Source organism: Micromonospora sp. C28SCA-DRY-2 (genome assembly GCF_030519475.1).
Taxonomy (GTDB): Bacteria; Actinomycetota; Actinomycetes; order Mycobacteriales; family Micromonosporaceae; genus Micromonospora.
The window spans coordinates 111,282-166,761 of record NZ_JAUMKD010000009.1 but is presented as its reverse complement, the minus strand read 5'-3'; the positions used below and the strand labels follow the sequence as shown (position 1 = coordinate 166,761).

The following is a 55,480-nucleotide window of genomic DNA, read 5'->3' as shown; positions in this document are numbered from 1 at the left end:
CCAGGCCACCTCGGTGGTGGCCCCGATCGGTGCTGCCCGGCGGGACCCTCGGCGTGCGGGGCGCGACCGGCGGACAGCAAGCACCCATCACCCTAGCAGAGGGCGACAGAGCAGCCGCTCCAGCCTACGCAGGGGGGCAATGACCGTCAAATACCCCCACCAGGGCGGACACCGGACCCGGCCGGCGACCGAAGCGGCGGTTTTCGCTGATGTTGACAAGGCCGGCCGCGCGTCGCCGGTTGATGGCGCGTGGACAACGCTGTTACCGTGCCCGATTGCGGTCAGCGTCGGGGGTCCCGGTGTCGCCGGCAGGCAAGACCGGACCCGGTAGTGAATCGTTCGGCACGGTGAACCCGCTTCAGCGCCCGTTCAGGCAGGGGGCAGGTCAGACCCGCGTCCGGCGGGCGGCCACAATCGGTCGGTACACAGGCTGTGGATAACTTGTGGACGACGACCGGTCGGCCGTCCGGGTGGGTGAAGGTCCACCAGCTCGAGGGCGGCGGGCCCGGAAGACCGGCCGGGGCGACGGCGGCGTCCGGGGGCAGAGGCGAGGGGGTGGCACGACGGTGACCGGTACGACCGACCTCGCCGCTGTCTGGATGGCGACGACCGACGAGCTCGCCGACGAGATCATCTCAGCCCAGCAGCGGGCGTACCTGCGGCTGACCTGGCTGCGCGCGATCGTCGAGGACACCGCGCTGCTCTCCGTCCCGGACGCGTTCACCCGGGACGTGATCGAGTCGCGGCTGCGGCCGGCGATCACCGAGGCGCTCACCCGCCGGCTCGGCCGCCCGATCCAGGTGGCGGTCACCGTACGGGTGGCCGAGGACGGCGCGGGCCGGCCGGCCGGCACCGTCTACCGCTCCGGTCCGGAGCCCGCGCCGGTCGACCACGAGGGCGGCCCGGCGGGATTCGACGGCACCGGCCCCGAGCCACGGGACGACGACCCGCTCGCCCGGCAGCAGCCCCCGCTCATCCCCGAGCAGCCGCACCCGGAGCGCCGGACCGACGCGCCGCCGCCCGGGCAGCCCACCGAGGACCGGCCGGGTCCGGCCGGCCCCGGCGGCCAGGAGGCGCTGTTCAGCACGGCCTTCGCCGAGCCGCCCCGGCCGGACCGCCCGGCCCGGCGTACGCCCACCGCGCGCGGCTTCGACGAGCAGGCCGCCCGGCTCGACCCGCCCGGCCCGGACGCCCGCCCCTACGAGCCGCGCTACCCGCAGGACGCGGTCTCCCCCCGCGACCAGCACGTGATCCGCGCGCTGCCCCGCGACGGCGGCCCGGACAGCGGCCCCGGACGGGCGGACCACCGACCCGGCGGCCGGGACGAGCGGCGGCTGCCCGCCGACGCCGGCGGCAACCGGCTCAACCCGAAGTACATGTTCGAGACGTTCGTCATCGGCTCGTCCAACCGGTTCGCGCACGCCGCGGCGGTCGCCGTGGCCGAGTCACCGGCGAAGGCGTACAACCCGCTGTTCATCTACGGCAGCTCCGGGCTCGGCAAGACGCACCTGCTGCACGCCATCGGGCACTACGCCACCACGCTCGGCAACGCCCGGTCGGTGCGGTACGTCTCGACCGAGGAGTTCACCAACGACTTCATCAACTCGCTCCGGGACGACAAGACCAGCGCGTTCCAGCGGCGCTACCGCGACGTCGACATCCTGCTGATCGACGACATCCAGTTCCTGGAGAACCGCGAGCGCACCCAGGAGGAGTTCTTCCACACCTTCAACACCCTGCACAACGCCAACAAGCAGATCGTGATCACCTCCGACCGCTCGCCGAAGCAGCTGGCGACGCTGGAGGACCGGCTGCGGACCCGGTTCGAGTGGGGCCTGCTCGCCGACATCCAGCCGCCGGACCTGGAGACCCGGATCGCGATCCTGCAGAAGAAGGCAGCGCAGGAGCGCCTGTACGCCCCGCCGGACGTGCTGGAGTTCATCGCCTCCCGGGTGTCGAACTCGATCCGCGAGCTGGAGGGCGCGCTGATCCGGGTCACCGCGTTCGCCAGCCTGACCCGCTCGACGGTCGAGCTGTCGCTGGCCGAGGAGGTGCTGCGGGACTTCATCCCGGACGGCGCCGGGCCGGAGATCACCGCGGACCAGATCATGGTCTCCACCGCTGACTACTTCGGGGTGAGCCTGGAGGACCTGCGCGGCCACTCCCGGTCCCGGGTGCTGGTCAACGCCCGTCAGGTGGCCATGTACCTCTGCCGCGAGCTGACCGACCTCTCGCTGCCCCGGATCGGGCAGGCCTTCGGCGGCCGGGACCACACCACGGTGATGCACGCCGACCGCAAGATTCGCCAGCAGATGGCCGAGCGCCGGTCGCTCTACAACCAGATCGCCGAGCTGACCAACCGGATCAAGCAGAACACCTGAGCGACGGCTTCGGGTCGCAGCGCGGCGTCGGACGCGCCGAGCTGAAGCCGTCGTCGCGTACGCCCGAGACGTGACCGCGCCCGGCCAGGCTGCTGGCCGGGCGTTTCCGTGCCCGGCCGACCACGGCGCCCGCCGCCGGAGCGTGCCGACGGTGCCGGGCGACGCACGCATCCCGCCCGACGCACGTGCCCAGCGACGCACACGCCCGGCCACTCCGGCGTTCGCACCGCGTCATCCACCGAGTCCGGGCGGTCCACGCGGGCGCGGGACTTGACCCTCGACGAGGTCGAGACCACAGCATCGAAGCCGTGACCATCCACCGCACCGCCTCGTTGTCCACAGCTCGTTGTCCACCGCCGGTGGAAAACCACGCTCCGTCCGGACCCGGTTACCCACAGCCTGTGGAGAAACCCTGGGGACGACGCTGTGGACGCCTGGGGACAACCGCTCCGTTGTCCACCGCGGACGGTCGGCCTGTGGGCGGGCTGTTGAAGGTTCTGGGGATGACGCCGGTCGAGCCGTCGTCGCCGGTCCACAGGGCTGGGGAGGAAGTCGGTGGATTACCGGTGGACAACCGGTGGACAACCGTGGACAACCCGGTGGACCGGGCGGCCTGTGGACCAGAACACGGGTTGTACCCCTGGTTCTCCACAGCGAAACCACCGGTGGATAACCTGTCTGACCTGCGCGGACGCCGGTTCTCCACAGTTTGCACAGGTGCGATGAAGACGATGAGTTATCTCTTCTGAAAGAACAAAAACCAATCATCACCGTTGGACTTTCTGTGGATCGGGCCGGAGACCGCCGAGGGCGGCCGGGCCGGCACCGGGATCCACGGGGTCGGGCGCACAGCCGATGCCCACGCGCCCTAAGGTGCGATGGGTACCCGCACCGTCAGGCGGGTCGGCAGGCAGCGGTCGGCATGAGAGAGTTGTCGCTGACGTCGACGCGGAGGCATTGATGAAGTTCCGAGTGGAGCGCGACGCGCTCGCCGAGGCCGTGGCCTGGACCGCGAAGAGCCTGCCCAACCGGCCGTCCGTACCGGTGCTGGCCGGCGTGATGCTCCGGGTGACCGACGGCAACCTGCAGGTCTCCGGGTTCGACTACGAGGTCTCCAGCCAGGTCACCGTCGAGGTGCAGGGGGACGCCGACGGGGCCGCGCTGGTCTCCGGCCGGCTGCTCGCCGAGATCACCAAGGCGCTGCCGGCCAAGCCGGTGGACATCGCCGCCGTCGGCGCGCACCTCGAACTGGTCTGCGGCAGCGCCCGGTTCACCCTGCCCACCATGCCGGTGGAGGACTACCCGTCGCTGCCCGAGATGCCGGAGAGCGCCGGCACCGTCGACGCGGCCGCGTTCGCCGCCGCCGTCGCCCAGGTGGCCGTGGCCGCCGGCCGGGACGAGACGCTGCCGATGATGACCGGTGTCCGGATCGAGCTCTCCGGCAGCACGCTGGCCATGCTCGCCACCGACCGCTACCGCCTCGCCCTGCGCGAGATGCAGTGGAACCCGGACGACCCGGAGATCAGCATCAACGCGCTGGTGCCGGCGCGGACGCTGCACGACACCGCCAAGGCGCTCGGCCCGCTCGGCGGCGAGGTGACCATGGCGCTGTCCCAGGGCGGTGCCGGCGAGGGCATGATCGGCTTCGCCGGCGGCACCCGGCGCACCACCAGTCGGCTGCTCGACGGCGCCAACTACCCGCCGGTGCGCTCGCTCTTCCCGGCCAGCCACAACGCCGAGGCCCGGGTGCCGGTCAGCGCCCTGGTCGAGGTGGTCAAGCGGGTCGCGCTGGTCGCCGAGCGGACCACCCCGGTGCTGCTCAGCTTCAGCGCCGACGGGCTGGTGGTCGAGGCCGGCGGCACCGAGGAGGCGCGGGCCAGCGAGGCCATGGAGGCCACCTTCACCGGCGAGCCGCTGACCATCGGCTTCAACCCGCAGTACCTGATCGACGGCCTCGCCAACCTCGGGGCCCAGTACGCCGTGCTCTCGTTCGTCGACGCGTTCAAGCCCGCGGTGATTTCGCCGGCGGGCGAGGATGGCGAGGTCATCCCTGGGTACCGGTACCTCATCATGCCGATCCGGGTTTCCCGCTGATCGCGCCCCGGAGAACACCCCAGAGAACGCACGACGGAGGTAGGAGCAGATGCAGCTCGGCCTGGTAGGACTCGGCCGGATGGGCGGCAACATGCGCGAGCGGTTGCGCGCCGCCGGCCACGAGGTGGTCGGTTTCGACCACAACGCGGAGCTGAGCGACGTCGCTTCCCTGGCGGAACTGGCGGAGAAGCTGGAGTCGCCGCGCGCGGTCTGGGTGATGGTCCCGGCCGGGGTCACCGACACCACCATCGACCAGCTCGCCGACGTGCTCGGCGAGGGCGACATCATCATCGACGGCGGCAACTCGCGGTTCAGCGACGACGCGCCCCGGGCCGAGCGGCTCAACGACCGCGGCATCGGCTACCTCGACGTCGGCGTCTCCGGTGGTGTGTGGGGCCGGCAGAACGGCTACGCGCTGATGGTCGGCGGCGCCCAGGAGCACGTCGAGCGACTCATGCCGATCTTCGAGGCGCTCAAGCCGGCGGGCGAGTTCGGCTTCGTGCACGCCGGGCCGGTCGGCGCCGGGCACTACGCCAAGATGGTGCACAACGGCATCGAGTACGGCCTGATGCACGCCTACGCCGAGGGCTACGAGCTGCTGGCCGCGTCCGAGCTGGTGACCAACGTGCCCGGGGTGTTCAAGTCCTGGCGCGAGGGCACCGTGGTCCGCTCCTGGCTGCTCGACCTGCTCGACCGGGCCCTCGACGAGGACCCGGAGCTGGCCGAGCTGAGCGGTTACACCGAGGACACCGGCGAGGGCCGCTGGACGGTGGACGAGGCGGTCCGGCTCGCCGTGCCGCTGAACGTCATCACCGCCTCGCTCTTCGCCCGGTTCGCGTCCCGGCAGGACGACTCGCCGGCCATGAAGGCGGTCGCCGCGCTGCGCCAGCAGTTCGGCGGGCACGCCGTCCGCAAGCGCTGAGCGGTATCCACAGCCTGTGTACGTCCGCCGGCTCGAACTGGTCGACTTCCGCTCGTACGAGCGGGTCGGCGTCGACCTCGAACCGGGGGCGAACGTCCTGGTCGGGCCGAACGGCGTCGGCAAGACCAACCTGGTCGAGGCGCTCGGCTACGTGGCGACCCTGGATTCGCACCGGGTCGCCACGGACGCCCCGCTGGTGCGGATGGGCGCCGGTTCGGCGGTGATCCGGTGCGCCGTGGTGCACGAGGGACGCGAGCTGCTGGTCGAGCTGGAGATCGTGCCGGGCAAGGCGAACCGGGCCCGGCTCGGCCGGTCACCGGCCCGCCGGGCCCGGGACGTGCTCGGCGCGCTGCGGCTGGTGCTCTTCGCCCCGGAGGACCTGGAACTCGTCCGGGGCGACCCGGCCGAGCGCCGCCGCTACCTGGACGACCTGCTGGTCAGCCGGCAGCCCCGGTACGCCGGGGTGCGCGCCGACTACGACCGGGTGGTCAAGCAGCGCAACGCCCTGCTGCGGACGGCCTACCTGGCCCGCAAGACGGGCGGCTCGCGGGGCGGGGACCTGTCCACCCTGGCGGTCTGGGACACCCACCTCGCCCGGCACGGCGCGGAGCTGCTCGCCGGCCGGCTGGAGCTGGTCGCCGCGCTGGCCCCGCACGTGACCAAGGCGTACGACGCGGTGGCCGCCGGCCGGGGCGCGGCCGGCATCGCGTACCGGCCGTCGGTGGAGCTGCCCGAGCCGACCAGCGACCGGGCGGTGCTGGCGGAGGCGCTGACCGCGGCGCTCGCCGAGTCCCGGTCGGCGGAGATCGAGCGGGGCACCACGCTGGTCGGCCCGCACCGCGACGACCTCACCCTGACCCTCGGCCCGCTGCCCGCCCGCGGCTACGCCAGCCACGGCGAGTCCTGGTCGTACGCGCTGGCCCTGCGGCTGGCCGGCTACGACCTGCTCCGCTCGGACGGGATCGAGCCGGTGCTGGTGCTCGACGACGTCTTCGCCGAGCTGGACGCCGGCCGGCGGGAACGGCTGGCGGAGCTGGTCGGCGGGGCCAGCCAGCTACTGGTCACCTGCGCGGTGGACGACGACGTGCCGGCGACCCTGCGCGGCACCCGCTACGAGGTGGGCGAGGGGACGGTGCGCCGTGTCGGATGAGGCGGAGCCGCCGCGCGGGACGGCCGGCACACCGGCGGCGGCCGAGGGCGGCGGGCCGGGGGCCGGGGCGGTCGAGGGCGGCGCGTCGGGGCCGGAGCTGGCCCGGGCGGTGCTCGACGCGGCCCGCGCCCGCCGGGAGGCGGCGGCGCGAACCCGCCGGCGTACCCCCGGTGGCAGCGGCGACGGCGCCGGCGGGCAGCAGCGGCGGCTGCGCGGCTACTCGGGCCCGGGCCCGGACCCGCGCGACCCGCAGCCGCTCGGCGCGGTGCTCGACCGGCTGGTGAAGGCGCGCGGCTGGCAGCAGCCGGCCGCCGAGGCGACGGTCTTCGGGGCCTGGGAGCGGGTGGTCGGGCCGGAGGTCGCCCAGCACAGCCGCCCGGTCAAGCTGGAGGACGGCGAGCTGACCGTGGAGGCGCGCTCGACCGCCTGGGCCACCCAGTTGCGCCTGCTCGCCGGTTCGCTGTTGCAGCAGATCGGCCGCGAGGTGGGCCACAACGTGGTACGCAAGCTGCACATCCACGGCCCGGCGGCGCCGTCCTGGTCGCGCGGGCCGCGCCGGGTCCGCGGCCGCGGGCCGCGGGACACCTACGGCTGACGCTCAGCCCCCGGCGCGCCGGGCCGCCCGCTCGGCGCGCTTGCGTTCCCGCTGCTCGCGACTCCACTGCTTGCGGCGCTCCAGGTCCCGCTTCCACGCCTCGCGGGCCTGGTCCGAGCCGCCCTGCACCGCGCCCTGAACCTCGGGCGGGCCGGCCAGGTGCCGGAAGGCGAAGGCCATCAGGCGGCCACCCTCGCCCGGGGCCTTGGGGTTCGGCTTCTCCGCGCTCATCGCCTCGCCTCTCCGCGGCAGTTGCTGTGCAAATAATTGGTACACCAATCGTTGGTACCATCGCAACGACGACGAGGAGGTTCACCGGTGCCCGACCAGCTCGACGGGGATCCCCTGGCGCTGGAGGAGCAGGTGTGCTTCGCCCTCTCCGTCGCGGCGCGGGGCGTGGTGGCGGTCTACCGCCCGCTGCTGGAGCCGATGGGGCTGACCCACCCGCAATACCTGGTCATGCTGGCCCTGTGGCAGTACGCGCCACTGTCGGTCCGGGAGCTGAGCCGCCTGCTCCAGCTCGACCCCGGCACGCTGTCCCCGCTGCTCAAGCGCCTGGAGGCGGCCGGCTACGTACGGCGGGAACGGGACGCGTCGGACGAACGCAGCCTGGCCGTCACGCTCACCGCCAGCGGCCAGGCCCTCCGGGCGCGCGCCGAGCAGATCCCGCCGGCGGTCGTGGCGCGGCTCGGGCTGCCGCTGGCGGACCTGCGACACCTGCACGCCGTGCTCACCGAGGTGATCGCCGCGGCGAACCGGGCCGCGACGGCCGGCGACGACCGGCCGGGTCAGGCGTCGGCGTAGACGGCGAAGCCGCGGTCGGCGCAGCGCCGGTAGAAGGCGGCCAGCACGCTCAGCTCGGCGCAGGTGAAGGTCCACTGCGGCGGCGCGCCACTCTCGTCGCGCAGCGCGTCGAGCCGGCTGTCCAGCCAGCGCAGCTGCTGCTCGGCCAGGCGGCCGTCGGCGAGCAGCGAGCGCAGCACCCGGCTGACCGAGTCGAAGGTCACCTCCTCGCCGAGCTCGCGGTGCCCGGCGACGAACCGCTCGATGCCGCCGGCGATCCAGGCGCACCCGTCCGGGTCGATCACCGGGTCCTCGTCCTCGGCGGCGGCGTCCGTGGCGTAGAGCACACCCTCCAGGCCGAGCAGCAGATCCACCAGCTCGGTGTACGCGGTCGCCCGGACCGTGCCGGTCTTGGCGATCAGCTCCGCCAGCGCGGCGGTCGGCGCGGAGATCCGCGGCATGTCGACGATCTCGCCGAAGTCCACGAACTCGGCCGGCGCGACCGGGTCGTAGAAGCGGCCGGTCCGCGGCCAGTGCACCGCGACGTTGTCCAGCCCCATCTGGCGTCACCTCTTAGCAGCACGAGTCGGGTCGATCGGGTCGATCGTCCGGTTCCGGCCGGGAAAGATCAAGGCCGGCGCCGGCGGCGCCGTCAACCTACGACACGGCGGCCCGCTCCGCGAGATCGGTCCACCGCGGCCGTCGGGCGGCGCCGCCGAAGATCCGGGGCAGGCGTGTAGGGGGAGTCGCAGACAGCGCGATTCGGCCGGCTACGGCATTCTCAGCCGCCCTGCGGGGGTGCCGAGTGGTGGTTTAGTCGGCCGCGCACAGTAAGATTGAGGCTGAGACGAAGACCCGGTGCGGAGCGACGAGACACGGGCCCGACACGGCCCGCGATCATCGTCCACGTCGGGTCGAGCCGATCGCGATCCGCGGGCAACCGCGGCGACCGGCGCGTTCGACCCGTACCCCGGAATTATGCCCGGTGCCGGTCCGCGTGCCGACGTCGCGTCCTGTCCGCCGAACCCGCGCCCGACGCGCCCCCAGGTGCGGACGGCGCGAGAAAGTGGCCGAGGGTGGCAGCGCAGGACAAGCAGGAGTACGGCGCAGAGTCGATCACCGTTCTCGAGGGTCTGGAGGCGGTCCGCAAGCGGCCCGGTATGTACATCGGGTCGACCGGCGAGCGTGGTCTGCACCACCTCGTGTGGGAGGTCGTCGACAACGCGGTGGACGAGGCGCTGGCCGGGCACTGCGACACCATCGACGTGGTGCTGCTCGCCGACGGCGGGGTCCGGGTCACCGACAACGGCCGGGGCTTCCCGGTCGACCTGCACCCGAAGCTGAAGAAGCCGGGTGTCGAGGTGGCGCTGACCGTGCTGCACGCGGGCGGCAAGTTCGACGGCAAGGCGTACGCGGTCTCCGGCGGTCTGCACGGCGTCGGCGTCTCGGTGGTGAACGCCCTCTCCACCCGGATGGCGGTGGAGATCCACAAGTCCGGTTTCGTCTGGCGGCAGCAGTACACCAACTCCAAGCCGACCCCGCTGGAGAAGGGTGAGACGACCAACCGCACCGGCTCGGCGGTGGCCTTCTGGCCCGACCCGACCGTCTTTGAGACTGTCGACTTCGACTTCCAGACGATCTACCGCCGGCTCCAGGAGATGGCCTTCCTCAACCGCGGCCTCACCATCCACCTGCTCGACGAGCGCTCGGAGGACGAGGAGGGCAAGCCGCGCGAGGTGACCTTCCTCTACAAGGGCGGTATCGCCGACTTCGTCCGGCACCTGAACGCCTCGAAGAACCCGATCCACAAGACGGTGGTCGAGTTCGGCGCCGAGGAGGAGGGCATGTCGGTCGAGATCGCCATGCAGTGGAACGAGTCGTACGGCGAGTCGGTCTACACCTTCGCCAACACGATCAACACCCACGAGGGCGGCACCCACGAGGAGGGCTTCCGGGCCGCGCTGACCAGCGTGGTGAACCGCTACGGCGCCGAGCGCAAGCTGCTCAAGGGCGACGAGAAGCTCTCCGGCGAGGACATCCGTGAGGGCCTGGCCGCGATCATCTCGGTCAAGCTGGCCAACCCGCAGTTCGAGGGCCAGACGAAGACCAAGCTCGGCAACACGCCGGTGAAGAGCTTCGTGCAGCGGGTCTGCAACGAGTGGCTGGTCGACTGGTTCGACCGGAACCCCGCCGAGGCGAAGATCATCATCCAGAAGGCGTCCCAGGCCGCCCGGGCCCGGATCGCCGCGCAGCAGGCGCGCAAGCTGGCCCGGCGCAAGTCGCTGCTGGAGTCCGGCTCGATGCCGGGCAAGCTGGCCGACTGCCAGTCCACCGACCCGCGCGAGTCCGAGGTGTTCATCGTCGAGGGTGACTCGGCCGGCGGCTCGGCCAAGCAGGGGCGCGACCCGCGGACCCAGGCGATCCTGCCGATCCGCGGCAAGATCCTCAACGTGGAGAAGGCCCGGATCGACCGGGTGCTGAAGAACAACGAGGTCCAGGCGCTGATCACCGCGCTGGGCACCGGCATCCACGACGACTTCGACATCGAGAAGCTGCGCTACCACAAGATCGTGCTGATGGCCGACGCCGACGTCGACGGCCAGCACATCCAGACGCTGCTGCTCACCCTGCTCTTCCGCTTCATGCGACCGCTGGTGGAGCTGGGGCACGTCTACCTGGCCGCCCCGCCGCTCTACAAGATCAAGTGGAACAAGAAGGGCGATGACGCGCAGTACGCGTACTCCGACCGGGAGCGCGACGGGCTGATCGCGCTGCGCCAGCAGAAGAAGCCGAACGCCAAGCCGGACGACATCCAGCGGTTCAAGGGTCTGGGCGAGATGAACTACCCGGAGCTGTGGGAGACCACGATGAACCCGGCGACCCGTACGCTTCGTCAGGTCACGCTCGACGACGCGGCAACCGCAGACGAGTTGTTCAGCGTGTTGATGGGCGAGGACGTCGAGGCGCGTCGCTCGTTCATCCAGCGCAACGCCAAGGACGTCCGGTTCCTGGACATCTGACGGGCATCGGCATCGGCGGGCCGGCCGGACATCCACCGGTCGACCCGCCGATCCACAGAGTTATCCACAGCTTGGCCGGTATCCACAGCGGTTATCCACAGCACGAAAACGACTCTGAGTCTGATAAGGGTAAACAGTGACCGATTCCCCCGAGTCCACACCGAACGAGCCCGAGGTCCCCGAGACCCTCGCGGCCGTCGTCGCGCACGACCGGATCGAACCGGTCGGGCTCGAGGTGGAGATGCAGCGCTCCTACCTCGACTACGCGATGAGCGTCATCGTCGGGCGGGCGCTGCCGGACGTCCGGGACGGGCTCAAGCCGGTCCACCGCAAGATCCTCTACGCCATGTTCGACTCCGGCTACCGGCCGGACCGCGGCTACGTGAAGTGCTCCCGGGTCGTCGGCGACGTGATGGGCCAGTTCCACCCGCACGGCGACTCGGCGATCTACGACGCGCTGGTCCGGATGGCGCAGCCCTGGTCGCTGCGGTACCCGCTGGTCGACGGCAACGGCAACTTCGGCTCGCCCGGTAACGACCCGGCCGCGGCCATGCGCTACACCGAGTGCAAGCTCGACCCGCTGGCCATGGAGATGCTGCGGGACATCGACGAGGACACCGTCGACCTCCAGGACAACTACGACGGCCGGGCCAAGGAACCCACCATCCTGCCGTCCCGGATCCCCAACCTGCTGGTCAACGGCTCCGAGGGCATCGCGGTCGGCATGGCCACCAAGATCCCGCCGCACAACCTGCGGGAGATCGGCGCGGCCGTGCAGTGGTGCCTGGAGCACCCGGAGGCCGACGAGGCCACCACGCTCGAAGCGCTGCTGGAGATCGTCAAGGGTCCGGACTTCCCGACCCACGGCCTGATCGTCGGCCAGGCCGGCATCCAGGACGCGTACCGGACCGGGCGCGGCTCGATCCGGATGCGCGCCGTGGTGGAGGTCGAGGAGGACAAGCGCGGCCGCCCGGCGCTGGTCGTCAGCGAGCTGCCCTACCAGGTCAACCCGGACAACCTGGCCGAGCGGATCGCCGAGCTGATCAAGGAAGGCAAGCTCGGCGGCATCGCCGACATCCGGGACGAGTCCTCCGGGCGTACCGGCATGCGGATCGTGCTCGTGCTGAAGCGCGACGCGGTCGCCAAGGTGGTGCTGAACAACCTCTACAAGCACACCCAGCTCCAGGAGACCTTCGGCGCCAACATGCTGGCCCTGGTCGACGGGGTGCCGCGCACGCTCAACCTGGCGCAGTTCATCCGCTACTACGTCGAGCACCAGGTCGAGGTCATCCGCCGGCGGACCGCCTTCCGGCTGCGCAAGGCCGAGGAGCGGGCGCACATCCTGCGCGGTCTGGCCAAGGCGCTGGACGCCCTCGACGAGGTGATCGCCCTGATCCGGCGCTCGCCCACGGTCGAGGACGCCCGGCAGGGCCTGATCCGGCTGCTGGAGATCGACGAGATCCAGGCGACCGCGATCCTGGACATGCAGCTGCGCCGGCTCGCCGCGCTGGAGCGGCAGCGGATCCTCGACGACCTGGCCAAGCTGGAGCTGGAGATCGCCGACCTCAAGGACATCCTCGCCAAGCCGGAGCGGCAGCGGAAGATCGTCTCGGAGGAGCTCGGCGAGATCGTCGCCAAGTGGGGCGACGACCGGCGCACCAAGATCGTGCCCTTCGAGGGCGAGGTCTCGATGGAGGACCTCATCGCCCGCGAGGACGTGGTCGTCACGATCACCCGGACCGGCTACGCCAAGCGGACGAAGGTCGACCTCTACCGCTCGCAGCGGCGCGGCGGCAAGGGCGTCAGCGGCGCGACCCTGCGCCAGGACGACATCGTCAGCCACTTTTTTGTCTGCTCGACCCACGACTGGATCCTGTTCTTCACCAACAAGGGCCGGGTCTACCGGGCCAAGGCCTACGAACTCCCGGAAGCCACTAGGGTGGCCAAGGGCCAGCACGTGGCCAACCTGCTCGCCTTCCAACCGGACGAGCAGATCGCACAGATCATCGAGATTCCGAACTACCAGGTGGCCCCCTACCTGGTACTGGCCACGAAGAACGGCCTGGTGAAGAAGACGCGGCTCGAGGAGTTCGACTCCAACCGGTCCGGCGGCATCATCGCGATCAACCTGCGCGATGAGGACGAGCTGGTCGGTGCTGCCCTGGTCGGGCCCGAGGACGACCTGCTCCTGGTCTCCAAGAACGCGCAGGCGATCCGGTTCAACGCCAGCGACGAGGCGCTGCGGCCGATGGGCCGGGCCACCTCGGGCGTGATCGGCATGCGCTTCGCCGAGGACGACGTGCTGCTGGCCATGGAGGTGGTCCGGCCGGGCATGGACGTCCTGGTGGCCACGAACGGCGGATACGCGAAACGTACCCCGATCGAGGAATACCCCGTGCAGGGCCGGGGAGGTAAGGGCGTGCTGACTGCGAAGATCACTGAACGACGCGGTGGTCTGGTCGGCGCGGTGGTGATCGACCCGGACGACGAGCTGTTCGCCATCACCAGCAACGGTGGTGTCATCCGGACTCCGGTGAAGCCTGTACGCCGTACGCGTGACCGGAACACAATGGGGGTCAAGTTGATGGACCTCCCGGACGGCGTGACTATCGTGGCGATTGCTCGCAATGCCGACGAGCCTGACGAACAGGACTAGTTGAATGACGGAGACACAGGCGAAGTCGGGGAACACGGGGACCTCGGCCAACCCGGTCGACGAGGAGGCCGCGAAGAGCGGCACACCAGCGACCGGCCGCGCGGCCGTGGGCCGGGCCACGGTCCCCGCCGACGCGCCTGCCCCGAAATTCACCCGGGCTCCCGGGATGGCGCCGCCGCCGGACAAGCCGAGCGACGACTCGGCACCGGCCGAGAAGACCGAGCCGGTAGCGGCGCCGGAGAAGCCGAGTTCCGGCACCACCGCCACCTCCACCCCCACCCCGGCGGCCGGGGCCGGCAACCGGCCGTCGACCACCCAGCCGATCGGCGTACGGGCGGGCCAGTCGGCCACCGGCGCGGCCGGCGCCAGCGCGACCACCGGCACCCAGCCGCGGGTCACGCCGGGCACCCGGCCGCAGCCGGACGGCAGCCGTCCGGGCGCCAGCGGCCGGCCCAACGGCGGCGGGCTGCCGCCGGGCATCAGCAGCGCGGCCGCCGTGGGCGCCGCGCGGGTGGGTGACGCGGTACGCGCCGCGCGTACGTCGGTCAGCTCGGCCGCGTCGCGCGGGCCGCGCCGGGCCCGGCTGAACCTCAAGCGGATCGACCCCTGGTCCGTGATGAAGTTCGCCTTCGCCGTGTCCGTGGTGCTCTTCATCGTGGTGGTGGTCGCCACCTCGGTGCTCTACCTGGCGCTGGACGCGATGGGCGTCTTCCAGAGCGTCAACGACAGCCTGACCGACCTGGTCAGCGCGGGCGGCGGGCAGGGCACCGACGGCTTCCAGATCACCGCCAAGGGAGTGATCCTCAGCTCGGCGCTGATCGGCCTGGTCAACGTCGTGCTGTTCACCGCGCTCGCCACGCTCGGGGCGTTCGTCTACAACGTCTGCGCCGACCTGGTCGGCGGGATCGAGTTGACCCTCGCCGAGCGGGACTGAACGACTACCGGACCGCCGGGGCACCGCGAAAGCGGTCGCCCCGGCGTCCCGTACTCCGGTACGTTCGACAGGGCGACGGGGTACGCCGCGCGGCCGGGGCCCCGATTTGGGGCCGGGTAGGCCGATGGGTTAACCTTGGCCGTCGCTACGCGGGGCTATAGCTCAGTCGGTTAGAGCGCAGAGCTGATAACTCTGAGGTCGCTGGTTCGATTCCAGCTAGCCCCACCGCACACCGTCCGACGACAGTCGAGCGCGAGGGGTAGCCCCATGTTCAAGAAGCTGCTGATTCTGGCCGGCGTCGTCGGTGTGGCCGCCGTCGTGGCCAAGAAGGTCAAGGCTTCCAACGACGAGCGCGCTCTCTGGCACGAGGCGACCACCGCCCCCGACCTGCGCTGAGTCCGCTCGTCGCGGTCAGCACCACCAGGCGGCGTCGCCCGCCCGCGGGGCCCTAGCTCAACTGGCAGAGCACTGCCTTTGCAAGGCAGGGGTTAGGGGTTCGAGTCCCCTGGGCTCCACCAGCACATTCACCGGTTGATCTCCAACGCCTGATCGGCCAGCCCGGACAGCGGAACCGGCCGACTGGAACGGTGAGTATTCGGCGGGACGGAATCCAGGCCCTCATCGGTCCGCTGGAGTTGCCGAAAGACCAGCGCTCGCCCCGGCAGGTCGACATCCGATCACCGCGGTCCCCACAGCCCAGCACGCAGTAGTCCGGTCGCCAGCGCCAACACGAACAGCGACTCCAACCGGTCACCAGCGAGTGCCGACAGCAGGGTACTGGCTTCATCAGTCCGAGTTGTCCGACCCTGACTCTCGCGGCGGCGACGGTATGCGTACCTTCAGCATCGGGAGGACGCGGCCCGGTATCGAGCCTGACGGTGTCTGGCCGATGCGCTCGGCACCCATCGCCAGGTAAAACCCCTCCGCGAACGGATCAGCCTCGATGTGGAGGCTCGTGAAGCCCGCCGTTCGCGCCGTTTGCATCGCGTGGACCCACAGGCGGCGTCCGACGCCGCTGCCGATGATGTCAGGCTCGACCCATAGGTTGCCGAGTTCACCGCTCGGTGGTTGTCCATCAACGCTGTAGAAGCCCAGCACCCGGCCCGCCGACTCGGCGACGGACACGCGTCGGGCGGCCAACTGCTCGGGTTCAAAGATCAGCTCAGCCCGGCATGCGTCCAAGAAGGCGCGGTCATAGCCCCAATGCCCTTTTGAACGAAGCGCGAGTTCGCCGAGCAGGTCCGCCTCCTCCGCCCGGGCAGTGCGTATCTCGAGCTGCACCATGCCATCAGTATCACGGCCGACGCAGTCGCTGCCGCACTCAGCCACAACCGCTCCGTGTACAGCCATCTGTACAGTCGTTGCCCAGAGCCTGGCCGGCAGGCCGGGACGATTGCTCAAGGTCAGAAGACATCGGCCCATCCTGCGGGTCTGATCGCTTCGCGGCGCCCACAGCCTTGCGGCCCTCCTCGGGAATCCGCCGCAGGATCGCTGGCCGAGGTGGAGCGGGCTTGCCTCAGCGCTCGGCGGTACGGCAGCCACGGGGACGGCTCGGGTGGTCGGCACAACCCCGGCGACTCACGCCATTGGTGCGGTCGATGAAGGGTCGCCCGCACCGGACGCAGCGCTTGAGTCGTCGCCATCCGTGCGCGGCAACCAGCACGGCCAGGGCGGTGGCGGCAGCGGCGTGTGGGTCGTGCCCCGCCACCACCATCCGCCATTCGCCGTCGCGTCCGATGAGCTGTGGCGTCGCCCCGGCGCGAATCAGCGCCTCGTTGAGGAGGCAGCTGGCTCTCTTCTCGTCGGGGAGCACCGCGCAGAGCTCCGCCAGCGTGTCCACGAGCGTCGTTTCGGCCAACAGCAGGCCAGGATCGAGCATCCGGTACGGCGGCACGACGGCCCGCCAGAGGCGGTCACTCATCGGCGATGAGGACACCCATTGATCGCGCGGTGCCGGCTACCTGCTTCATCGCGGCCTCCACGTCATCGGTGTTGAGGTCCGGAAGCTTCCGCAACGCGACCTCCCGCAACTGCTCCCGCGACATCTTCGCCACCGAATCAGCTGCCGGCCGACCCGATCCCTTCGACAACCCCAGGATCCGCCGGATGAGATAGGACGTTGGCGGGGTCCGGTACTCCAGCGCGTAGGAACGGTCCTCGAAAATCGTCACGACAACCGGCACGATGTCGCCCCGCTGGCCCGCGGTCGCCGCGTCGTAATCGATCTTGACCTGCCGCGTGTTGACCCCAGTCGGACCGAGCATCTTGCCGATCTCGACCATTGCGGCATTACCCGCGTCGAGTTCGAGCTTCACGCGACGGGAAACCTTCATCTGCTTCGCCATGCGAGCGAAGCTAAAATCTTACGTAGCGTAAGGGTCAAATCAGTACGCCCGGTGGCCGCTATCGCCGCCGGCATGCCGGGGTTCGCCGTCATGCTTTCGTTTGCGCTGTCGGTGGCTACCTCGCGTGGCCTGCTATGGCCGGGCCGGCCCAGGTGGCGCGCTCATTCTTCAACGGTGGCTGCTTCGCCGCGCCCGACGAGCCGGCGAAGGTCGCCCGCGAGTCGGGTTGGTTGGTGTCGGGCCTCTCCGAACGCCGGCTGGTGTTCGCCATGAAGTCGGTGCGCGATCGTTGCCTGTGGCTGAGCGTTTTCGGACTCTTCGCAGTTGAGGGTGTGGCGCCGAGAACATAGAGCTGTTGGACGGTTAGATGTGAGTCGTCAGGAGGTGCGAGAGTCGTAGTTCTCGCGGTTTGCGAGGACCTCGGCCATGTGTGTCTGCGCCCAGTTTCTGAGCCCGCGCGTCATGTGATGAAGCGAGAGGCCGAGGTCGGTCAGCTCGTAGGAGACGGTGACCGGGACGGTTGGCGTCACGGTACGGGTGAGCAGGCCATCGTGCTCCAGCGACCGTAGCGTCTGGGTCAGCATCTTCTGGCTGACCCCGGCCAGAAGACGAGAGATCTCGGAGTAACGCATCGCCTTCGGAGCGTCTGCGTGTGCTGCACCGGGCTGGCCAGGATTGTTGTCGCCGCCCAGCGCACACAGGATCAGGACGACCCACTTGTCCGAGATTCGGTCGAGCAGCTGCCGGCTGGGGCACCCTGCCAGGAACGCGTTGTACTCCACCTTGGCCTGAGCCCTCTTCTGGGCCGCCTTCGTCGTCGTCACTGATCGCACCTCTCACCGATGGGTGGGTTACGCACTCCAGAGTGCCTACTTCCCGACAGGAAGTTTCTCTCCAATGCTGATGCAGGGAGGCGGCAGGCGCCACCCCCCAAGTTCGCACGACGAAAGGCAACAGGATGAGCGCACCCTCCTTCTCTCTTCCCGGCGGCACCTGGACTCTGGGTGACCTGACCGTCACACGGTTCGGCTACGGCGCCATGCAACTGGCCGGCCCGTGGGTCATGGGGCCGCCCACCGATCGCGAGGGTGCCCTGGCCGTTCTGCGTGAAGCGGTCGACCTCGGTATCACCCACATCGACACCAGCGACGCCTACGGGCCGCGCGTCACCAACGAGTTGATCCGCGAGGCACTGCACCCCTATCCCGAGTCGCTGCACATCGTGACCAAGGTGGGCGCGACCCGCGACGAACAGGGTGGCTGGCCCACGGCCCGGCGACCCGAAGACCTGCGCCGCCAGGTCCACGACAACCTCAAGTCCCTCCGGCTCGACGTACTCGACCTGGTCAACCTCCGACTCGGCAACGCCGAAGGTCCCCAGCCCGGCTCGCTCGCCGACGCGTTCGCCACGCTCGTGGAACTCCAGCAGCAGGGCCTGGTCCGCCACCTCGGGGTCAGCAACGCCACCGAGGAGCAGGTCACCGAGGCCCAGAGCATCGCGCCGATCGTGTGCGTGCAGAACATGTACAACCTCGCCCACCGCCACGACGACAAGCTCATCGACCGGCTCGCCACCGAAGGCATCGCGTACGTGCCCTTCTTCCCCCTCGGGGGCTTTACCCCGCTTCAGTCCTCGGCTCTCTCGGCGGTCGCCGCTCGACGGGAGGCGACACAGATGTCCGTCGCGCTTGCCTGGCTGCTCCAGCGATCACCGAACATCCTGCTCATCCCCGGCACGTCATCGACAGCGCACCTGCGCGAGAACATCGCCGGCGCGGGACTCTCCCTCTCGCATGAGGACTTGACCGAGCTGGATGACATCGGCCGCTGAATGCCCCGTAGCCGAACGGCCCACAAGCCACGACCAAGGCCACCGTTCATGTTTCGGTCCCGGTCGCCTTCGCGCGACCGGGACCGGAGCAGGACGATTCGCCCTCACCTGGTTGACTTCAGATCATCAACCGTCAGGAACTTGTGTCCACCGGCGGCGGCAGCTACCCCGCATCGGTGACCGGGGTCACCTTCTGGCCGAAAGGTCGACTCCCGCCGGCGGTTCGAAAATCGACCGCCGCATCTCGCCCCGCTGGAACAGCGACAGGAGCTGCCGGTCGATCGCCCCGCCGCCGGCCGCCCGAGCACCAAGCCGCCGGCCGATGACCGCGTCGTCGGCGACCACGTGGACGGCCACGACCCGGGCGCCACACGCGAGCAGCACATCCAGCAGTTCGTCGGAGAACACCGAGGACTCCACGACGCAGCTCACCCCGGACGCCGCCAGCAGCCGGACCGCGTCGACCAGCACGGTCTCGGCCCGGAGGCTGACGGGCCCGCCGGCAACGTGGAAGCCCGGGTCGAGCCGGACGGCGCCGTCCTCGGCGCGGCGGGCGGAGGACAACCCGAGACCAGTCTTGATCTCGTCCCGAGTCAGGAACGGGATACCGAAACGGCCAGCCGTTGCGGCTGCGACGGTGGTCTTCCCGGAACCCGGACACCCGCACACGGCGATCACCACCGGCCGTTCCCCCGCCACCATCAGCCGATCCTGACAGATCCGCAGCTCCGCTGACGTGCCGGGCGCCACCTTCCGGCTGACGCTCGGCCTAGCCGGCCGACGATGGTCGCGGCTGTCCGTCGTCGCCGGCGGTCTCCACCAGGTACGCGACCCGGAACAGGTCCAGGGCGCGGAAGTAGCCGACCTGGTCGTCGGACCAGAGGCCGGGCATCCGTTGCCGCAGCTCCGCTACGGCGACAGCGAGAAGCTGCCGCTGCTCCGCTGTCAGGTCACCACCCGACGACAGGGCGGCGGCAACCAGGGTGTCGATCGTGTTGGCTGTCCTGTCACCGGTCGCGGTCAACGCGGGGAGCCGTCCGCGGCTCCAGTAGCGCAGGGCGGACAACGCCGCCTGCCGGGCCGCGCCGTACCAGATCCGTGGCGAGCCGTTCGGGTTGGTTTCGCCGACGGGCGGGACGCGCTGGCCGCGTCGCTTGGCCCGGCGGCGTCTGTGGGCGTAGTCCCGTACCTCGGCGTGCCACCGGGCGCGGCTGGCCTCGATGGCGTCGAGCGCCCTCAGGAGCGCCCCCTCATCCCGCTGGTAGGGCCCGGCGATCTCCGCGAGAAAACTCAACGTCGCGTGGAATCCGATCGGCCGGTAGAGCTGGACGCAGGACCGCAGCGCCGACACGCGGAGGCCGTACGGCAGCGACCGGTCCCGGACCTTCCGCGCGTACGTGCCGAAACTCACCGGGTGAGGGTAGCCGCGGCGTCAGCCGGTGCTGGCACGTCGAGCAGGAACATGGCGAACGCCGGGTGGCCCTGGAGTCTGCTGCTGCGCCCTGGTCCGTGCATGGGCGCCACCGGCGGGGGTAGGAGAAACGGCAACAACCCCCCGGAAGTGAGGTGTCATGCCAATGCCGACCGCACGCGACATCATGACCAACGACGTGACCTGTGTCCGTGAGCAGGACGACCTCCGCACCGCAGCCAAGCAGATGGCGCAGCTCGGCGTCGGATCGCTGCCGATCTGTGGTCAGGACAACCGGCTCAAGGGCATGCTGACCGACCGCGACATCGTGGTGAAGGTGCTCGCCGAGGGCCGCGACCCGGGCAGTGTCACCGCCGGCGAGCTTGCCCAGGGCGAGGCGGTGACCATCGGCGCGGACGACGACGCGGCCGAGATCCTGCGCACCATGGGTCAGCACAAGGTGCGCCGGTTGCCGGTGATCGACGGGCACGAGCTCGTCGGCATCGTGGCCGTCGCCGACGTGGCCCGCTCGCTGCCGGAGCGCCCGGTGGGTGACCTCATCGAGGCGATCTCCGAGCGCGGCTGACCGGTCCCGACCCAGCGGACGCCGCCTCCGGCCACACCGGCCGGCAGGCGGCGTCGGCATCTCCACCGCGAGCAAACCCGGGCTCGGTGCGCCCATGGCTGGGTATGGCCGCGGGTCCTGTCGAGCTGCCCCCGTGGACGGGGCAGGTGGGCGGGGCACCGTGGTGAACCCGACCGGGCGCTGCGCCAGTCAGCGGTTGGGCGCGTGGTGCGTACGCCCGGACCCGCCATGCCGGGGCGCGGCCCGGCGGCGGGCGGTTCAGGCCGGTGGGGTGACCGGGGTGAGCGGGACCGTCTCGCCGCGCGCGATCGTGCGCACCCGCTGCACGAAGCCGCGCCGGCGGGCCTCCATCACGAAGTGGCCCAGCGGCGAGCGGAACACCGGGTAGTCGTCGTAGTGGATCGGCACCGTCAGCTTGGGGTGGACCAGCTCGACCAGGTCGGCGCCCTGTTGGGCGTCCATGGTGAGCAGGATGCCGGCGATCTTGGTGCCGCCGAGGTGGATGAGCATGGCGTCGATGTCCGGGTACCGCTCGGGGATGGCGGCGAGCAGTGGCTTGTTCAGCGTGTCGCCGGTGACGTAGAGGCGGAACTGTCGGGAGCCGTCCCGTTCGAGGTCGATCATCGTGCCCATCACGTCGGGCATCAGCCGGTCCACCAGACCGGGCCCGTGCTGGCCGGGCATGGCGGTCAGTCGCAGGGTCTCACCGTCGCGGCGCAGCTCCCGCGACCGCCAGGTGGGCAGCCCTTCCGCCGCCCGGAAACCCCACCGGCGCAGTTTCCGTTCCGCGGCCGGGGTGGTGACGATCGTCAGCTCCCGGTCCAGCTCCCGCCGGGCCACCCGGTCGAAGTGGTCGCCGTGCAGGTGGGACAGGAGCACCGCGTCCAGCGACGGCAGTTGGGCGATCCGCAGCGCCGGGTCGGTACGCCGCCGCGACCACAGTCCCTTGCCCAGGTACGCCCGCTCCCCGCGGTGCAGGAAGTTCGGGTCGGTCAGCAGGGTGAACCCGCCGATCCGCAGCACGGTGGTGGCGGTGCCGACGAACGTGACCTCCGGCTGTCCTTCCATGACCACCTCCATCCACAGCGGTACCCCCGATCACCGGCCCCATGCGCGGGGTCCACCGCCGGTGCCCGTCAGCCCGGCTCCGCCGAGCGGTCGTCGTCGACCGGTGGATCAGCGGCGGAGGAGCCGGGTGGGCCGTCCGACCCGGCCGGGTGGGTCTGGGGCAGCCGGGCCACCAGCCGGGTGAGCGCGCCGTTGGCGACGGTGGCGCCGAGCGCCGACCCGGTGGCGATGGTCCAGCCCACCGGCCCGAGCGGGGTGCAGCCGAAGAACTGGCTGACGCCGGGCGTCTGCACCACCGCCACCAGCACGCCGAGGGACGCGGCGGTGGAGGCGAGCACGGCCGGGCTGGTGCCACCGGCCAGCACGGTCTGCCCGAGCTGGGTGCCGACCAGCGAGACCAGGGCGACGGTGCCGGCCCGCCGGCGCCGTCCGGTGTACCGGGCCAGCGTCCAGCCGGCGGTGGCGCCCAGCGTGGTGGCCGCGGCGCGCAACCCGATCTCACGGGTGAGCGTCTCGCCGAGCGACCGGTCCGGCCCCTCCCGGAGCAGCCCGTCGGCGTGGTCGGCGCCGGGTGGGCGGATCGCGATGGCCAGCGCCGGCGCCAGGTCGGTGAGCAGGTTGACCAGCAGCAGTTGCCGGCCGGTGAGCGCGGAACGGCCGGTGGTGGCGGCGCTCAGCACGCTGAACGCGATCTCACCGAGGTTCCCGCCGACCAGGATGCTCAGCGCGTGGCGTACCGACGACCACATCGCCCGCCCCTCCACCAGGGTGGCGATGATGGTCTCCAGCCGGTCGTCGGTGACCACCAGGTCGGCCGCGGCCCGGGCGGCCGGGGTGCCGCGCTGGCCGAGCGCGATGCCGACGTCGGCGAGCCGGATGGCCGGCGCGTCGTTGGCGCCGTCGCCGGTCATCGCGACGGTACGGCCGCACTTCTGCAACGCCTGGATGATCCGGACCTTGTGCGCGGGCGTGCAGCGGGCCACCACGTCGGTGCGGGCCAACCGCTCGGCCAGCGCGTCGTCGTCGAGCTGGTCGAGTTCGGTGGCGGTGACCACCTGCTGGTCGTCGCCGTCGCTGATGGTGGCGGCGATCGCCTCGGCGGTGGCCGGATGGTCGCCGGTGATCATGATGGTGTGCACGCCGGCCTGGCGGATCCGCCGCACGGCCGGCGCCGCGCTGTCCCGCACCCCGTCGGCGAGCGCCAGGAAGCCGACGAACACCAGGTCGCGTACGTCGTCGTCGCCGATCGCCGGGTCGTCCACCGGGCACTCGGCGACGGCGAGGATCCGGTGCCCCGCCCCGGCCCGCTCGGCGAGCAGCCGGTGCAGGTCGTCCCGGCCACCGTCGTCCAGCGGCTGGTCGTGCCCGTCGACCCGCCGGTACGCGCACCGGGGCAGCACCGTCTCCGGCGCGCCCTTCACGCTGAGCAGCCGCCGGTGCCCGTCCTCGCCCACGGTGGCGTGGTAGCCCCGGGACGGTTCGAAGGGCAGGCCGCCGGTGGGCCGCCAGCCCGGCACGTCGGTCTGTTCGGTCACGCCGGCGGACGCGGCGCCGCGGTGCACCGCCCGGTCGGTCTGCAACGCCAGCTCGTCCGGGTCGGCGGCGGCCGGGGTGGCCCGCAGCGCGGCGGCCAGGGTCGGCCGGAGCCGGTCGTCGAGCCGGTCCGCCGGGGCGTACCGGTGACCGTCGCCCACCCCGGCGAGCAGCAACTGCCCCTCGGTGAGGGTGCCGGTCTTGTCGAAGCAGAGCACGTCGACCCGGCCCAGCGCCTCGATGGTGCGCGGGTTGCGGACCAGCGCCCCGTGCTCCGCGAGCCGCCGGGCGGCGGCCAGCTGGGCGGCGCTGACCAGGAACGGCAGCCCTTCCGGCACGGAGGCCACGGCCAGGTTGGCGGCGGTGGCGGCCGTCTCGGCCAGCGGTACGCCGCGCAGCAGCCCGGCGCCGGCCACCGCCACCGCCGAGCCGGCGGCCAGCGGCACGGCCGCCTTGGTCAGCCGGCCCAGCCGGGCCTCCACGCCGCTGGCCGGGGGCGCCTGCCGGGCCAGCGCCAGGCTGCGTCCGGCCTCGGTGTCGGCACCGGTGGCCACCACCACGGCGGTGCCGTACCCCGCGGCGACCGTGGTGCCCTCGTAGAGCATGGACCGGCGGTCGGCGACCGCGGCGGCCACCACCGGTTGGTCGGTCTTGCCCACCGGGAGGGACTCGCCGGTCAGCGAGGACTCGTCCGTCTCCAGGCCGACCGCCTCCAGCACCCGGCAGTCGGCCGGCACGGAGTCCCCCGGTTCCAGGCTGATCACGTCACCGGGCACCAGGTCGTCGGCGGGCAGCATCCGCTCCGCGCCGTCCCGGCGGACCCGGGCGGTCACCGCCGAGCGGGAGAGCAGCTGGGCCAGGGACCGCTCGGTGTTGCGCTGGTGCACCGCGCCGATCAGCGCCGACCCGCCGACCACCCCGCCGACCAGGGCGGCGTCGACCAGCGAGCCGAACGTCGCGGAGAGCACCGCGCCGGCGGCGAGCACCGGGGTGAGCGGGTTGGCCAGCTCGTCGACGAAGGCCCGGAGCAACCCGGACGGCCCGGGCAGGTCGCCCGCGCCGGCCCCCCGGCGGCGCTCGGCGTCGGCGCTGCTCAGCCCGTCCGGGCCGGTGCCGAGCCGGTCCAGGACGGTGTCGGTGGGCATCAGGTGCCAGGCGGTGATGGTCGGCGCGGGGGTGTCCGTCCGGTCCGGCAGCCGGCGGGCCCGCCAGACGCCGTGCGCGAAGGCGAGCGCGGCGGCGCCGTTCACCGCGCCAAGCGCACGGCCGGGTAGTCGTGCGGGGTCGGCGGTGAACGCGTTCAGCGCACCGAGACCGGTACCGGCCAGGGCCAGCTGGATGTTCTGCGCGGTCATCCGGCGGGCCACCCCGGTCGCCTCGACGAGCAGGGCGACGATCCGCAGGTCCGTGCCGAGCAGCAGGTGCGCACCCCAGGGCGGCAGCTCCTCCGGGGCGGACAGTCCCAGTCCGCAGTCGGCGGCGCCGAGCGCCGCCCGGTCGCCGGAGGCGAGCATCACCACCGCACCGTCCCGCTGCAACGCCCGGACCGAGTCGGCCAGCCGCGCCCCGCCGGCCACGAGCGCGTCGGCGAAGCCGTACCGCTGCTCGTCGTCACCGGCCACGACCAGCCGCAACCCGGCCTGGCGGGCGACGGCCGGCAGCGTGTCGACGCCCGGCGCGGGCTCGGGTTCGACCCGCAGCACGGCGGCCAGGCTGTCACCGTCGGCGAGACCGAGCAGGGCGACGCCGCTGTCGCGCAGCCGCCGGCTCTCCGCGGTGTCCCCCGGATCGTGCGCGTCGAGCTGGTCCAGCGGGCCGAGCCGCCAGCCGTCGGCGTGCCGCAGCTGGTGCGGGTGGCCGGGGTCGAAGAGCGCGAACGCCCGGATCGCCACCTGCCCGGTGTCCGCGCCGGGCAGCGGCGCCAGGTCGGCCAGCACCCCCCGGTTCGAGCCGAGCACGGCGGCGTCCAGCACCAGCGTGTCGATCCGGTCCAGGTCCCGCAGCACGCTGCGGTCCATCGCGATCACGCCGCGCCGGGCCAGGATCCGGCCGAGCTGCGCGGCGTACCCCTCGCGGCCACTGCCCGGGGCCTTGGGCAGCGCGGAGAGTCCCAGCGCGGCGGCCCGTTTCCGACCGACGACCGGCGTCGCGGCCGTCGCGGCGGCCGCGCCGGCGAGCAGCATCCGATGGGCGTACCGCTCGACCGGCCCGTCCGGCTTGGGGGTGACCCGCTCGCCGGCCGGTGACCGGGCCACCGCCCGCTCCGGGGTACCGGTCAGCCGCGGTTCCGCCTTTCCCCAGGCGGCGAGCTGGGCGCGCGCCTCACCCCACTGCACCACCCGCTGCGCGCCGTCCAGCACGATCCCGGCCCAACCGCCGGTGAGGCCCTGCACGACCGCCTCGGCGAACGGGAAGATCAGGTCGGCGCGGGGGTCGGCGCGCAGCCCCCGGTCGGCGAGGGCGTGCAGCTTGGGATGCAGGTCGACGGCGCCGAGCAGCCCGGCGACCTCGCCGGGGATCGGGGTGAACGGCAGGATCCGGGTGGCCGCCGAGATGGTCAGGCCGAGCGCGTCCGAGGCGAGCGCGCCCAGCGTGCGAGGGGTGCGGGGGCCTTCCTCGGGCGGGTGCGGCGGCGGGATCTCCGGGTCCGGTTCGTGCGGGCAGGTGCGCTCGGTGCGGGCCACCGTGGCGATCAGGTCCCGCAGCTTCGGCGGCGGCGTGCCGACGGCCACCACCACCCGGCCGGACGGCGCGTTCACCCGGGCCCACTCGACCCCGGGCATCCGCTCCAGCGCCGCCTCCACCTGGCGGGCCAGCAGGTCGCCGCCGTCCTGGCAGACGCCGTGCACCTCGATGTGGTGCCGGCCGGGGCGGGACCAGACCCGGCGGCTGGTCAGCCCGGCCAGGCGGGCCAGCCGGGTCGCGGCCGACCCGACGGTCCGGGTCGCCTCGCCGACCACCGGCGGCACGGCGACCGGCGGCCGGAGGCGGCCGGCGAGGCGGCCCAGCGAGGTCATCGAGGCGTACGACCGGACAGGCGCCGGCCAGGTCCTCCGCGGTCGCTCCCCCTGCCGTACGCCATCTCGCCTCCCACGTCTGCTCCGGTGGCCGCCCGGTCCCGGGGCGGCTGCACGGCGATGGCCTGGCTTCCCGCCCGGCCGTCCGTTATGCCCCCCGAGCAGGGGAACTTCCGCGCGGGCGGCGTTGCCGGCGACCTGAGGAGATGCCGGTCACGCTTGACCTCAATCCGGGTTCAGGTCGGAGGCTGAGCCCATGCTGATCGAACTGCTCAGGGCCGAGGTACGCCGGGACGAGCTGCCCCGACCGTCCCGCGCCGGCAACCGTCCCTCCCCGATCTGGCCGCGCCGTTCGGCGAGTCGCCGGTGACCGCCACCGCCGCGCCGGCCGGACCCGTCGCCCCGGCCCCGGGCCTTTTCGCGCCCCGGCTGCGGGCCATGACGGTGGGCAGCGTCGCCCTGGTCTCGCTGCTGGCGTTCGAGGCGCTGGCGGTCGGCACCGCCATGCCGACCGTGGCCCGCAGCCTGGACGGGCTGGCCCTGTACGGGATCGCGTTCGGCGGCCCGTTCGCGGCCGGGGTGCTGGCCATGGTGGCCAGCGGTATCTGGTGCGACAGCCGGGGGCCGCGCGCGCCGATGTGGCACGGGCTGGTCTGGTTCGTGCTCGGGTTGGTGATCGCGGGCAGCGCCACGGCGATGGGCGCGCTGGTCGTCGGCCGGGTGGTGCAGGGGTTCGGTTCCGGCCTGCTCTCGGTGGCGCTCTACGTCATCGTCGGGCGGGCGTACCCGGAGGAGCTGCACCGGCGGATCTTCGCGGCGTTCGCCGCCGCGTGGGTGGTCCCGTCGCTGGTCGGGCCGGCGGTGGCCGGGCTGATCGTGGAGTACCTCGGCTGGCGGTGGGTCTTCCTCGCGGTGCCGCTGGTGGCGGTGCCGGCGGTGCTGCTGATCCACCCCGGCCTGCGGGCGGTCGGCCCGGCGACGCGGTCGGCCCGGCCGGCCGGCGCGGTGGCCCGGATCGGCTGGGCGTGCGGGGCGGGGGTGAGCGCCGCACTGCTGCACATCGGGGGACAGCAGCGCGGCGGCTCCGCGGTCGCTCTGGTCGTGGTGGCGCTGGTCGGGCTGCTGGTCTGCGCGCCCCGGCTGCTGCCGGCCGGATTCCTGCGGGCGGGCCGGGGCCTGCCGACCGTGGTCGGGCTGCGCGGCCTCGCCTCCGCCGCGTTCGTCGGCGCGGAGGTGGTGATCCCGCTGATGCTCTCCCGGGAGCGGGGGTTCTCGCCGACCGCGGCCGGCCTGGTCCTCAGCACGGGCGCGCTCGCCTGGTCGGTGGGGTCGTGGTTGCAGGGCCGGATGCCGGCGCCCCGGTCCCGGGCCAGCCTGCCCCGGGCGGGGCTGGCCTGCATCGCCGGCGGCACCGCGGTGGTCGCGCTCACCGTCGTGCCGGCGGTGCCGGTCCTGGTGGGGGTGCTGGGCTGGGCGGTGGCCGGGCTCGGCATGGGCCTGCTCTACCCGTCGCTGTCGGTGCTCACCCTGGAGTTGTCGGCCCCGGGCGAGCAGGGCCGCAACAGCTCCTCGCTGCAACTGGGCGACTCGCTCTTCGCCGCCACCGTGCTGGCGCTGACCGGCGCGGTGCTGGCCGCCGGCGCCGCTCCGGGCGCGGGCGACTACGCCGGGACGCTGGCTGTCGCGTCGGGCCTGGCGCTGCTCGGTCTCCTGCTCGCCGGCCGCGTGGCGCCGGGGCCGCGGGCGGCCGGCTGAGGGCACGCCCCGCCCGGCGCCGGGCCCGCGGGTGGTCGTCACCGGGGTGTCGGTGGCGACCGGACCCGTAGGGCGCGAGCGGTCGTGGAGGTCGTCCGAGCGGTGAGCGCCGCCGGTAGTCGGCGGATCGGCGGGTCGCCGGGGTGGGTGGCCGGCAGGATGGGCGGGGAGATGAGCTTCCTGACCGTCCTGCCGCTGGCCGTGGTGATGGTCGCCGGGACGCAACTGGTCGCGGCGGTGTTCCTCGCCGCGGCCGACCGGCCGCGGGCCGCCTCGTCGGGCTACCTGGCCGGCGCCGGGCTGGTGGTGGGCGGCGGGGTCACGCTGAGCTGGCTGGTCACCCGCGCGGTCAAGGTCAACTTCGGCGGCGGCGACCAGGGCGGTCGGGGCCCGATCACGACCAGGATCGACCAGGTGGTGCTGGTCCTGCTGGTGGTGCTGGCCCTGGTGGTCTTCCTCCGGCGGCACTCCACCGGCCCGCCCCGGTGGATGGGAAAGCTCCAGCAGGCCGGCCCGGGCTACGCGGCCCGGCTGGGCGTGCTGCTCTTCCTCGCCACGCCCACCGACGACCTCACCATGCTCGCCGTCGGCGCGAGCGCCGCCCGGCACGACCTGTCCTGGTGGCACCTGCTGCCGTTCGTGCTGGCCACCCTGACCCTGCTGGCCCTGCCCCTGCTGGCGTTGCTGCTGCTCGGCGGCCGGGCGGCCACGGTGCTGCCCCGGATCCGCGACTGGACCACCCACCACTCCTGGGTGGTCAGCGAACTCGTGATCGGTTTCTTCGTGGTGGTGACGCTGGTCGACCTGCTGCGGTGAGCTGCCGCACGGCCGGTCACATCGGGCGGCCCGGCGCCGTCACCGACCCGGACGCCCCGGTTCCGGGGGCGCGGAGAAGGAGGACATCATGCGGGTGCTGGTCACCGGAGCGGGCGGCCGCCTGGGTCGGGCGGTGCTGCCCCGCCTGCTCGACGACGGGCACAAGGTACGGGCCACCAGCCGGCGGCCGCGTACCGACCCGGCGGTGGAGTGGGTGGTGGCGGACCTGGCCACCGCCCACGGGCTGGCCGAGGCGGTACGCGACGTGGACGCCGTGCTGCACCTGGCCTCGTCGCCCGACCGGCGCACCCACGAGGTCGACGTGCTCGGCACCCGCGAGCTGGTCCGGGCCGCCGGGACCGCCGGCGTGGGCCACCTGGTCTACGTCTCGATCGTCGGGGTGGACCGGGTGCCGATCCCGTACTACCGGCACAAGCTGGCCGCCGAGCGGGTGGTCGCCGCCGGGCCGGTGCCGTGGTCGGTGCTGCGGGCCACCCAGTTCCCGCAGTTCCTGGACGACCTGCTGGTCGCGTCGAGCCGGCTGGGCCCGGTGATCGGCGACCGGGCGGTGCTCGCCCAGCCGGTCGATCCGGGCGACGTGGCCGCCCGGCTGGTCGAGCGGCTGGCCGCCGGCCCGTCGCGCGGCGTCGAGGAGTACGGCGGGCCCGAGGTGCTCCGCTTCGACCAGGCGGTACGCGCCTGGAAGGCCGCCCGGCGGTCCCGCCGGCCGCTGCTGCCGGTACGGATCCCCGGCCGGCTCGGCCGGGCCCTGCGTTCGGGCGGCCTGGTCACCGAGGCGACGCCGACGGGCTCCCGGACCTGGGCCGACCACCTCGCGGACACGTACGGGGGAACCCGGGCAAGATGAGAACCTTCCCCGTTCACGTTCGGCCTACCGTGACGCCATGTTCGCCATCGTCACCACAGTGATCCTCTACGTCGCCGGCTTCGTCTTCCTCTACGGCGTCATCCGGCTCGCGGTCCGGCACGCCATGGAGGATCTGGAGGTGCGCCGGGTCCAGGCCCAGCGGGCGGAGGAGCTGGCCGCCGTGCGGGACCGCACGATGCTCCGCGAGAACGCCTTCCTCACCGGCAGCTGACCCGCGGTTCGGGTGGGCGGGACCGGCCGGGTGGTGCGAGGATCGCTCCCGTGATGGGGACGCTGAAGACCGAACCCGCCCGTACCCGGCTCGACCTGCTGGCACCGCCGGTCGCCGCCGCGCTCGGGCAGTGGCCCGCCGACGCCCCGGTGGACGTCGACGACGTGCTGGTCGCGCCGATCGACGCCGACCTCGCCGACACCGCCGCGTTCTGCGCCGCGTACGAGGTGGGGCTGGACGAGTCGGCCAACTGTGTGGTGATCGCCGGCAAGCGCGAAGGGGTGGTCCGCTACGCGGCCTGCGTCGTGCTCGCCACCACCCGGGCCGACGTCAACGGAGTGGCCCGGCGGGCGCTGGACGTCCGCAAGGCGAGCTTCGCGCCGATGGCCGACGCGGTGGAGCTGACCGGCATGGAGTACGGCGGGATCACCCCGATCGGCCTGCCCGAGGAGTGGCCGATCCTGGTCGACGCCCGGGTGATCGCCACCCCACACGTGATCATCGGGTCCGGCGTGCGGCACAGCAAGATCGCGCTGCCCGGGCCGGCGCTGGGTGCGCTGCCCGGTGCGCGGGTGGTGGAGGACCTGGCCAGGCCCGCCTGAGCGATCACCGCCGTCGATACCGTTGCACGTGAAACATCACGTGTGTCGATGTCTGTGACTCGCCACGGAGGACGGTGGCGTCAGTCGGTGCCCGACTCGCGCCGATCGACCTCGGCCAGCGCGGCCAGCAGGGTCGCCGGCTCCTGGGCGCCGGTCACCGCGTACTTGCCGGCGAGCACGAAGGTGGGCACGCTGGTCACCCCGATCTGCCGGGCCGCCGTCAGGTCGGCGGTCAGCTCGGCCACCCGCTCGTCGGAGTCGAGGAACCGGCGCGCCTCGGCCGCGTCCAGCCCCACCTCGGCGGCCAGCGCGGCGAGCGCGTCGCGGGAACCGACGTCCACGCCGTCGGTGAAGTGCGCCCGGTAGAGCGCCTCGACCATCTCGCCGTCGCGGCCCTGGTCCGTGGCCCAGGCGACCAGCCGGTGCGCGTCGAAGGTGTTCGCCGCGACGGCCCGGCCGAAGTCCAGCTTAAGGCCGGCGCCCGCGGCCACCCCGGTCACGTGCTCGGCCATCTGCCGGGCCCGGTCCGGTCCGCCGAACTTGGCGCCCAGCGCGTCGAGCAGGGGCTGCGGCTCGGGCACCGGCGACGGGTCGAGCTGGAACGGCCGGTAGTGGACTGTCACCTCGCCGTCGTACGACTCCAGCGCCTGCTCCAGCCGGCGTTTGCCGATGTAGCACCACGGGCAGACCACGTCCGCGTAGATCTCGATCTCCATGGTCGGGGCAACCTCCCGGTCAGCTGGTCTGTTCCCGCACCTGGCGCTTGAGCCGGGCCAGGATGGCGGTGCCGCCGCGCACCCGCAGCGGGCTGATCGCCTGGGCCAGCCCCATCCGCTGGTAGAGGTCGTCGGGCACGGCGAGCACCTGGTCTGGCTTCGCCCCGGCCAGCCCTTCGGCGAGGATGCCGGCGAAGGCCCGCGTGGTCGGCGCCTCCGGCGGGCAGTCGAAGAGCGTCTCGACGGTGCCCTCCGGCGTCACCCGGGCGCGCAGGAAGAACGCGGTCTGGCACTCCGGGACCTGCTCCATGCCCTCCCGGTCGGCGGCGTCCGGCGGCAGCGGCGGGATCACGTCCGCGTACTCCAGCAGCATCTCCAGCACCACGTCCCGGGGCGCGGCGGCGAACTCCTCGACGATCTCGGCCAGCCTGGCCGGCATGGATGACATGCCCCGAGGCTACGCCGTCGCCGACGTACGCCGCCGCGCCGCCGGACACCCGCTCAGACGGTCGGCGCCTGCTCGCTGATCTCGCTCAGTGCCGACTGGGGGTCGAGCTGCATGGCCAGGTCGCCGAGGGAGACGATGCCGACCAGCTTGCGCTCGCTGTCGCAGACCAGCACCCGGCGGATGCCCCGCTCGCGCATCAGCGCGGCCGCCTCACCGGCGCTGGAGTTCTGCTCGATCATCACCACCTCGCGGGTGATGACCGAGCCGATGGTGGTGGTGGCCGGGTCGCTGCGCTCGGCCACCGCCCGCACCACGATGTCGCGGTCGGTGAGCATGCCGGCGAGGGTGGCGCCGTCGGTGACCACCACGTCGCCGATGTCCGCCTCCTTCATCACCTTGGCGGCCTCGTCCAGGGTGGTCTCCGCCGGCAGGTACACGACCTGCTTGGTCATCACGTCAGCGACCCGGTAACCGGTCATGAGAGTCCTCCGAAACAACGTCCACCCGATCCACATGCGGTACCCAGTGACACGGTTGCTACACCCTGGCCGCTACCGGGTCACCTCGGCGCGCAGCCGGTCCACCAGCTCCACCACCGGCAGTTCGGTGCGCTCGCCGGTGGCCCGGTCGCGCAGCTCGACGTACCCGTCGGCGAGGCGGCGGCCGACCACGACGGCGCGCGGGATGCCGACCAGCTCGGCGTCGGTGAACTTCACCCCGGCCGAGACGTGCGTCCGGTCGTCGACCAGCACCCGCAGGCCCGCCGCGGCGAGCTGCCCGCCGAGCTCCAGCGCCGCCTCCAGCTGCGGCCCCTTCCCGGCCGCCACCAGGTGTACGTCGCACGGCGCGACCGCCGCCGGCCAGACCAGTCCCCGCTCGTCGTGGTGCTGTTCGGCGATCGCGGCCACCGCCCGGGACACCCCGATGCCGTAGCAGCCCATGGTCGGCCGGACCGGCTTGCCCTGCGGGCCGAGCACGTCGACCGAGAACGCGTCGGTGTAGCGGCGGCCGAGCTGGAAGATGTGCCCGATCTCGATGCCCCGCCGGATGGTCAGCTCGCCGGTGGCGCACGCCGGGCAGGAGTCGCCGGCGCGCACCTCGGCCGCCTCGATGGTGCCGTCCGGGGTGAAGTCCCGGCCGCTGACCACGTGCACCGCGTGCCGACCGGGCTCGTTCGCGCCGGTCAGCCAGGCCGAGCCGGGCGCCACCCGCGGGTCGACCAGGTAGCGGACGCCGAGCTTCGCCATGACCTGCGGGCCGATGTATCCGCGGACCAGCTCGGGGTGGTCGTCCCAGCCGTCGAAGACGTCCACGGTGGCCGGGGCGACGGCGGCGGCGACCCGCTTCAGGTCCACCTCCCGGTCACCGGGCAGCCCGACCACCAGCAGGTCGGCCTCCTCGGCACCCGGCCGGTGCACGGTCAGCACCACGTTCTTCAGCGTGTCGGCGGCGGTCCAGTCACTGCGGCCGCCGAGCCGGCGGACGTTGGCCAGCTCGACCAGGGTGGCGATGGTGGGGGTCTCCGGGGTGTCGTGCACCTCGGCGGGCGGGTGCGCGTCCGGGTCGCCGGCCGGCGCGGCGGGCGTGGTCACCGCCTCGGTGTTCGCGGCGTAGTCGCAGGCGGTGCAGCCGACGAAGGTGTCCTCGCCGACCGGCGCCGCGGCCAGGAACTCCTCCGAGGCGGAACCGCCCATCGCCCCGGACATCGCGTGCACGATGGTGTGCTCCAGCCCCAGCCGGTCGAAGATCCGTCGGTAGGCGCCCCGGTGCCGGTCGTACGCGGCCTGCAGGCCCGCCTCGTCCAGGTCGAACGAGTAGGCGTCCTTCATCAGGAACTCGCGGCCGCGCAGCAGGCCGGCCCGCGGCCGGGCCTCGTCGCGGAACTTGGTCTGGATCTGGAAGATCGTCACCGGGAAGTCCCGGTACGAGGAGAAGAGATCCTGCACCAGCAGCGCGGCCAACTCCTCGTGGGTGGGGGCGAGCAGGTGCTCGGCGCCCCTGCGGTCGGCGAAGGTGAAGATGTCGTCGCCGTACTCCGTCCACCGCCCGCTGGTCCGGTACGGCTCCGCCGGCAGCAGCGCCGGAAAGTGCACCTCCTGGTCGCCGATCGCGGTCATCTCCTCGCGGACGATCTCGGTGACCCGGTCCAGCACCAGCTTCCCGAGCGGCAGCCAGGTGTAGCCGCCCGGCGCGGCCCGGCGGATGTAGCCGGCGCGCACCAGGAGCCGATGGCTCGGCACCTCCGCGTCCGCCGGGTCCTCACGCAGGGTCCGGAGCAGCAGGGTCGACATTCGGAGCAGCATTGCCGCAGCGTACGGCTGACCCGGCAGGACGGGCGACCGGAATCCGGTGCGGCGGGCGGGAGGTCGATCAGCCGGGCGGACAACTCCGTGATCGGTGGGGTGACACAGCGGGCGTGGGCGCTAGCCCTGCCGCCTCTTGCCTGCCCAGTCGACCGCGGGGTTCACCAGCCATCGCCTCGGGTTGTGCGGATCGGGTCGGCGTTGACCAGCGCTGCTGTGATGTCGGCGAGCCGTCGCGCCGCGGCGGGGTCGAGGGTCTTCAGGCCCAGCGGCACGGGCTTGCCGCGGTCGACCGCGGTCAACGGCGCTGTGGGTGGCGCGTCGATGAAGTCGTGGACGGGCGCGACGGCTTTCTCCACAGGCCGGGCAGCGGCCCGGCCGATGGTCTTGATGAGCGCTCGTGTCAGCGGGTTGATCTGCTCCATCGCGGAGTAACCACTCCGGGTGAAACCCGGGTGGTAGAGGACGTAGGGAACCTGGTGACCGAACTGCGCCGCCATCGCGACACCGAGCAGGTCGTTCGCGCGACCGGCCTGGAGTTGCGCGGTGATCGTGCGGTAGCGGTCGCGCAGTTGGAGATCGTTCCAGTGGATCTGCCCGGAGGTGAGACCGACGGCGGCGATGTTGATGATCACCGAGCGACGCAGGCCGGCCGCCAGCGTGGGCATCAGCCCGTGGCCAAGAAGATAGCGGCTGAGATAGTAGAGCGCGAAAGTCGACTCCAGACCGTCGCTGGTTTCGATCCGCTTCGGGGATTGCCGGTTGGCCGCCAACACCAGGGCGCCGATGGCGCCGTATTCGGCCGTGACGTGCTCTATCACCTTCTGGTTTCCCGCGATCGTGCTGAGGTCGGCAGCCAGGAACCCGACACGTTCGCCCAGGCCAGCCTCCTCCGCCGCGGCGAGCAACCGGTCGCCCTTGGCAGGGTTGCTGCCCACCGCGAGGACGCGGTCCCCCCGCTCGGCCCGGCCCAGGACGACCGCTCGGCCCATGCCATCGGTTCCGCCGGTGACAACGACGCTCCTTGCTCCTCGTACGGCGTCGACGTCGTTGTCCCGTTGCCGGTCGACCATGAGAAACCCCCGGTTACTGTTGGTAATTACCACCATCATCCGTAAGCGGTCAGGATCGCGGAAGAAGGCAGTTCGATGTCAGTACCGGACACTGGTGTGCCTGCCCTGCTCAACACGGCGCTGCCGAGCCCTGTGCCTCGTGACGAGCACGACCAGTGCCCCGTGACCGACGTTCTCCGTCGGGTCGGCGACAAGTGGACGGTGCTGGTGGTGGTGCTGCTCGGGCAACGGCCGCACCGATTCAACGAACTCCATCGCGGTATCGAGGCCATCAGCCAGCGCATGCTCACCCGCACGCTGCGCGGTCTGGAGCAAGACGGGTTGGTGCACCGAGAGGTCTTCCCCACCAACCCGCCCAGTGTGGAATACCGCCTCACGCCACTCGGTACCTCACTACTGGAGCCGCTCTCGGCGCTCGCCGAGTGGGCCATCACGCACCAGCCGACCATCGCCGCCAGCAGGGGTGTCAACATCCGCCAGCCCCGCGACGCTTAGCTACCGGTTCCGTCCCACTGCCAAGCCTCCCTACTGCGACGAGGTGGGGCTGGGGTGTCGACCGGCGCTGACGGCAGGAAGGTCAGACTGACCCGGAATTCGGCTGCCCGGGCGGCAACCCGGCGACCCCGAGGTGACGTCTGGGGAGTCGTCAACGACTACCCCAAGGATCGGCTCGTGTGGACCCTGCACTGAGTGAGTTCGACTCGTTCGTCCGGACCCGGACACCCGCCCTGCTGCGGTCGGCGTACCTGCTGACCGGGGACCAGCACCTCGCCGAAGACCTCGTCCAGTCGGCGCTGGCCCGGGCCCACCGGTCCTGGGGCCGGCTGCACGACAGCGGCAACGCCGAGGCGTACACCCGGCCACGACCCACTCCGGTTGCATGTGGAAGGACGCCAACGGGTCCGGGGACGACCAGACGTTGGGGCGTAACCAGAACGACAGCAACGTGGCTCCCGCCAACAGCGACGAGGTGTCGTCCTGGCGTACGGCCTACAGCTGCTGAATAGTCAGACATCGTGATGTCACCACTCATCCGTACGCAGAAGGTGCGCAAGGCCTACCACTCTGAGGTGGAGACCGTGTGGGCCGCACGAGATGTGGATTTCGAAGCTCGCCCGGGTGAGTTCGTGTGCATCTATGGTGCCAGCGGCTCAGGCAAGTCGACGCTGCTGAACCTGATGGCTGGCCTGGATCTCGCCGATTCCGGCGAGATCCAGGTCAGCGGCGTCGATGTCACCACCGCGAACGAGAGCCAACGCGCGCAGCTGCGGCTCGAGACGGTGGGCGTCGTGTTTCAGGATCACAACCTGATCGAGGAATTCACGGCCGTGGAGAACGTCGCACTGCCTTCGGAGGCGCGCGGCATGCCGGCCGAGGCCGCGCGAGCCGAAGCCGCCGACCAACTGCGCCGAGTCGGGCTGGAAGGCCTCGACAACCGGCTACCTCGGCAGTTGTCCGGCGGACAGCGCCAACGGGTAGGGATCGCGCGGGCGCTGACGGGACAGAGAGCCGTTCTCCTGGCTGACGAGCCGACCGGGGCGTTGGACTCCGCCGCCACCCAAGAACTGTTCGCGCTCATCCGCGCCTTGTGCGACCAGGGAGTCACGGCCGTGGTCTGCTCGCACGATCGTCGGTGCCGCGACTACGCCGACACTCGCTACGAGATCATCGATGGACGCTTAGAAGCCCGTTCATGACCGAAGCAAGCTCTCCGGCGTCTCTCGTGGCGCGCCTGCGTTTCGTCCTGCGGCTCGCCCGGCGTCTCATCCGCTCTCGCGAGCTGGCCCGATCAGCGTCGATTGTCTTTGTCGCCGGTCTGGCCATCATGGCGATGTTCGTCACCCTGCGGACGCTGTCCCTGTCGGGCGCTCAGATCGCTGACCGGGATCTGGGTCGGTTCGGCGCCTCCGTCGGCTACGGCAGCATCGTGCTGCCACCCGGAGAAAACCAGTTCGTGTCGGACGTGCGGGCGCAGGCTCTCCGCGCCGGACTCACCGATTACGAGGTCATGCTCAGCGCGTCCTCCACGCAGCTGGCCACCACTCCCGCGCGTAGCGTGCCTATGCTGGAGGCCTCCTGGCGGGATCAGCCCTTCCCTGATCGGTACGACTTGCTGTCCGGTCGGTGGCCGACCCGACCAGGCGAGGTAGTCCTCACCGAGCCCCAGGACGCCCCGGAGACTGCCGACGGCACCCTACCCCTGCTGGGCGGCAAGGTGAGGTTCACCGTCGTCGGCACCGCTGAGGACCAGTTCGCCCGTAGCACGAACCTGCTGGTCGCCCCGGGCACCTGGGCATCGCTGGATCCAAGCCTCGCCCAGGGATTTCCGGTGCTGGGCGCGCAACCGTTGCTGCTGTGGTCTGGGGGCGACGCCGAAAGCGCCGTGACAGCCTTCACCACCGCGATAGGCGACTACACCCGACGGTCGCCCACCGTCACCGAGGGGGCGGACGCCCTCGTGGTCGGTGGCACACTGCGGTTCCGCGAGCAACTCCTCGAGCGGCCCGAGCGCACCTCGATCGAGCGCACACCTGCCGGCTACACCATTCCTTCGCTGCTGCTACCCGTCGCGGCGGTCCTGCTCGTGTTCGGACTCAACAATCGACGGTTCCGACGGATATCGACCAGACTCGTGGCTGTCGGCGTACGCCCAGCGACCGCCGCCGCTGCGCTCACCATCGCCGCTTCAGCCTGGTGCGCAGCCGCAGCCGCAGCTGGAGCGATCGTCGGGACAGCAATCGGTGGGGTGGCCAGAGCGGTCATCGCGCAGCTGCGTGACTGGCCGCCCGGCCCGATCGAGGGACTTGCCGCGCCCCCGTTGCAGATGCTCGCACTGGTCGTGCTCACCAGCGTGTGCGCCGGCGCAGCGCTCGCCCGCGACAAGGAACGGGTCAGCTCTGCTGTGGCTCATCGTTCCCGTCCAGAATCCCAGACGACATCTACAGCTCAGCGACACATCCGAGATGCGCGGCACCTCCTCGCCGTCGCCGCATGGTGCGCCACCGTCGCTTACGCCGTGCGAGTCGACTCTCCGGCCAAAGCGATGATTCTTACCGGTGTGCTCACGCTCGCGGTGCTGCTCGTCGTTCCCGACGTGCTCGACCTGGTGCTGCGAGTGCTGCCCGAAGGCGGGCCACGCCGTCGCCTGGCGCTTCGGCAACTAGCGGCCGACAGACTCCGCGCCGGAGCGATTGTCGCCATCCTCACGGTGCTGCTGGGCGCGTCCATGGGCTTCCTGACGTTGCTCGACACCCTCATTCGCACCACGGATCAGCAGGCCTACCCGGACGCGCTACCCGGCCAAGTACTCCTGGCCGACCGCGCCAGCAGCACGCTTCCCCCACCAGCGGCGTTACTACGAGCCGTGGACGCCTCCGGCGTCGCCGACGGGCTGCCCCGTGCGGAACTGGCCTACCTGTTCACCACCGACACGTCCGGCATTCCGACACGGTCGGTTACCCGCGACGGCCACAACGGCAATCTTCTTGCCGTAGAGACCGACGGCCAGGTCGAACAGTTGATCGGCCACTCCCTCAACCCGACGCAACGCGCCGTGCTGGCCGAAGGCGGACTGCTTGTATGGGCCGACGCACCCGACGCACCCGACGCACCGACGCGCAACACGCGCCTTGCCGTGAAGGAGGGCGACAAGGTCACCAGCCGGACCCCTGAGCTACCCGTGGCCATCGTCGACGTGCCACTCGTCGAATGGCGCACCGGCACCGACGGCGTGATGCTCCGCTCCACGGCGGCCAGTCTTAACCTACCCGTCCCGCGGAACGCGCCTCTTATCATCACTGAGGTCTCCGATAGCGCAGCCAAGGCCATGCAAGAGGCCGTCGGTCGTGCAGGCATCGATGCGCAAGCGGTCCGGATCTACGTGCCACCCAAGCCACCCGTTCCAGCCGCTGCACTGCTAGCCACCGCCGCTGGGCTGGTGATCCTCGTGCTCACCGCCGTGTTCTCCGCTACCCGCGCCCAGACCCGTACGCTACGCGGCTACCTGACCCGCCTGGTATCCATCGGCATTCCCCCCACCTGGGCACGTCACGTTCTGCTCTACCAGTACGGCATCCTCATCGCTACGAGCACCCTGCTCAGTCTGATCATTGCCTTGCCGCCCACGGTGGTCATTGCCCTGCGAATCTCCGGCTTCGTCCTCAGCATTCCATGGGCGCAACTGCTCACCCTGCTCACAGCGATCTACCTAGCCACTGCCCTGGCCGCACTCCGCTCCGCCCTGAGCCTCCGCGCCCGCGAGCAACTCGGCACAGGTATCTGACGCCACAGACACCGCAACGGCGAGGTCGACGACGGCAACGTGGAGATGAGGCAGGCCGACATCAACTGCCAGGTCAACTGATTGGCGTAGTAGGTGACCGGAAACCGAGTGGCGGACGACCGCAGGGAAGCCCAGCCCGGCCTGGAACATGGTGCCCGGGTCTTCGCGGGCACCATGTTCGCCGCTGTCTACGGTGAGCAGGCGGAGCCGGCCAGCCTCAGGGGCATGCAGATCATCGGGGTGGGCGGCTAGGACGGGAGCGACCGGGTCGGCGATGTGGGGTGTCCGGCGGGTGCGGAGGCCGCCACATCGCCGATCCGCCACATCGCCCGATCCGGGGCGTCGTCGTCAGGCGTGCGGGCCGACGCTCACCGGGCCGATGGTCAGCGTCGGCCGGCCCTCCAGGATCTCGCCGACCCGCTCGACCTGCGCCTCCAGCGCCCGCCGGGTCGCGGCGCGCAGCGGCGTCACCGGCTCCACGGTGACGTGGATGGTGCGGCCGGAGCGGCGCTGGTGCCACACCCCGGCGACCGTCCCGTCCACCAGCAGCACCGGATAGTTGCCGGCCTGGCCGCGGGCCAGCGCCCGCCGCCCGACCGCGCCGGGGAAGAGCAGCTCACGGGGGTGGCAGCCGACCTGGTACACGTCGAAGTAGGGCAGCAGCCGCACCCCGCTCGGGCCGTCCGGCGGGAACTCGGTGTCGCCGGCCGCCACCCACGCCGGGGTGCCCTCGACGGTGACCTGGTCCAGCTCCAGCGACGCGAACAGCTCCGCCGCCCACCGCCGGGGCGCCGACAGCCACTGCGCGAACTGCGCCGAGGTGGCCGGCCCGTACGCGTACAGGTAGCGGCGCACCAGTTCGGCGAGCGCGGCAGGGCCGGCCATCGGGGTGAACCCGGGCAGCCAGCGCGCCGGACCGGTGTAGGTGCTGGTCCGCCCCCGGTTCGGGCCGAAGCACATCGCCCCGCGCCGGGTGGCGGCCTCCATCGCGGCGATCCACCGCGGCCACTTGTCCTGGAAAGCGTCCATCACCCGGTCGCCGGCCCACGGACCGGTGCGGTCCACCACCGCCTCGGTCAGCTCCGCGGTGGTCAGTTCGGCGTCGCGCAGCGCGTCCGCGATGGCCGCCACCACCTGCTCGGTCTGCTCCGTGCTGAGCAGGGTGCGGGCCTGCTCGTGCGGCGGGACCGGCATCGCGGCCAGCGCTCCGGTCCACAGCGGCAGGTCCGCGGCGGCGAGCAGGTGCACGGTGGCGCGCGGCCCGCGCGTCTTGACCAGCGTGCGGTCCGTCCACAGGGCCTGCCGCACGGTGGTACGGGTGGCGCCGGCCACCCGCAGCCCGATCGACAGCTCGGCGGCCGAGGCGACCTGGGCGTGCGCGCCGCAGATCGCGGAGACCACGCCGGCCACCGCCTCCGCCGGACCGGCCCCGCCCGCCGCGCCGGCCGGCGACGCGAGCGCGTGTCGTTCGAGCCGGCGGGCGCAGACCTGCGACCAGGTCAGCGTGGTCATCGCAGCTTCCCGAAGAAGGTCCGGATGTCGGCCGCGTGCGCGTGCGGCACCTCCATCGCCACGAAGTGGCCGCCGGGGTTCCCCTCCGGCCAGTGGATGATCCTGTTGTGCCGCTCGGCGAGGCGGCGGACGAGCGCCGGCCCGCCCCCGTAGACGCCGCTGGGCACCCGGTCCTGGCCCTTGGGCCAGGCGAACGCGGTGTTGTCGTACATGAACCAGGACGAGGTGCCGGCGGTGCCGGTCAGCCACCACAGCGTCGCGTTGGTCAGCAACTGGTCGCGGGCGATGGCCTGGTCGGGGGTGGCCGCGGTGACGGTGAACTCCTCGAACTTCTGCACCAGCCAGGCCAGCAGGCCGACCGGGGAGTCCTGCCAGGCGTACGCGAAGGTCTGCGGCGCCGCGCGCAACAGCGTGTGGTGGTCCACGCCGCCGCTCATCCACTGCTGCATCTCGGCCCAGAAGGCGCGCTCCGCCTCGTTCATGTCCGGCACGTCGGCCTCCGTGGGGAAGCCGAGCCCGCCGTCGATGTGGACGCCGACCACGTGCTCGGGATCCGCCACCGCCAGCTCCGGCGCCACGTACGCGCCCAGGTCGCCGCCCTGGGTGCCGTACCGGTGGTAGCCGAGCCGGCGCATCAGCTCGGCCCACATCCGGGCGACCCGGCCGACGGTGAACCCGGTCTCCGGCGGGGCCTGGGAGAAGCCGAAGCCGGGCACCGACGGCACCACCACGTGGAAGGCGTCCGCCGGGTCGGCCCCGTGTGCCCGTGGGTCGGTCAGCGGCCCGATCAGCTCGGTGAACTCGACGAAGGAGTTCGGCCAGCCGTGGGTGAGGATCAGCGGCAGCGCGTCCGGCTCGGGCGAGCGGACGTGCAGGAAGTGCACGTCCAGTCCGTCGATCTCGGTGACGAACTGGGGGAACTCGTTCAGCCGCGCCTCCTGCGCCCGCCAGTCGTACCCGGTCGCCCAGTGCTCGGCCAGGTCGCGCAGGTAGTCCAGCGGCACCCCGCGGCTCCACCCGTCGCCGGGCAGTTGCCGGGGCCACCGGGTGCGGGCGAGCCGGTCGCGCAGGTCGTCGAGGTCAGCTTGCGGGATGTCGATCCGGAAGGGCGTTATGCCGACCACGCTAGGTGCCATGTAGGTCAGGTTCTGGCACACATGGTGGTTAGTCTGGCGGCCATGTCCGACACCCCCGCCCGGCTGCTGACCCTGCTGTCGCTGCTCCAGACCCCGCGCGAGTGGCCCGGCAGCGAGCTGGCCGCGCGGCTCGGCGTCAGCCTGCGCACCATCCGCCGCGACGTGGACCGGCTGCGCGAGCTGGGCTACCCGGTGCAGGCCACGATGGGCGCGATCGGCGGCTACCGGCTGGTCGCCGGCAAGGCCCTGCCGCCGCTGCTACTCGACGACGAGGAGGCGGTGGCCATCGCGGTGGGGCTGCGTACCGCCGCCGGGCACGCGGTCGCCGGCATCGAGGAGGCATCGGTACGCGCGCTCGCCAAGCTGGAGCAGGTGTTGCCGACCCGGCTGCGGCACCGGGTCGGGGCGCTCGGCGCGGCCACCGAACCGCTGCTGACCTGGAGCCGGCCGACGGTGGACCCGGAGCAGCTCACCGGGCTGGCCGCCGCCATCGCCAACCGCGAGCGGCTGCGGTTCAGCTACCGCCGGCACGACGGTGTGACCGCTGAACGCCGGGTGGAGCCGCACCGGCTGGTGTCGGCCGGGCGCCGGTGGTACCTGGTCGGCTACGACAACGACCGGGACGACTGGCGGATGTTCCGGGTGGACCGGATCAGCGAGCCGGTCTCGATCGGGGTGCGCACCGCCGCGCGGGAGTTGCCGGCCGCCGACGCCGCCGCGTACGTGACCGGCAAACTGACCGAGCTGACCCCGGTGTACCGGGCGGTGGTGACCCTGCACGCCCCGGCCGAGACGATGGCCGGCCGGGTCGGCGACACCCCGGCGGATCTGGTGCCGATCGACGCGCGGAGCTGCCGGCTGACCAGCCACAGCGACACCCTGGAGTGGTTGGCCTGGCGATTGGTGACGCTGGGCTGCGAGTTCGAGGTGCACGAACCGCCGGAGCTGGTCGCCTACCTGCGCGAGATCGGCGGCCGGGCCACCCGGGCGGTGGGCTGATCGACTCCGTGTCGGCGAGGTGGGGGTGTCGGCGGCGCGGTGATGCCGCCACCTCGCCGATCCGGCGTACGCCTCAGCGTCGCCGCGCGAAGTCGACGAACGCCCGCCAGTTGTGCGGCTCGACGGTGAGCACCGGGCCGGACGGATCCTTGCTGTCCCGCACGAGGACGACGCCCGGCAGGTTGTCGGCCACCTCGACGCACTCACCCTGCGTGCCGCTGCGGGTGGACTTGCGCCAGGTCGCGCCGATCAACTCCACGAAGTCATCACTTCCTTCATCAGCTCGATCGACTGCCGGCGTGACAATGCCTCACTGCGGACGCTCTCCCACCTCGACAACAGAGTAGACAGATCCTCATCTCTGTCGACCACCACGCCACCGAGCTGTGTCTCCAAGTGACCAACCCATCCGCCGTCGTCACCTCGGGCCAGCACGAATGGCCCGTCCAGCCCGACATGCACACTGACCTCAGCGGGTATCACATGGACGCTGATGTGCGGACTCTCCGCGCATTCGACGAGGTGGTCGATCTGCTGGACCATCAACCCACGAAAGCCCTCGTCGGCGCGGCGGAGAACCGACTCTTCGATGACCGCTACGAACTTGGGTGGGTCCGGTCGAAGGAACACCGACTTCCGATCCATGCGGACAGCCAGCCGCCGCTCCACCTCGTCATCGCTGATCGCGTCGTCGCAGCGGATCAGGGTGCGGGCATAGTTCTCGGTCTGAAGCAGCCCGGGAACCAAGCTGGGCTGGTAGCACCGGAGCTGCTGCGCGCGTCGCTCCGCCTCAAGCCAGGGGCGGAACCAGCTCGGCTGGCCGTCGCGCTCGGCAAGCTTGAGCAGCGACATCAGCAGGCCGCCGGTGGCCAGCACCTCGTCGGCGCGCTTGAGGAAGAACCGGTCGAGGGGGCGTTGCCCAAGCTCGACGGCGGACACCTGGGAGCCCGAGAAGTGGACGAGCTTCCCGAACTCCTCCTGACTCAGCTCGGCCTTCAACCGCAGTCGCCGCAGTTGGGCGCGGATGAGTTCGGTGGTCGGCTCGGTTTCCACAGTTCCTCCACAGATCCGCCGGCTCCTGCCCGGGGGGTCACGCAATGACGGCGCGTCGCTTCGTCCTCGCCTCGCCCGCTGTCGATGCCTTCCGACAGTAGTGGCCGCCACAGCAGAGTGTCACCAGCGGTCACGCTCGCCAACGGTGGCGGGTGGGCCGCGCCGGGGCCGCTCCGGTTCCCCCGTGCCGGGCGGCCCCGGCCCCGGCAACCCGAGGAGGTCGACGTGGACAACCGCCGGTACGGCGATCGGCGTCCGGTGCGGCTGCGCCCGCTGCCCGTGCCCCGCCTCGGCCCGTACGCCGACCGGCCCCGGGCCTACCCCGCGGACCGGGTGCCGCACCTGCCGCTGCGCCCGATGTGGCTGTGCCGGGCCTGTGGCCGGCCCTGGCCGTGCGCGCAGGCGCGGCTGCTGCTCCGGGTCGAGTACGACGGCCACCCCGTCGACCTGGCCGTCTACCTCTCCGGGCTCTACCACGAGGCGACCCACGACCTGTTCCGGCTGAACCCGCACGACGGCCCCACCCCGCGCGAGCTGTTCGAGCGGTTCGTCGGCTGGGGGCCGTACCGGCGGCCGGTGGTCGAGCCGGCGGACAGCGAGCGGTGAGCGGTGAGCGGTGAGCGATGAGCCCGGGTCGACACCGGCACCGCCGGTGCCTCGTCCGGCGTGGGGGTCGCCACACCGAGCCGGTGGCCGGCCCACGACGGCGCCCGGGCGGTGGAAGACTGACCGACCGACGCGGATCGGACCCGGAGGCCGGAGTGGCAGACGTGCGCTGGCGCAGTTACGTGGCGGTGGGGGACAGCTTCACCGAGGGGATGGACGACCCGTATCCGGACGGCACCTACCGGGGCTGGGCCGACCTGGTCGCCACCCGGCTCGCCGCCGAGGCCGGCCCCGACTTCCGGTACGCGAACCTGGCCATCCGCGGTCGGCTCTTCCCGGACGTGGTGGCCAACCAGGTGCCCGAGGCGGTCGCCATGAAGCCGGATCTGATCAGCTTCGCGGCCGGCGGCAACGACGTGCTCCGCCGTACCTTCGACCCGGACGCCCTGGTCGCCCGCTTCGACGACGTGGTGCGGGAGCTGCGCTCCGGGGGCGCCGACGTGATCCTCTTCCGGTTCGCCGACGTGATGGCCCGGCTGCCCGGGCAGCGGCTCGTGGCGCCCCGGGTGGAACTGCTCAACCGGGCTGTCGGCGAGACCGCCGAGCGGCACGGCGCGATCCTGGTCGACCTGTACGCCGACGACACGTACCTCAACCCGATGCTGTGGAGCACCGACCGGCTGCACCTCTCGCCGGCCGGGCACCGGCGGGTGGCCGCGCAGGTGTTGGGCGCGCTCGGCGTCGGCTGCGACGACGAGTGGCTGCTGGTGCCCGACCGCCCGTTGCCCAAGCCGTGGCTGGCCGCCCGCGCGGACGACCTGCGCTGGGCCGGCCAGCACCTGGCCCCCTGGATCAAGCGCCGCCTGACCGGCCGCTCCTCCGGCGACACCATCACCGCCAAACGCCCCTCCCTAACCCCGATCACGGACTAGCCCTCCGCCACCCTTCCCCGCGATCTTGCACTTCCGGCCCTCGTTTCGTAGTCATATGGCCCTCTTGTCGGGGCAGCAGGTGCAAGATCGCGGGAGTGGTGGGGAGCACACCACATCTGCTGGACTCGATCTGGGATGGCCGCTCGGCGGGGCGGGATCGGGCGTACCTTGGGGATCATGTCTGTGCCGAGCGATCCCGATCCCCGACTTCAGTCCTACGCGGACCCGCAGCGGCTGGTCACCACCGGCTGGCTGGCCGAGCACCTGGGCGACGAGGGCCTCGTCGTGGTCGAGTGCGACGAGGACGTGCTGCTCTACGACACCGGCCACATTCCCGGCGCCGTGAAGATTGACTGGCACCTGGAGCTGAACGACCAGGTGACCCGCGACTACCTCGACGCGAAGAGTTTCGCCGAACTCTGCGCCGCCAAGGGCATCGGCCGGGAGGACACTGTCGTCTTCTACGGCGACAACTTCAACTGGTGGGCCGCGTACGCCCTCTGGGTGTTCTCCCTCTTCGGCCACCCGGACGTGCGGCTGCTCGACGGCGGCCGGCAGAAGTGGATCGCCGAGGGGCGGGAGCTGACCCGCGACAAGGTGACCCGGCCGCGCGCCGACTACCCGGTGCCGCAGCGCGACGACGCGCCGATCCGGGCCTACCGCGAGCAGGTGATGGCGCACGTGGCGGCCGGCCGGCCGCTGGTCGACGTCCGCTCGCCCGGCGAGTACACCGGCGAGATGCTGCACATGCCGGACTACCCGCAGGAGGGCGCGCTGCGCGGCGGGCACATCCCCGGCGCGGTCAACAAGCCGTGGAAGTCCGCGGCCAACGACGACGGCACCTTCAAGTCGCCCGACGAGCTGAAGGCCATCTACGCCGACCAGCTCGGGCTGAGCCCGGCCGACGACATCGTCGCGTACTGCCGGATCGGCGAGCGGTCCAGCCACACCTGGTTCGTGCTGCGCCACCTGCTCGGCTACCCGCAGGTGCGCAACTACGACGGCTCGTGGACCGAGTGGGGCAACCTGGTGCGTGCCCCCGTCGTCAAGGGCGACCAGCCCGGCGGGCTGGCGAGCTGAGCGGGGCGGCTGGGCTCAGCCGGCGGCGAGGGAGACCTCGCCGTACAGGTCGCGCAGCACGCCGGTGATCTCCCCGGTCTCCGGCTGCCAGCGCAGCAGCCCGCCCGGGTCGTGGCGCAGCAGCACCGCGCCGCCGGCGTCCCAGCCGAGCACCTCGCAGCAGCCCTTCCAGCGGTCCCGGCCCAGGTCGAGCAGGCGGGTCACCACGCCGGTCCGGGCGTTCAGCACCACCACCCCCTCGACCCCCTGGAACTGGGCGGTGGTGAGCCAGCCGGCCCGGGCCACCAGGTCGCCGTGCTGCCAGCCCCGCCCGTAGAACTCGTCGACCCCATTGCCGCTGGGCAGCGCGCGCAGGTCGAGCCGGGTGTCGCCGCGCGTGGTCTCGTCGCCGCTCCACTGCCGCACCCGCAGGCTCGCCACGGCGCCACCCACCTCCAGCAGGCCGTCCGTCACGTGCGCGGGGTCGGGGGCGACCAGGTCCCAGGGGTACGCCCGCAGCTTCCGGGTGGTCCCGCTGCCCCGGTCCACCTCGTACGTGGCGGCGTCGTCGCCGACGAGGAGCCGGTCGCCGGCCCAGAGGACGTGCTCCAGGTAGCCCTTCAGCGGGTAGCGGCTGACCGTGGCGGTGGTCAGGTCGACCACGACGACCACGTCGGTCTGGGCGAAGGCGGCCAGCCGCCCGTCCGGGGCGAGGCTGCCGGTCTTCAGCGGCACCGCCTCGTTGCCCTCCGCGTCGCGGGTCCGGGCCGGGGTGAACACGTCGAGGTCCCGTACCACGCCGTCGTCGCCGAGCACCCGGATCCGCCCCTCGACGCCGGTCGCCGGGTCGACCGGCTGGTAGAGCGCCAGCGCCCGGCGGACCGGGCGGGTGGAGAGCGGCGCGGCCACCGGGTCGGCGAGGCGACCGAGCGGGTCGCCGGGATAGCTCAGCCGCTCCGGCGGTCGCTGCACCGGCGACGCGCTCGGCACCGGCCGTACGGTCGGCGTGGCGGGCGCGATCGGCGCCGGCGGGTCGGCGGGGCGCAGGGCCAGTGCCGTACCGCCGGTGAGCAGGACGACCGCCACGGCGGCGGCGCCGGCGGCCCGGCGGTTACGCCGGACCCGACGGGCCCGCTCCCAGCCGGCGGACGCGGGGTGCGCCGGCCGGACGTCCTCGGCGGCCACGGTCAGCAGCCGGGTCAGTTCCTCTTCCCTCACGGCTTCACCTCCATCCCGCTGGGCAGGCCGTCGTCGCGGCCCAGCTCGGGGGCCACCTCGCGGAGCCGGCGCAGGGCCGCGTGGCACTGGCTCTTCACGGTGCCGACGGTGACCCCGAGCGCCTCGGCGGTGGCCGTCTCGGTCAGGTCCTCGAAGTAGCGCAGCACCAGCACCGCGCGCTGCCGGGGCGGAAGCTGGCCGAGGGCGGCGTGCAGGGCGAGGCGCAGCTCGCCGTCCCGGTCCCGGGCCGCCTGCTCCGGCGGGTACGCCGACAGCCACTCCCGCCGGCGCCGCCGCCACCAGGAGACCGCGTCCCGGTAGAGGATCGCCCGCACGTAGGCGGCCGGGTCGCCGTCGCGCACCGCCGGCCAGCGCAGGGCGAGCTTGAGCAGCGCGTCCTGGAGCAGGTCCTCGGCCTGGTGCCGGTTGCCGCAGATCAGGTACGCGGCGCGCAGCAGCCGGTGCTGGTGGCTCTCGACGAACGCCACGTAACCGTCGCGCCCGTCGTTGCTCACCGGTGCCATCCGCCCTCGCTCCCGGCCGTCGCCGTCCCCGTCACCTGACAGACGCTCGGCGCCGGGGAAAGGTTGGGTCAGTTCGCGGGCTGGCCGGTCAGGTAGCGCTGGAGGGTGGGGGCGACCCAGCCGACCAGCTCCTCCGGCGTCATCGCCACGACCGGCGGCAGCCGGACGATGTAGCGGGTGAAGGCGAGGCCGAGGATCTGGCTGGCGACCAGGCCGGCCCGCTTCCCGGTGCTCGCCGGGTCGGTGCCGAAGCTGGCCACCGCCGTGGTGAGCTGGTCGGCGAAGACCCCGCGCATCCGCTCGGCCGCGCCGGGGTTGGTGCTGGCGGCCCGGAGCAGGGCGGCGAGCGTCTCGTCGCCCTCCCAGCGGTTGAGGAAGTGCCGGACCAGCACCTCGCCGAGGTTGCCGGGCGGCACCTCGGTCAGGTCGGGCAGCCGCAGGTCGAACTCCGCCGCCGCCGCGAACAGGCCCTCCTTGCTGCCGTAGTAGCGCATCACCATCGACGGGTCGATCCGCGCGTCGGCAGCGATGGCCCGGATGGTGGCCCGGTCGTAGCCCTCGGCGGCGAACCGTTCCCGGGCGGCACGCAGGATCGCCGCCCGGGTGGCGTCGGACCGGCGGGGGCGGGTGGGTGCTGCCTCGGTCATGCCCACCACCGTATGCCAACGCTTGTTGACACTCCATCGACGGGGGCCTACCGTGATGCCAACAGACGTTGGCCAACGAGCGTTGGCATCGATGGTGACGGAGGTGCGGTCATGCTGCCCACGAGCACGGACGTCCTGGTGGTGGGGGCCGGTCCGACCGGGTTGACCGCCGCGCTCACGCTGGCCCGGCGCGGGGTCCCGGTGACCGTCGTCGACCGGCTGGAGCGACCGCCGGTCACCTCCCGGGCGGCCGTCGTGCACGCGTACACGCTGGAGGAGCTGGACCGGATCGGGGCCGCCGCCCCGCTGGTCGCGCGCGGGCTGCGGTCGCCGGGGTTCACCGTGCGCGACCGCGACCGGGTGCTGCTCACCGTGCCGTTCCGCACCCTGCCGTCGCCGCACGCCTACGCGCTGCTGGTCTCCCAGTCGGTCACCGAGGAGGTGCTCACCGGGCAGCTCGCCGCGCTCGGCGTGACCGTGCTGCGGCCCTACCGGGTGACCGGGCTGGCGGTCGACGCGGGCGGCGCGACGGTCACCTTCGAGGGCGCGCCGAGCGTGCGGGCCCGCTACCTGGTCGGCGCGGACGGCATGCGCAGCCTCGTACGGGAGCAGGCCGGCATCGGCTTCTCCGGGCCGGAGACCGGCGCGGAGTCGTTCGCCCTGGCCGACGTCCGGGTGACCAGCGCGCTGCCGCGCGACCAGGTGTCCCTCTTCCTCGCCCGCTCCGGCCCGCTGGTCTGGGCGCCGCTGCCGGACGGGGTGGTCCGGCTGGTCGCCGCGGTGGACGAGGCGCCCGCCGACCCCGACGCCGGGTACTTCCAGGCGCTGCTGGACGAGCGGGGGCCGGCCCGGCGACCGGACCGGGTGGCGGAGGTGCTCTGGAGTTCCCGGTTCCGGCTGCACCACCGGATCGCCGACACCTTCCGGGCCGGTCCGGTGCTGCTCGCCGGCGACGCCGGGCACGTGCACAGCCCGGCCGGCGGGCAGGGGATGAACCTCGGCATCGTGGACGCGGTCGACCTCGGCGGCACCCTCGCCGACGTGCTGGCGGGTGGCCCCGAGACGCTGCTCGACGGGTACGCGGCCCGGCGCCGGCCGATGGCCGAGGCGGTGGTGGGTTTCGCCGACCGGCTGACCCGGCTGGCCACCCTGCCGCCGTCCCGCCGGCCAGCCCGGAACCTGCTGTTCCGGCTGATCTCGGTGCTGCCGCCGGCCCGGCACCGGGTCGCGCTGCGCCTCTCCGGGCTCGACCAGCGCGCCCGGGGCGCCCGGGGCGCCCGCCCGGCGGCGCGGCGGTAGCGGCGGGCCGCGTGGCCAGCCTCGCAACTCCGGCCGTGACGTGGCACGATTTCCCAGGTGACCAGCAAGGCCGACCGGGAGCAGCACCTGCGTGACCTGGCACGGCTGCGCCGCGTCCGCGACCGGATCGACCGGGAGTACGCGCAGCCGCTGGACGTCGGCGCGCTCGCCCGCGGCGTCAACATGTCCGCCGGGCACCTCAGCCGCCAGTTCCGGCTCGCGTACGGCGAGTCGCCGTACAGCTATCTCATGACCCGGCGCATCGAGCGGGCGATGGCGCTGCTGCGCCGCGGTGACCTCAGCGTCACCGAGATCTGCTTCGCCGTCGGCTGCTCGTCGCTGGGCACCTTCAGCACCCGGTTCACCGAGCTGGTCGGCGTGCCGCCCAGCGTCTACCGGGTGCGGGCGGCCCGGGCCACGGCGGGGATGCCGCCGTGCGTGGCGAAACACGTGACCAGACCGGTCAGGAATCGAGAAGCGCCGGCCCGCGAGCCGCAATTAGCGTGACCGGCATGGACATCAAAATTCACGCCAGCTTCCTCCCGCACACCGACCCGGACGCCTCCCTGGCCTTCTACCGCGACATCCTCGGTTTCGAGGTCCGGGGTGACGTCGGGCACGCCGGGATGCGCTGGATCACGGTCGGCCCGGCCGGCCAGCCCGACACGGCCATCGTCCTGCATCCGCCGACCGCGACCCCCGGCCTCACCGAGGAGGAGCGCCAGACCATCCTCGAAGTGATGGCCAAGGGCACCTACTTCGGCGTCAACCTGTCCACCACCGACCTCGACGGCACCTTCGCCAAGCTGGAGTCCAGCGGCGCGGAGGTGGTCCAGGAACCGACCGAGCAGCCGTACGGCGTCCGCGACTGCGCGTTCCGCGACCCCGCCGGCAACGAGATCCGCATCCAGCAGCTGCGCTGAGCCCGGGCCGGGCGACACCGGCGACCACCGGGCAGGCCGCCACCCTAGTTACCGATGGAGACACGATGAGCAGGGCCACGAGGACGGACACCCGAGCGCCGGAGCGGCAGGTCGCGGACAGCCACGACCTGATCCGGGTGCAGGGCGCGCGGGAGAACAACCTCAAGGACGTCAGCGTCGAGATCCCGAAGCGCCGGCTGACGGTGTTCACCGGCGTCTCCGGCTCGGGCAAGAGCTCCCTGGTGTTCGGCACGATCGCCGCGGAGTCACAGCGGATGATCAACGAGACCTACAGCGCGTTCGTGCAGGGCTTCATGCCGTCCCTGTCGCGGCCCGAGGTCGACGTGCTCGACGGCCTGACCACCGCGATCATCGTGGACCAGGAGCGGATGGGCGCCAACCCCCGCTCCACCGTCGGCACCGCCACCGACGCCAACGCGATGCTGCGCATCCTGTTCAGCCGGCTCGGCCAGCCGCACATCGGCTCGCCCAACGCCTACTCGTTCAACGTCCCCTCGGTGAAGGCGAGCGGCGCGATCACCGTCGAGCGCGGCGAGGGCAGGACGAAGACCGAGAAGGCGACCTTCCACCGCCTCGGCGGCATGTGCCCCCGCTGCGAGGGCATGGGCTCGGTCAACGACTTCGACCTGTCGGCGCTCTACGACGAGACCAAGTCGCTCAGCGAGGGCGCGCTCAAGGTCCCCGGCTACAGCATGGACGGCTGGTACGGCCGGATCTTCAGCGGCAGCGGCTACTTCGACATGGACAAGCCGATCGGCAAGTTCAGCAAGAAGGAGCTGCACGACCTGCTCTACCGGGAGCCCACCAAGATCAAGGTCGACGGCATCAACCTGACCTACGAGGGCATCATCCCCAAGATCCAGAAGTCGATGCTCGCCAAGGACGTCGACGCGATGCAGCCGCACATCCGCGCGTTCGTGGAGCGGGCGGTGACCTTCACGACCTGTCCCGAGTGCGACGGCACCCGCCTGAGCAAGGAGGCGCGGTCTTCGAAGATCAACGGGAAGAGCATCGCCGACGTCTGCGCCATGCAGATCAGCGACCTGGCCGACTGGATCCGCAAGCTCGACGAGCCCTCGGTGGCCCCGCTGCTCGCCCGGCTCCAGCACCTGCTCGACTCGTTCACCGAGATCGGGCTGGGCTACCTCTCGCTCGACCGCCCGGCGGGCACCCTCTCCGGCGGCGAGGCCCAGCGGACCAAGATGATCCGCCACCTCGGCTCGTCGCTCACCGACGTCACGTACGTCTTCGACGAGCCCACCATCGGGCTGCACCCGCACGACATCCAGCGGATGAACGAGCTGCTGCTGCGGCTGCGCGACAAGGGCAACACAGTGCTGGTGGTCGAGCACAAGCCGGAGACCATCGCGATCGCCGACCACGTCGTCGACCTCGGCCCCGGCGCCGGCACGAACGGCGGCACCATCTGCTTCGAGGGCACGGTGGAGGGCTTGCGGGCGAGCGACACCATCACCGGCCGCCACCTCGACGACCGGGCGAGCCTGAAGAAGTCGGTGCGGACGCCCTCCGGCGCGCTGGAGGTCCGCGGCGCGTCGACGCACAACCTCCAGAACGTCGACGTCGACATCCCGCTCGGCGTGCTCTGCGTGCTCACCGGCGTCGCCGGCTCGGGCAAGAGTTCACTGATCCACGGCTCGGTCGCCGGCCGCGACGGCGTGGTGGTGATCGACCAGGGCGCGATCCGCGGGTCGCGGCGCAGCAACCCGGCCACCTACACCGGGCTGCTCGACCCGATCCGCAAGGCGTTCGCGAAGGCCAACGGCGTGAAGCCGGCGCTGTTCAGCGCCAACTCCGAGGGCGCCTGCCCGGCCTGCAACGGCGCCGGGGTCATCTACACCGACCTGGGCGTCATGGCCACCGTCGAGTCGGTCTGCGAGGAGTGCGAGGGGAAGCGGTTCCAGGCGGCGGTGCTGGAGTACACCCTGGGCGGCCGCAACATCGCCGAGGTGCTCGCGATGTCGGTGACCGAGGCCGAGGAGTTCTTCGGCGCCGGCGAGGCGCGTACGCCGGCCGCGCACACCATCCTCGACCGGCTCGCCGATGTCGGGCTCGGCTACCTCAGCCTGGGCCAGCCGCTCACCACGCTCTCCGGCGGCGAGCGGCAGCGGCTCAAGCTGGCCACCCAGATGGCCGAGAAGGGTGGCGTCTACATCCTCGACGAGCCGACCACCGGCCTGCACCTCGCCGACGTCGAGCAACTGCTCGGCCTGCTCGACCGGCTGGTCGACTCCGGCAAGTCGGTGATCGTCATCGAGCACCACCAGGCCGTCATGGCGCACGCCGACTGGATCATCGACCTCGGCCCCGGCGCCGGTCACGACGGTGGCCGGATCGTCTTCGAGGGCACCCCCGCCGACCTCGTCGCGGCCCGCTCCACCCTCACCGGCGAGCACCTCGCGGCCTACGTCGGCGCCTGACCCGCCCCCGGCCCGATCGCGGAGCCGGGCCGTCGGAGCGATCCGGCGGCCCGGCGGCGGTCGGGCATGCGCGTCCGCGCCGGTGGACCGGGCCCGCTGGTCCCAGCGGGCTGGTGCGCGGGAGGCGCACGCGTCCGGTGAGGTGGTCGCTGGCTGACGGTCCGGATCGACGCCCACCGCGGGACGCTCGGCGGGCAGGGCACCCGGGGCCTGTTCCGGCAGGTCGGGTTCGCCGGCGCCGCGCCGGACTGGCGCCCCGCGCTGGTGGTGGGCTGACGCACCGCCGGCCGGACCCCTAGGCTGCGCCGATGGGGCAGGTGTGGCGCGACTGGGGCGGCGTGGTGCTCGCCACGCTCGCCGGGCTGCCGGTGTTGGTCCTGGTCACCGCAGGGCTGGCCCGGCACCGGCGGGACGCGGCGAGCGTCGGTGAGCGCTGGCGGCGCAGCGTGGCCGAGGTGGGCCCGGTGGCGGGCACCCTGCCCTGGGTGTGGATGATCCTCACCCCGCGCGACGCGTCCCGCGAGGTCGACCTGGTCCCGCTGCGCGACCTGGTCGACCTGCTCTCCGGGCCGGCGACGACCGCCGTGGTCCAGGTCGTCGGCAACCTGCTGGTCTTCGCCGCGCTGGGCTTCTTCGCCCCGGTACGGCTGCCCGCGCTGGCCGGGGTCGGCCGGCTCTTCCTGCTCGGCGCGGCCGGCTCGGTGCTGGTCGAGTCGCTCCAGTACGCGCTGGACCTCGGCCGGGTCTCCTCGGTCGACGACGTGCTGCTCAACGCGACGGGTGCGGCACTGGCCGGGCTGCTGTCCCGTCGCTGGTGGGCGGGGCGGCGGGCGGCGGCGGGGCGGCCGGTCGCAGCACCCGCCACGCCGCGAGGGTGACCAGCGCGAAGATCGCCGCCACCGCGGCCGCCACCGGCGTGGTGCCGTACGCCGCCCCGACCAGCCCGGCCAGCGCCGCGCCGAGCGGAGCGGTGAGCAGCCCGACCACCCGCTGCGCCGCGCCCACCCGGCCCAGCAGGTCGGCCGGCACGTGGCGCTGCCCGTACGACACCCAGAGGCTGTTCCACACGGTGCTGCCGGCGGCGAAGACGGCCAGCGCGAGCGCGCCGGTCACCGGGTGCCGGGCCAGCGCGAACGCGGTCAGGGCCAGGGTCTGCGCGGCGAGCACCACCCGCAGGGCGGCCGGGGTGCCGAGCCGGTCGGCCAGCCGGCCCGCGCCGAGCGCACCCGCCACCCCGCCGAGGACGGCCGCCGCGGCGAACCCGCCGTACCCGGCCGGCGGCACCCGCAGCACGTCGAGCGCGTAGAGCACCAGCACCGCCATCAGCCCGCTGATCGCCAGATTGCTCGCCGCGGTCAGCACGGTGATCCGCCACATGGTGTGGTCGCCGCGGAGCCACCGCACCCCGTCCGCGGCCTCCCGCCACACCGATCCCCGCCCCCGCCCCTCCCCCGCGATCTTGCACTTGTAGCCCCCCTTTTGTGACCCTAAGCCCGTTTTGCCGGGGCGCAAAGCGCAAGATCGCGGTGAGGGTGGGACTGAGGGGGCGAGGACGAGCAGGGCGGCGGCGAGGAAGGTCAGGGCGTCCAGGGCGAAGGGTAGGGGGGCGGCGGCGGTGAAGAGGACGCCGGCGGCGGGGGCGCCGAGGAAGCCGCCGACGACCGCCGTACCGGCCTGCAACCGGCCGTTGGC

At 72.3% G+C, this 55,480-nt stretch carries 54 protein-coding genes, 2 tRNA genes and 1 pseudogene (1 of these 57 running past the window's edge); 34 read left to right on the top strand and 23 right to left on the bottom strand.

Annotation, left to right across the window (positions count from 1 at the left end):
- Nucleotides 1-566: 566 nt before the first annotated feature.
- The 5 genes from dnaA (at nt 567) to Q3W71_RS28075 (ending at nt 7,142) form a co-directional block, all read left to right on the top strand.
- Complete coding sequence (dnaA, locus tag Q3W71_RS28095; protein ID WP_302922477.1) at nt 567-2,381, top strand: chromosomal replication initiator protein DnaA; 1,815 nt, start codon at nt 567-569, stop codon at nt 2,379-2,381.
- A 960-nt stretch (nt 2,382-3,341) separates the two neighbouring features.
- Complete coding sequence (gene dnaN, locus Q3W71_RS28090; RefSeq protein WP_302922476.1) at nt 3,342-4,475, top strand: DNA polymerase III subunit beta; 1,134 nt, start codon at nt 3,342-3,344, stop codon at nt 4,473-4,475.
- Between the two features lie 49 nt (nt 4,476-4,524).
- Nucleotides 4,525-5,397, top strand: a complete 873-nt coding sequence (gene gnd / locus Q3W71_RS28085) for a phosphogluconate dehydrogenase (NAD(+)-dependent, decarboxylating) (protein WP_302922475.1) — start codon at nt 4,525-4,527, stop codon at nt 5,395-5,397.
- Nucleotides 5,398-5,413: 16 nt separating this feature from the next.
- Entirely contained in the window at nt 5,414-6,547 is a 1,134-nt protein-coding gene (recF, locus tag Q3W71_RS28080) for a DNA replication/repair protein RecF (RefSeq protein ID WP_302922474.1), read from the top strand.
- On the top strand, nt 6,537-7,142 hold the full coding sequence (locus tag Q3W71_RS28075) for a DUF721 domain-containing protein (RefSeq protein ID WP_302922473.1): 606 nt from the start codon (nt 6,537-6,539) through the stop codon (nt 7,140-7,142). Before recF ends, Q3W71_RS28075 begins: the two co-directional genes overlap by 11 nt.
- A gap of 3 nt (nt 7,143-7,145) precedes the next feature.
- On the opposite strand, the gene Q3W71_RS28070 is transcribed toward Q3W71_RS28075, so the two are convergent.
- On the bottom strand, nt 7,146-7,373 hold the full coding sequence (locus tag Q3W71_RS28070) for a hypothetical protein (protein ID WP_302922472.1): 228 nt from the start codon (nt 7,371-7,373) through the stop codon (nt 7,146-7,148).
- 87 nt (nt 7,374-7,460) lie between these two features.
- Here Q3W71_RS28070 and Q3W71_RS28065 point away from each other — a divergent pair, with 87 nt between their 5' ends.
- The gene (locus Q3W71_RS28065) at nt 7,461-7,946 is read left to right on the top strand and encodes a MarR family winged helix-turn-helix transcriptional regulator (protein WP_302922471.1); all 486 of its coding nucleotides are present in this window, start codon (nt 7,461-7,463) and stop codon (nt 7,944-7,946) included.
- On the opposite strand, the gene Q3W71_RS28060 is transcribed toward Q3W71_RS28065, so the two are convergent.
- Nucleotides 7,931-8,485 carry a hypothetical protein gene (locus Q3W71_RS28060; protein ID WP_302922470.1) on the bottom strand — a complete coding sequence of 185 codons (555 nt, stop codon included), beginning with the start codon at nt 8,483-8,485 and terminating at the stop codon, nt 7,931-7,933. The genes Q3W71_RS28065 and Q3W71_RS28060 overlap by 16 nt on opposite strands.
- Before the next feature lie 516 nt (nt 8,486-9,001).
- Between Q3W71_RS28060 and gyrB the strand changes: the two genes are divergently transcribed.
- The 6 genes from gyrB (at nt 9,002) to Q3W71_RS28030 (ending at nt 15,053) form a co-directional block, all read left to right on the top strand.
- Nucleotides 9,002-10,945, top strand: a complete 1,944-nt coding sequence (gyrB, locus tag Q3W71_RS28055) for a DNA topoisomerase (ATP-hydrolyzing) subunit B (protein ID WP_302922469.1) — start codon at nt 9,002-9,004, stop codon at nt 10,943-10,945.
- A gap of 136 nt (nt 10,946-11,081) precedes the next feature.
- Nucleotides 11,082-13,601: a DNA gyrase subunit A gene (gyrA, locus tag Q3W71_RS28050; RefSeq protein WP_302922468.1), complete on the top strand. Its 2,520-nt coding sequence runs from the start codon at nt 11,082-11,084 to the stop codon at nt 13,599-13,601.
- Nucleotides 13,602-13,605: 4 nt separating this feature from the next.
- A complete protein-coding gene (locus tag Q3W71_RS28045; RefSeq protein ID WP_302922467.1) occupies nt 13,606-14,535 on the top strand; it encodes a DUF3566 domain-containing protein in 930 nt (309 codons plus the stop codon).
- A gap of 151 nt (nt 14,536-14,686) precedes the next feature.
- Nucleotides 14,687-14,760 (top strand) — tRNA-Ile (locus Q3W71_RS28040).
- Between the two features lie 42 nt (nt 14,761-14,802).
- The gene (locus tag Q3W71_RS28035; protein WP_231928447.1) at nt 14,803-14,931 is read left to right on the top strand and encodes a DLW-39 family protein; all 129 of its coding nucleotides are present in this window, start codon (nt 14,803-14,805) and stop codon (nt 14,929-14,931) included.
- Nucleotides 14,932-14,977: 46 nt separating this feature from the next.
- A tRNA-Ala gene (locus Q3W71_RS28030) sits at nt 14,978-15,053 on the top strand.
- A gap of 268 nt (nt 15,054-15,321) precedes the next feature.
- Here Q3W71_RS28030 and Q3W71_RS28025 read toward each other — a convergent pair.
- The 4 genes from Q3W71_RS28025 to Q3W71_RS28010 all read right to left on the bottom strand — a co-directional run bounded on the left by Q3W71_RS28025 (nt 15,322) and on the right by Q3W71_RS28010 (nt 17,704).
- Entirely contained in the window at nt 15,322-15,819 is a 498-nt protein-coding gene (locus Q3W71_RS28025; RefSeq protein ID WP_302922466.1) for a GNAT family N-acetyltransferase, read from the bottom strand.
- Nucleotides 15,820-16,051: 232 nt separating this feature from the next.
- Entirely contained in the window at nt 16,052-16,456 is a 405-nt protein-coding gene (locus Q3W71_RS28020; protein ID WP_302922465.1) for a hypothetical protein, read from the bottom strand.
- Nucleotides 16,449-16,880 (bottom strand): uL11 family ribosomal protein, encoded by a 432-nt coding sequence (locus tag Q3W71_RS28015; RefSeq protein WP_302922464.1) that lies wholly within the window; start codon nt 16,878-16,880, stop codon nt 16,449-16,451. Before Q3W71_RS28015 ends, Q3W71_RS28020 begins: the two co-directional genes overlap by 8 nt.
- A gap of 377 nt (nt 16,881-17,257) precedes the next feature.
- Nucleotides 17,258-17,704: a helix-turn-helix domain-containing protein gene (locus tag Q3W71_RS28010; RefSeq protein WP_302922463.1), complete on the bottom strand. Its 447-nt coding sequence runs from the start codon at nt 17,702-17,704 to the stop codon at nt 17,258-17,260.
- Between the two features lie 134 nt (nt 17,705-17,838).
- On the opposite strand from Q3W71_RS28010, the gene Q3W71_RS28005 reads away from it, so the two are divergent.
- Nucleotides 17,839-18,711: an aldo/keto reductase family oxidoreductase gene (locus Q3W71_RS28005; RefSeq protein WP_302922462.1), complete on the top strand. Its 873-nt coding sequence runs from the start codon at nt 17,839-17,841 to the stop codon at nt 18,709-18,711.
- A gap of 186 nt (nt 18,712-18,897) precedes the next feature.
- On the opposite strand, the gene Q3W71_RS28000 is transcribed toward Q3W71_RS28005, so the two are convergent.
- Together Q3W71_RS28000 and Q3W71_RS27995 are read right to left on the bottom strand one after the other, a co-directional pair.
- Nucleotides 18,898-19,413 (bottom strand): AAA family ATPase, encoded by a 516-nt coding sequence (locus Q3W71_RS28000; RefSeq protein WP_302922461.1) that lies wholly within the window; start codon nt 19,411-19,413, stop codon nt 18,898-18,900.
- A gap of 67 nt (nt 19,414-19,480) precedes the next feature.
- Nucleotides 19,481-20,122, bottom strand: coding sequence for a hypothetical protein (locus Q3W71_RS27995; RefSeq protein WP_302922460.1), 642 nt, complete (start codon nt 20,120-20,122; stop codon nt 19,481-19,483).
- 166 nt (nt 20,123-20,288) lie between these two features.
- Here Q3W71_RS27995 and Q3W71_RS27990 point away from each other — a divergent pair, with 166 nt between their 5' ends.
- Complete coding sequence (locus tag Q3W71_RS27990) at nt 20,289-20,708, top strand: CBS domain-containing protein (protein ID WP_302922459.1); 420 nt, start codon at nt 20,289-20,291, stop codon at nt 20,706-20,708.
- 258 nt (nt 20,709-20,966) lie between these two features.
- Here the strand turns inward: Q3W71_RS27990 and Q3W71_RS27985 are convergent, their stop codons facing one another.
- Both Q3W71_RS27985 and Q3W71_RS27980 read right to left on the bottom strand, forming a co-directional pair.
- Nucleotides 20,967-21,776: an MBL fold metallo-hydrolase gene (locus Q3W71_RS27985; RefSeq protein WP_302922458.1), complete on the bottom strand. Its 810-nt coding sequence runs from the start codon at nt 21,774-21,776 to the stop codon at nt 20,967-20,969.
- 68 nt (nt 21,777-21,844) lie between these two features.
- Nucleotides 21,845-26,326 carry a cation-translocating P-type ATPase gene (locus tag Q3W71_RS27980; RefSeq protein ID WP_302922457.1) on the bottom strand — a complete coding sequence of 1,494 codons (4,482 nt, stop codon included), beginning with the start codon at nt 26,324-26,326 and terminating at the stop codon, nt 21,845-21,847.
- A 366-nt stretch (nt 26,327-26,692) separates the two neighbouring features.
- On the opposite strand from Q3W71_RS27980, the gene Q3W71_RS27975 reads away from it, so the two are divergent.
- From Q3W71_RS27975 to Q3W71_RS27955, 5 genes are all read left to right on the top strand, one after another.
- A complete protein-coding gene (locus Q3W71_RS27975) occupies nt 26,693-28,081 on the top strand; it encodes an MFS transporter (protein ID WP_302922456.1) in 1,389 nt (462 codons plus the stop codon).
- Nucleotides 28,082-28,252: 171 nt separating this feature from the next.
- A complete protein-coding gene (locus Q3W71_RS27970) occupies nt 28,253-28,897 on the top strand; it encodes a GAP family protein (protein ID WP_302922455.1) in 645 nt (214 codons plus the stop codon).
- Nucleotides 28,898-28,985: 88 nt separating this feature from the next.
- The gene (locus Q3W71_RS27965) at nt 28,986-29,765 is read left to right on the top strand and encodes an SDR family oxidoreductase (protein WP_302922454.1); all 780 of its coding nucleotides are present in this window, start codon (nt 28,986-28,988) and stop codon (nt 29,763-29,765) included.
- A 37-nt stretch (nt 29,766-29,802) separates the two neighbouring features.
- Nucleotides 29,803-29,997, top strand: coding sequence for a hypothetical protein (locus tag Q3W71_RS27960; protein ID WP_302922453.1), 195 nt, complete (start codon nt 29,803-29,805; stop codon nt 29,995-29,997).
- 53 nt (nt 29,998-30,050) lie between these two features.
- Nucleotides 30,051-30,599: a YbaK/EbsC family protein gene (locus tag Q3W71_RS27955; protein ID WP_302922572.1), complete on the top strand. Its 549-nt coding sequence runs from the start codon at nt 30,051-30,053 to the stop codon at nt 30,597-30,599.
- An 80-nt stretch (nt 30,600-30,679) separates the two neighbouring features.
- On the opposite strand, the gene Q3W71_RS27950 is transcribed toward Q3W71_RS27955, so the two are convergent.
- The 5 genes from Q3W71_RS27950 to Q3W71_RS27930 form a co-directional block, all read right to left on the bottom strand.
- The gene (locus tag Q3W71_RS27950; RefSeq protein ID WP_302922452.1) at nt 30,680-31,315 is read right to left on the bottom strand and encodes a DsbA family protein; all 636 of its coding nucleotides are present in this window, start codon (nt 31,313-31,315) and stop codon (nt 30,680-30,682) included.
- A 19-nt stretch (nt 31,316-31,334) separates the two neighbouring features.
- Nucleotides 31,335-31,763, bottom strand: a complete 429-nt coding sequence (locus Q3W71_RS27945; RefSeq protein ID WP_302922451.1) for a SufE family protein — start codon at nt 31,761-31,763, stop codon at nt 31,335-31,337.
- A 53-nt stretch (nt 31,764-31,816) separates the two neighbouring features.
- A complete protein-coding gene (locus Q3W71_RS27940; RefSeq protein ID WP_302922450.1) occupies nt 31,817-32,242 on the bottom strand; it encodes a CBS domain-containing protein in 426 nt (141 codons plus the stop codon).
- 72 nt (nt 32,243-32,314) lie between these two features.
- A complete protein-coding gene (locus Q3W71_RS27935; protein WP_302922449.1) occupies nt 32,315-34,066 on the bottom strand; it encodes a proline--tRNA ligase in 1,752 nt (583 codons plus the stop codon).
- A 161-nt stretch (nt 34,067-34,227) separates the two neighbouring features.
- Nucleotides 34,228-35,178, bottom strand: coding sequence for an SDR family NAD(P)-dependent oxidoreductase (locus Q3W71_RS27930; RefSeq protein WP_302922448.1), 951 nt, complete (start codon nt 35,176-35,178; stop codon nt 34,228-34,230).
- Nucleotides 35,179-35,301: 123 nt separating this feature from the next.
- Here Q3W71_RS27930 and Q3W71_RS27925 point away from each other — a divergent pair, with 123 nt between their 5' ends.
- The 6 genes and pseudogenes from Q3W71_RS27925 to Q3W71_RS27900 all read left to right on the top strand — a co-directional run bounded on the left by Q3W71_RS27925 (nt 35,302) and on the right by Q3W71_RS27900 (nt 39,673).
- Nucleotides 35,302-35,634: a helix-turn-helix domain-containing protein gene (locus Q3W71_RS27925; RefSeq protein ID WP_302922447.1), complete on the top strand. Its 333-nt coding sequence runs from the start codon at nt 35,302-35,304 to the stop codon at nt 35,632-35,634.
- A gap of 179 nt (nt 35,635-35,813) precedes the next feature.
- Nucleotides 35,814-35,999, top strand: a pseudogene (locus Q3W71_RS27920) (sigma factor); the annotation flags it as partial.
- Between the two features lie 20 nt (nt 36,000-36,019).
- A complete protein-coding gene (locus tag Q3W71_RS27915) occupies nt 36,020-36,142 on the top strand; it encodes a hypothetical protein (protein WP_302922578.1) in 123 nt (40 codons plus the stop codon).
- A 67-nt stretch (nt 36,143-36,209) separates the two neighbouring features.
- The gene (locus tag Q3W71_RS27910) at nt 36,210-36,836 is read left to right on the top strand and encodes an ABC transporter ATP-binding protein (protein ID WP_302922446.1); all 627 of its coding nucleotides are present in this window, start codon (nt 36,210-36,212) and stop codon (nt 36,834-36,836) included.
- Entirely contained in the window at nt 36,833-39,421 is a 2,589-nt protein-coding gene (locus tag Q3W71_RS27905; RefSeq protein WP_302922445.1) for a hypothetical protein, read from the top strand. Before Q3W71_RS27910 ends, Q3W71_RS27905 begins: the two co-directional genes overlap by 4 nt.
- Nucleotides 39,422-39,514: 93 nt before the next feature.
- Entirely contained in the window at nt 39,515-39,673 is a 159-nt protein-coding gene (locus Q3W71_RS27900; RefSeq protein WP_302922444.1) for a hypothetical protein, read from the top strand.
- Nucleotides 39,674-39,769: 96 nt separating this feature from the next.
- Here the strand turns inward: Q3W71_RS27900 and Q3W71_RS27895 are convergent, their stop codons facing one another.
- Complete coding sequence (locus Q3W71_RS27895; RefSeq protein WP_302922443.1) at nt 39,770-40,933, bottom strand: winged helix DNA-binding domain-containing protein; 1,164 nt, start codon at nt 40,931-40,933, stop codon at nt 39,770-39,772.
- Nucleotides 40,930-42,069, bottom strand: coding sequence for an epoxide hydrolase family protein (locus tag Q3W71_RS27890; protein ID WP_302922442.1), 1,140 nt, complete (start codon nt 42,067-42,069; stop codon nt 40,930-40,932). Before Q3W71_RS27890 ends, Q3W71_RS27895 begins: the two co-directional genes overlap by 4 nt.
- Before the next feature lie 42 nt (nt 42,070-42,111).
- Between Q3W71_RS27890 and Q3W71_RS27885 the strand changes: the two genes are divergently transcribed.
- Nucleotides 42,112-43,068, top strand: coding sequence for a YafY family protein (locus tag Q3W71_RS27885; RefSeq protein WP_302922441.1), 957 nt, complete (start codon nt 42,112-42,114; stop codon nt 43,066-43,068).
- A gap of 73 nt (nt 43,069-43,141) precedes the next feature.
- On the opposite strand, the gene Q3W71_RS27880 is transcribed toward Q3W71_RS27885, so the two are convergent.
- Both Q3W71_RS27880 and Q3W71_RS27875 read right to left on the bottom strand, forming a co-directional pair.
- Complete coding sequence (locus Q3W71_RS27880; RefSeq protein ID WP_302922440.1) at nt 43,142-43,327, bottom strand: DUF397 domain-containing protein; 186 nt, start codon at nt 43,325-43,327, stop codon at nt 43,142-43,144.
- The gene (locus tag Q3W71_RS27875) at nt 43,318-44,121 is read right to left on the bottom strand and encodes a helix-turn-helix transcriptional regulator (protein ID WP_302922439.1); all 804 of its coding nucleotides are present in this window, start codon (nt 44,119-44,121) and stop codon (nt 43,318-43,320) included. The genes Q3W71_RS27880 and Q3W71_RS27875 overlap by 10 nt, the downstream gene beginning before the upstream one ends.
- Before the next feature lie 225 nt (nt 44,122-44,346).
- On the opposite strand from Q3W71_RS27875, the gene Q3W71_RS27870 reads away from it, so the two are divergent.
- From Q3W71_RS27870 to Q3W71_RS27860, 3 genes are all read left to right on the top strand, one after another.
- Nucleotides 44,347-44,727, top strand: a complete 381-nt coding sequence (locus tag Q3W71_RS27870) for a hypothetical protein (protein WP_302922438.1) — start codon at nt 44,347-44,349, stop codon at nt 44,725-44,727.
- A gap of 164 nt (nt 44,728-44,891) precedes the next feature.
- Nucleotides 44,892-45,659 (top strand): SGNH/GDSL hydrolase family protein, encoded by a 768-nt coding sequence (locus Q3W71_RS27865; protein WP_302922571.1) that lies wholly within the window; start codon nt 44,892-44,894, stop codon nt 45,657-45,659.
- 177 nt (nt 45,660-45,836) lie between these two features.
- On the top strand, nt 45,837-46,739 hold the full coding sequence (locus Q3W71_RS27860; protein WP_302922437.1) for a sulfurtransferase: 903 nt from the start codon (nt 45,837-45,839) through the stop codon (nt 46,737-46,739).
- Between the two features lie 15 nt (nt 46,740-46,754).
- Here Q3W71_RS27860 and Q3W71_RS27855 read toward each other — a convergent pair whose 3' ends face one another.
- The 3 genes from Q3W71_RS27855 to Q3W71_RS27845 form a co-directional block, all read right to left on the bottom strand.
- Entirely contained in the window at nt 46,755-47,936 is a 1,182-nt protein-coding gene (locus Q3W71_RS27855; RefSeq protein ID WP_302922436.1) for a hypothetical protein, read from the bottom strand.
- A complete protein-coding gene (locus Q3W71_RS27850) occupies nt 47,933-48,460 on the bottom strand; it encodes a SigE family RNA polymerase sigma factor (RefSeq protein WP_302922435.1) in 528 nt (175 codons plus the stop codon). The genes Q3W71_RS27855 and Q3W71_RS27850 overlap by 4 nt, the downstream gene beginning before the upstream one ends.
- 68 nt (nt 48,461-48,528) lie before the next feature.
- The gene (locus Q3W71_RS27845; RefSeq protein WP_302922434.1) at nt 48,529-49,107 is read right to left on the bottom strand and encodes a TetR/AcrR family transcriptional regulator; all 579 of its coding nucleotides are present in this window, start codon (nt 49,105-49,107) and stop codon (nt 48,529-48,531) included.
- 111 nt (nt 49,108-49,218) lie between these two features.
- Between Q3W71_RS27845 and Q3W71_RS27840 the strand changes: the two genes are divergently transcribed.
- From Q3W71_RS27840 to Q3W71_RS27820, 5 genes are all read left to right on the top strand, one after another.
- Nucleotides 49,219-50,406, top strand: coding sequence for an FAD-dependent oxidoreductase (locus tag Q3W71_RS27840; RefSeq protein WP_302922433.1), 1,188 nt, complete (start codon nt 49,219-49,221; stop codon nt 50,404-50,406).
- 57 nt (nt 50,407-50,463) lie between these two features.
- Nucleotides 50,464-50,913: a helix-turn-helix transcriptional regulator gene (locus Q3W71_RS27835; protein WP_302922432.1), complete on the top strand. Its 450-nt coding sequence runs from the start codon at nt 50,464-50,466 to the stop codon at nt 50,911-50,913.
- A 5-nt stretch (nt 50,914-50,918) separates the two neighbouring features.
- Nucleotides 50,919-51,329 carry a VOC family protein gene (locus Q3W71_RS27830; protein ID WP_302922431.1) on the top strand — a complete coding sequence of 137 codons (411 nt, stop codon included), beginning with the start codon at nt 50,919-50,921 and terminating at the stop codon, nt 51,327-51,329.
- A gap of 65 nt (nt 51,330-51,394) precedes the next feature.
- Entirely contained in the window at nt 51,395-53,788 is a 2,394-nt protein-coding gene (locus tag Q3W71_RS27825) for an excinuclease ABC subunit UvrA (protein WP_302922430.1), read from the top strand.
- A 308-nt stretch (nt 53,789-54,096) separates the two neighbouring features.
- A complete protein-coding gene (locus Q3W71_RS27820; RefSeq protein ID WP_302922429.1) occupies nt 54,097-54,666 on the top strand; it encodes a VanZ family protein in 570 nt (189 codons plus the stop codon).
- Here the strand turns inward: Q3W71_RS27820 and Q3W71_RS27815 are convergent.
- Nucleotides 54,557-55,480 carry the 3' portion of an MFS transporter gene (locus Q3W71_RS27815; RefSeq protein ID WP_302922428.1) on the bottom strand. The gene runs 411 nt beyond the window's last position, so the window shows 924 of its 1,335 coding nt (coding positions 412-1,335); the start codon falls outside the window, past its right edge — the gene reads right to left on this strand; its stop codon occupies nt 54,557-54,559. The genes Q3W71_RS27820 and Q3W71_RS27815 overlap by 110 nt on opposite strands.

What these genes read in the sequence shown, in the direction of transcription:
- Q3W71_RS28045 (WP_302922467.1), top strand. Translation starts at nt 13,606, where the DNA reads ATGACGGAGACACAGGCGAAGTCGGGGAACACGGGGACCTCGGCCAAC.
- Q3W71_RS27940 (WP_302922450.1), bottom strand. Translation starts at nt 32,242, where the DNA reads ATGACCGGTTACCGGGTCGCTGACGTGATGACCAAGCAGGTCGTGTAC.
- Q3W71_RS27860 (WP_302922437.1), top strand. Translation starts at nt 45,837, where the DNA reads ATGTCTGTGCCGAGCGATCCCGATCCCCGACTTCAGTCCTACGCGGAC.
- Q3W71_RS27830 (WP_302922431.1), top strand. Translation starts at nt 50,919, where the DNA reads ATGGACATCAAAATTCACGCCAGCTTCCTCCCGCACACCGACCCGGAC.
- Q3W71_RS27840 (WP_302922433.1), top strand. Translation starts at nt 49,219, where the DNA reads ATGCTGCCCACGAGCACGGACGTCCTGGTGGTGGGGGCCGGTCCGACC.
- Q3W71_RS28005 (WP_302922462.1), top strand. Translation starts at nt 17,839, where the DNA reads ATGAGCGCACCCTCCTTCTCTCTTCCCGGCGGCACCTGGACTCTGGGT.
- Q3W71_RS28025 (WP_302922466.1), bottom strand. Translation starts at nt 15,819, where the DNA reads ATGGTGCAGCTCGAGATACGCACTGCCCGGGCGGAGGAGGCGGACCTG.
- Q3W71_RS28035 (WP_231928447.1), top strand. Translation starts at nt 14,803, where the DNA reads ATGTTCAAGAAGCTGCTGATTCTGGCCGGCGTCGTCGGTGTGGCCGCC.
- Q3W71_RS27980 (WP_302922457.1), bottom strand. Translation starts at nt 26,326, where the DNA reads ATGACCTCGCTGGGCCGCCTCGCCGGCCGCCTCCGGCCGCCGGTCGCC.
- Q3W71_RS27955 (WP_302922572.1), top strand. Translation starts at nt 30,051, where the DNA reads ATGGGGACGCTGAAGACCGAACCCGCCCGTACCCGGCTCGACCTGCTG.
- Q3W71_RS27935 (WP_302922449.1), bottom strand. Translation starts at nt 34,066, where the DNA reads ATGCTGCTCCGAATGTCGACCCTGCTGCTCCGGACCCTGCGTGAGGAC.
- gnd (WP_302922475.1), top strand. Translation starts at nt 4,525, where the DNA reads ATGCAGCTCGGCCTGGTAGGACTCGGCCGGATGGGCGGCAACATGCGC.
- Q3W71_RS27960 (WP_302922453.1), top strand. Translation starts at nt 29,803, where the DNA reads ATGTTCGCCATCGTCACCACAGTGATCCTCTACGTCGCCGGCTTCGTC.
- Q3W71_RS27885 (WP_302922441.1), top strand. Translation starts at nt 42,112, where the DNA reads ATGTCCGACACCCCCGCCCGGCTGCTGACCCTGCTGTCGCTGCTCCAG.
- Q3W71_RS27970 (WP_302922455.1), top strand. Translation starts at nt 28,253, where the DNA reads ATGAGCTTCCTGACCGTCCTGCCGCTGGCCGTGGTGATGGTCGCCGGG.
- Q3W71_RS27945 (WP_302922451.1), bottom strand. Translation starts at nt 31,763, where the DNA reads ATGTCATCCATGCCGGCCAGGCTGGCCGAGATCGTCGAGGAGTTCGCC.
- Q3W71_RS28000 (WP_302922461.1), bottom strand. Translation starts at nt 19,413, where the DNA reads ATGGTGGCGGGGGAACGGCCGGTGGTGATCGCCGTGTGCGGGTGTCCG.
- Q3W71_RS28015 (WP_302922464.1), bottom strand. Translation starts at nt 16,880, where the DNA reads ATGGCGAAGCAGATGAAGGTTTCCCGTCGCGTGAAGCTCGAACTCGAC.
- dnaN (WP_302922476.1), top strand. Translation starts at nt 3,342, where the DNA reads ATGAAGTTCCGAGTGGAGCGCGACGCGCTCGCCGAGGCCGTGGCCTGG.
- Q3W71_RS27850 (WP_302922435.1), bottom strand. Translation starts at nt 48,460, where the DNA reads ATGGCACCGGTGAGCAACGACGGGCGCGACGGTTACGTGGCGTTCGTC.
- Q3W71_RS27915 (WP_302922578.1), top strand. Translation starts at nt 36,020, where the DNA reads ATGTGGAAGGACGCCAACGGGTCCGGGGACGACCAGACGTTGGGGCGT.
- Q3W71_RS27965 (WP_302922454.1), top strand. Translation starts at nt 28,986, where the DNA reads ATGCGGGTGCTGGTCACCGGAGCGGGCGGCCGCCTGGGTCGGGCGGTG.
- Q3W71_RS27825 (WP_302922430.1), top strand. Translation starts at nt 51,395, where the DNA reads ATGAGCAGGGCCACGAGGACGGACACCCGAGCGCCGGAGCGGCAGGTC.
- Q3W71_RS27895 (WP_302922443.1), bottom strand. Translation starts at nt 40,933, where the DNA reads ATGACCACGCTGACCTGGTCGCAGGTCTGCGCCCGCCGGCTCGAACGA.
- Q3W71_RS28060 (WP_302922470.1), bottom strand. Translation starts at nt 8,485, where the DNA reads ATGGGGCTGGACAACGTCGCGGTGCACTGGCCGCGGACCGGCCGCTTC.
- Q3W71_RS28020 (WP_302922465.1), bottom strand. Translation starts at nt 16,456, where the DNA reads ATGAGTGACCGCCTCTGGCGGGCCGTCGTGCCGCCGTACCGGATGCTC.
- Q3W71_RS27990 (WP_302922459.1), top strand. Translation starts at nt 20,289, where the DNA reads ATGCCGACCGCACGCGACATCATGACCAACGACGTGACCTGTGTCCGT.
- Q3W71_RS27845 (WP_302922434.1), bottom strand. Translation starts at nt 49,107, where the DNA reads ATGACCGAGGCAGCACCCACCCGCCCCCGCCGGTCCGACGCCACCCGG.
- Q3W71_RS27890 (WP_302922442.1), bottom strand. Translation starts at nt 42,069, where the DNA reads ATGGCACCTAGCGTGGTCGGCATAACGCCCTTCCGGATCGACATCCCG.
- Q3W71_RS28070 (WP_302922472.1), bottom strand. Translation starts at nt 7,373, where the DNA reads ATGAGCGCGGAGAAGCCGAACCCCAAGGCCCCGGGCGAGGGTGGCCGC.
- Q3W71_RS27930 (WP_302922448.1), bottom strand. Translation starts at nt 35,178, where the DNA reads ATGATGGTGGTAATTACCAACAGTAACCGGGGGTTTCTCATGGTCGAC.
- Q3W71_RS27820 (WP_302922429.1), top strand. Translation starts at nt 54,097, where the DNA reads ATGGGGCAGGTGTGGCGCGACTGGGGCGGCGTGGTGCTCGCCACGCTC.
- Q3W71_RS27950 (WP_302922452.1), bottom strand. Translation starts at nt 31,315, where the DNA reads ATGGAGATCGAGATCTACGCGGACGTGGTCTGCCCGTGGTGCTACATC.
- Q3W71_RS27905 (WP_302922445.1), top strand. Translation starts at nt 36,833, where the DNA reads ATGACCGAAGCAAGCTCTCCGGCGTCTCTCGTGGCGCGCCTGCGTTTC.
- Q3W71_RS27985 (WP_302922458.1), bottom strand. Translation starts at nt 21,776, where the DNA reads ATGGAAGGACAGCCGGAGGTCACGTTCGTCGGCACCGCCACCACCGTG.